Consider the following 47282-nt stretch of genomic DNA (forward strand, 5'->3'; position numbering starts at 1 on the left):
GACATGGCTTTTTTTCTCCCCTCGCTCTACGGCACTCACTGCTTTCTGTCTTAAATCATCACTATAGGGTGCTGCCATGAAAGCTTCTCCTCATTTCTTTTTCTCTATTATGTCCTAACTATCCCGCTCTTTGCTATATTTAACAATTCTTTGGCTGCTCGGGATGATTATCGGAATTGGTGGCGACGTATTTTTCGATGGTTATTTTTAATTCTCGTCGCTAACGTTCCGGGAGTTATGGCCGAACCTTTAGATAAATATTGCCTCTCACCGGTAGAGCGAAAACCAGAGACGAGATTAATATTATCGCCGGATAAACCGGCACGAGTAACAATCCCAACGCGGGGCCAATCGCTGGAGGTAGTCGTCTCCGGTGTCGATACCCTGCTACTGAAGCGGAGTGGCGCGACCACACCTCTTGTATCGGTGAGGGCCCCGCAATACGATTACGGCCAGATTGAGGCTCTGGTTTCGACACAAGATGGTTGGCTCTGGATCGATGGAGGACAAATCGATTATATAGCCCGGCTCGATCTGAAAGCCAATCCCCCCACCCTTGGCACACCGAAGGCACTTCCCGAACTCTACGAGCGACCCTGCTCGTTTTGGCATCGTTTCTGGGGTAACTGTATCCTCGCTCAGGGAGTTTACAGCCGTGCGTTGGAGCGCGTATTTATCACTGGTCATCGCGCTACATTTTGGGGACGATCATCCCTTACCACCTTCGAGATCATTGCTGGAGAAGCGAAAGAGATAGTCGCGATCGCACGGGGTACTCGTCTCGTTCACCCCGTTTACGATGTCCCGCAATTACGAGGTATTTTGCTCAGAGGCATAAAAGATGAGTTGTTCTTTTACGATGGGATTACTGTCACTACCATACTTTTAGGAGAAAGTACGCGGAGTCGGAACGGTATCACTGAATGGTACATCCACAGCACTGATTCTGGTAGAACTTTCGTGACTAACGCTGGTGGTTTCCGCGATCCTTTTCTTAAAGAAATAAAACCAGGGCCACTGGTGATAGGTATCTCTGTTCCCAACACACTCGCCGGAAGTTGGTTGAGTTTGTTTCAAAAAGTTGATAAAGAGCCGTTGTGGGGAATTACCCGTCAGGTTCTTTTTGTGGAAATACAAGGCGCTTTCAAACCGGTCGCTACCGTTCCAGAGGGGACTTTTCTAGAGGGACCGGCCGGTATCGAACAGTCGTCAGATGGCTCGATCACTTTCACCGTTAAGGATAAAACCACGGACCGCTCTACCGATTACCGGCTCGCACGCTCCTGGAGCGACAGTCCGTGCGGGATTCGTTTAAATACCCGAAGACCGATATCGCTCACCCCGTAGTTTTTCCCAAGATGGACATTGCCCACCACCGTTAAATGAGAGTGTGAACTACTCTGAGTTTTTGACATCTCCCTGCGTCAAAACGACAGGGATTCTTTGTGGTGAATAGAAGCGGGTTGAAACCGCGCTTCTATTCGATTACGATATATTTTAGAAAGCCTATCTAACTTATATCGTTGTGGCACTGTCAAAGATGCCCTACCCACCTTATCGAAAATTTGGGTTAAAACCCCGTCCTTTTAGGACGGCTTTAAGCAACAATGGAAAAAGCGATAACCAAGCTAAAAACTGAACCTTGACAACAGATAAGTAGGGAGGCACAATTATTTGTAGGATGGGTTAGCGCACTTCGTAACCCATACGGGCGTTGGGTTTCATGCTTCAAACCAACCTACGTTCATCTTATATTTAATTCCACCCACCTACTTAGGAGAAAATAGGAATTGTTTGACCCCTTTCACGGCTGGCGTTGTTGTTCCATGAATCAATCAACAGAAATTCAAGGGAAAAATCTAGACCATCTGGGATTAGTAGCCGGAATTATAGATGAAATAGGAATCATTGAAATTATTAACGAACAAGTCTCAATGAGTTCCAGGAGAAATTTTCACAGCTGGGCAAGTCGTGAAAGCAATTATCCTGAACGGATTGGGATTTGTCTCCCGATCCTTGTATTTATTTCCTCAATTTTTTGAAGATAAAGCAACCGAACATCTGCTGGGAGATGGCATCGAACCCAAACACTTGAATGATGATAAAATTAGTCGAGTAATCGACAAACTTGGCTCCTCTTGACTTTAGCGGACAAGACAGCTTTTTCGTCAAGCACAAAGACACAAAGTTATACCACAGCGTTTCTCTCACCATTAAGATAACTGCTATAATGTATTCGCTAACTCTAAGTGGTCGAACAAAATTAAAGTTAACCGTGAGGCAAGGGAATAGCCCAGAGGCAATAGTCAAGGCTCTCAGCTTTATTAATGTTTCTTAATACAAACGTATTTGTTGAGAGGGGTTCTGATAAAATATGAAGTGTAACCGGATTAGGCATCGTCCCTGATTCCCGATGCTGACTGGGGATAACTGCCATGAGTTCTACTACTTAGAAAAAAATTATCAAGTTTGTATTAATCGCTCAAGGAGAAATTTTTATGGAAATATCTCGTCCTAATCAAGTAGAATTAACCGCAGAAGAACAACAGGAACTAGAAAAGTTGCGGGCTATTATAGAACAGGCTAGTGTTGATGGCGTGATCACTCAAGGGGAAAGGGAAAGAATCGCCCTAGCTATGAGGTCTGATGGTAAAGTGACCCTAGAAGAATTAGAGTTAGTCAGAACTTTAATTACCGAAAAAGTCACCAAAGGGGAATTAGTTCTCGATTATCTTTAAGTAGTCCCACCAAATTAAATCCACACTCTGAAAAATCAGATAAAAAAAAAGACGGGGTTTTCACCCCGTCCTATTTGTTAAGAATTATGACAAATCCTTGACTTGTGATACTAATTGTGCTACCACATCTTGAGCGCTACCAAAGAGCATAAAGGTTTTGGGATTGTAGAATAATTCGTTTTCCACCCCAGCAAAACCCGATCGCATACTGCGCTTAATCACGATCGTGTGCTGTGCCTTATCCACGTCGAGAATCGGCATTCCATAAATCGGACTAGCCTTATCGTGACGGGCAGCGGGATTAACCACATCATTCGCCCCAATAATTAACGCCACATCGACGCGCTCGAACTCAGGATTAATATCATCCATATCGTAGAGTTGCGGATAGGGAACATTAGCTTCAGCCAATAATACATTCATGTGACCGGGCATTCTTCCCGCCACGGGGTGAATAGCATATTTAACCTCAACGCCATTTTTTTCCAACTGTTCAGCCAATTCTCGCACCGCGTGTTGTGCTTGGGCCACTGCCATGCCGTAACCGGGTACAATCACCACAGAACGCGCATAACCGAGCATCATCGCCCCTTCTTCTGAATCAATAGCATGAACCGATTTATCAAGGCTAGAAGTGGCGCTCGCTTCGCCCCCGGCACTAGCACCTGTACCAAATGCCCCAAATAGTACACTAGCCAGCGATCGATTCATGGCTTTACACATGATCTGAGTCAGGATAATCCCCGACGCACCCACCAAAGCACCGGCGATGATCAGCATACTATTCATCAGGATAAAACCGACTACACTAGCGGCAATCCCGGAAAAAGAGTTTAAGAGCGAGATAACCACGGGCATATCGCCGCCACCGATGGGAAGCACGAATAAAGCCCCGAAAATTAGGGAAAGTACCACCAAGGTCAGGAAAACATCGATCGAGGTGGGATCGAAAAAGAGATAGACACTACCCCCTAAAAAGGTGAGTAGCAAGAGAATGTTAAAGGGTTGTTGGAAAGGAAAAGTTACGGGTGCGCCACTGATTAATTCCTGTAATTTGGCAAAAGCGAGGACACTACCGGTAAAAGTGACACCACCGATTAACACACCCAAAATAGCGATCAGTATCGAGTCAAAGGGAATATTTTCCCCACTTTGCAGTAAACGCCAGTATTCGCCAATGGCAATTAAAGCGCTGGCAGCGCCGCCTAAACCGTTAAAAATCCCCACCATTTGGGGCATAGCTGTCATCGGGACTTTTTGCGCCGAAACTAAGCCGATAATCGAGCCAATCACCAGCGCCACGGCGATTAAACCATAGCTGAGGATTTCTTGATTGATTAAGGTGGCAATAATGGCGATTAGCATCCCGATGGCGGCCAAAAAATTGCCTTGACGGGCGGTGGCGGGGGAAGATAATTGTTTAAGACCGATGATAAATAAAATGGCGGCGAGTAGATAGGATAACTCGATCCCTGTGGTAAGGGCATTATTCATGATTTAGCCTCTTTTTTCTTGAACATTTGCAGCATTCGATCGGTAACGACAAAACCACCGACCACGTTAACCATCGCCAAAATAACGGCAATTAACCCTAAAATTACGGTTAATTCGTGCCAATCTGTGCCTCCGGCGATGAGGAGCGCACCGACAACGGCGATACCTGAAATTGCATTGGCTCCCGACATCAGGGGTGTATGGAGAGTGGGAGGAACTTTATTGATCACCTCGAAACCGACAAAGGAAGCGAGGACAAATACCACTAAAGCGGTTAAAAGTTGGGCAGTCATTGGTTAAAGAAATAGGGGATAGGGTTTGGGGATAGGGAAGTAGGGTATTGGGGAAGTGGGGGATTGGGGAAGTGGGAATTATGAATTATGAATTATGAATTATGAAGTGGGAAGTGGGGAGAACAAAGCTGCCTTCTGACTCCTGACTCCTAACTCCTAACTCCTAACTCCTGACTCCTGACTCCTGCCTCCTGCCTCCTGATAGCTAAAAAGCGGATAACTGTTCACTGAGGGCGGATTTAATGCGTTGGTTGCGGATTTCGCCGGCGTGGGTGACACAGGCACTATCAATGATGTCATCGGCAAAATCGAGGTTTAAACTGCCCTCTTTGCTGACTAAAAGCTGTAGCAGCATTTGCAGGTTTTTGGCGTACATCTGGCTGGCATTGGTGGCCACTGTGGCAGGAAGATTAACGGCTCCGACGATTTTTACCCCATTTTCGATGATTTCTCGTCCCGGTTGGGTGTAGGCGCAATTTCCGCCCTGTTCCGCCGCTAAATCAACGATTACCGCCCCCGCTTTCATGGTGGCGATCATTTCTTTGGTGACTAGCAGCGGAGCCTGTTTCCCCGGTACTTGGGCGGTGGTGATCACCACATCAGCCCGCTTAATTGGTTCGGCCAAGGCTTGACAAATGCGCTCCTGTGTGCTAAGAGAAACCTCTTTGGCGTAACCGTTATCGGCGACGGTATCTTCTTCTAGGGGCATTTCAATAAATTTCGCCCCGACACTCTGTACTTCTTCTTTGACTTGGGGACGAATATCAAAAGCCTCCACCACTGCCCCCAAACGGCGGGCGGTAGCGCAAGCTTGCAATCCGGCAACTCCCGCCCCCAATACCAGCACTTTGGCGGGGGCGATCGTACCGGCGGCGGTAGTCATCATCGGGAACATTTTCGGCAGCTGCACGGCGGCGAGGAGTACCGCTTTGTAACCGGCGAGGTTAGCCTGAGAGGAGAGGGCATCCATGCTCTGGGCGCGACTACTGCGGGGAATTAATTCCATGCTCAAAGCGGTGATCCCGCGCTCGGCTAATTTGGCAATGCGCCGGGGTTGCCGCAGGGGATCGAGAAAGCCGATGAGGATACCACCATTTTTCAGGCGATCGATCTCGCTATCGCTAGGAGGGACGACTTTGAGAATAATATCGGCAGTTTCATAGATATATTCGCTGTTTTCGCTCAGGGCGGCTCCCACGGCACTATAGGCACTATCGGCAAAGTTAGCGCTAATTCCCGCCCCATTTTGGACAATTACCTCAAATCCCGCCTTGACTAAACGGGCGACGGTATCCGGCACTAGCGCCACCCGCGCCTCGCCTTGGTCACTTTCTTTGATTACGCCGATTTTCATGGCTGGGTTTCTCCTTAATAAGTCCTTCTCTTGTCTTATGCTGTTGGGGTAAGGGTTTCGTTAAATGCGATCGATCCCTTGGGATAATTTCGAGTCAAAATTGCTTTTCACTTCCATCCTAGCTATCCTCACCTTTCTGGCTCTTTTTCGGGCTGAATCTTAGGATTATCTTCAGAATTAAAGGGTTTTGAGCGGCATTGTTTGGGATTTTTTTCTAATGATGAGGTACAAAGTTTTCGTTCTGGGAAACGCCAAAACGGTTAACATTAGTCGCTCTTCGGTCTTAGATACCAGATTAGGCTATACTTCATATTGATGAGAAGGGCTGCAATACCTCTCGACAATCTCAAAGTTTTACAGTTCTTTTAACTTCGATCGCAATTCCTCTATTTCTGCATCTACTGCTGAATCCTTGAGGGTGGGTGGATGGGCAGTTTTACCCAGTAACATTCGTGCTTTTAGCAGTACCAACGCAGCCAACCACTCTTTCAGAGCGGAATTAGCCGGAGCAATGGCTTTACCGACTCCAGAACACCAGAATATTTGCAAAATTTAGCAATTTTGCAAATATTAGCCTCGCAGAATTAACCGCCCAATTAAGAAGATGTAGAATCAGTTTTAGAATTAGAGAAGGCAAAAGCAGCGGGTTTATTTTGATCGCCGCTCGATTGCCCGATCCAGAGAAGATCGCCTTGATAAAATACTCAGTAAATACATTGGAGTATGCCTGATATGAACGACAACGAAAAACAGAAGCTTGACAGCATTATCGTGCGAATTTTGCTGATTTTCGGACTTGGATTTTTAGCTGTGGAAGCTTGGAAGAATGTTTTTGGCATTGCTCGGAACAATAGCTTTCCAGAACTGGAACGAGGAGTAAGAGAAGCGGAAAGAAGAGCAGACGAACTAGATAAAGCCATTGAAGAAGCTAACCGAGACCGACCTTCTGATCCAAATCAATCAAACCCTTAAGCGAGTGAAAATTCAAGTTAGGGGCGATCAACGACGGTTGATCGCCCCTTTACCCCCAAAAGATGGGGAATGTTTTTTCTTTATATTAGCTTCTTGTGCCAGAGACTCATCACCTTTATCTAGAGCGAGTTTAACTCTTTTTTCCCATTTTAAAAGCTCAGCTTGTGCTTGGTTGTACTGTTGTTCGGCTCTTTTTTGTAAGGCAATTACTTCGATAATTGAGGAACGTCAATTAGATAAATCATCCCGCATAATAGTGATGGTTAATTATGACTAGCAATTAATATTCCCTATCTGAACAACAAACTCAATAAATAGAGACGTACCGTAGATAGTACGTCTCGACGCTCTCAAAGTTTTACATTTCTTTTAACTTCGATCGCAATTCCTCTAATTCTGCATCCACTGCCGAATCCCTGACGGTGGTTGCTTGGGGTAAAGTGGGTTGACTAGAAGCTGTACCGGGTAATGCTACCCCAGACATTTGTGCTTTCAGCAGTGCTAATTCATCCTCCACATCGCTACCTGATTCTAGTCTAGCGAATTCCTGTTCGATGCCGACACCACCGATTTCACCGATCGCTTGACCACGGGCTTCCGACTCGATAACTTTTGCTTCCATGCGCTCAAAAGCGGACATGGAACTACTGGTATCGATACTGCCGAGGGTTTTTTGAAGTTGTTCGTTAGCTTTTGCGGCTCTGGAGCGAGCTACTAACATATTTTTCTTGGTTTTTGCCTCAGAAATCTTACTTTCGAGCGCGATCAAGTTTTTTCTCAGACTATCTACCTGTACCGTTTGCTGATCCAGTTGATTTTTGAGAATGGCGGCGGTTTCCGTGAAATCTTTCTTGCGTTTAAGAGCTTCCCGAGCGAGAGTTTCATCCCCTTTAGAAAGGGCTAATTTGGCTCTTTGTTCCCATTTATTGGCTTCTGACTGGTCTTTGCTGTATTTTTGTTCCGTTTGTCGTTGTTCTGCGATCGCTCTAGCAACCGCTTGACGTACCTGTACTAGATCCTCTTGCATATCACTGACAGCTTGCTCCAGCATTTTTTCTGGATCTTCAGCCTTGCTCACCATATCATTGAGGTTAGCTCGGACAACTCGGCTAAGGCGATCGAATAAACCCATGACGCTCTTGTTCCTCTCGGTGTGTACTAAATCAGTTAACTGTTCTTAAAATTTCCCATCTTGCCTAACGGCTTATTCTTTAATATAAACCACGAGAGCTAGGATAGGGGATAGGAGTTAGGAGTCAACAGTCAGGAGTCAGGAGACAGCTTTTTTCTCCCCACACCCTACACCCTACTTCATAATTCATAATTCATAATTTATAATTCCCTATCACCCATCCAAGTTTTCTTGTTTTAACTTGAGTAATTCCGCTTCAATTTGTTTTTGTCCCTCCAAATCTTGGAATTGTCGCTCTAAGGGGTCTTTATACCCGATTAAATCGGCTTGGGATTCGGCTTCTAGGACTTTTGCTTCTAATTTCTCGAAAATAGTACCCATCTGACTGCTGTTCAAACTGCCCATAATTTCTTGGGCTTTTTGACTGGCACTCGCTGATCGCAATCTGGCCAGATAAAGGCTTTTCTGTGCTTTCATCTCAGCATATTTGCGTTCAATTGTCAAGAGTTCTTTCTTTAACTTTTGTATAATAGCCGTCTGTTGTTGCAGGGAGATTTGTAGGGGGGCGATCTGACTTTGATAGGTTTGCCATTGGCTGAGAGCTTGGCGGGCGAGTTCCTCGTTACCGTGATGTAGGGCTAATTGGGCGCGTTCGTGCCAAGTTTGGGCTGCTTTTTCCTGTTGTTGTCGTTGGCGATCGGTGCGTTTCTGGGTAGCGACGGCTGCCGCCAAGGCTTGTCGCATTTGGATCAATTCCCCTTCCATCTCCAAGATCGCCTTTTCCAGCAGTTTTTCGGGATCTTGATTTTCCTGAATCAGACTATTGACTTGGGCGCGAATTGCTTGGCCCATGCGATCTAACAAACCCATTGCCGTCCTCCCGATACCAACCCTAATAGTTTACCGAAGTGCCGCTCCTATCAATAATGATAGAACTAGGGACGGGGGACTGGGGGGGATCGGCTGTTTCTGAAGGTGGCGGACTACTGGGAGAAGGGGGTACTTGTAATTCTGGCGGTAACTGTTTCATTAACTCCGCCGCATCCTGTGGGTTTTGATTGGCCAAGCGACGGGCTTTTTCCCGTTGAAAAAAGGGTAAATTAGCGGGTGATTCTTCTCTTTGACGCAATTCCTCTAACATTCGTTCGTTAATGATCGCGGTCGAGGGTTCAGGGGTGACTTGGGGCGGTGGTGGCGGTGGTGCGGAAACTAGGGAAGATACGGGCGGGGTACTGGGGTCCGGGGGGGAGACGGGTAAAGATTGCTCGATCTTACTGACGGGTAATTGATGGGCCGGCATCAGGGACGGTGGCGGATTCGGGGGTAAGAGGGCATTAGTCGGATTGATAGCGGTGGGGGGACTCTGAACCACTGGTGGGGCGGTAATATTAGTTATCGGGCTAGTTTTAACTGGAGGAGCGGGAATATTAACGCTCAGACTGGTTTGAGGAGTTTTCTGTACTGGACGAGCGATCGCTATCAATCGATCGAGGTGGCGGGAGTTATTTTGGTGCTGCTCGCGGGGGGAATTCTCAGCTTTCCTCGGGGTGGGGGTAGTATTGGTTAACCATTGATTGAGACCGAGGAGACTATTAGCAATTAAAAAGATCACCATTGCCCGGATACCCCAAGGGGTAAAAAAGGCATCTTTAGCTGGGGGATAGACGTTAATGACAGCAGCTTCCAGATATTCTGGTTTCTGAGCGGGATCGATGGCTGAACTGGGTTGATGGACGATCGAGAGAGGCAAATCTTGGGAGGATGGGGATCGATCGGATTTCATGGCAGATATCCAGGGCGGGGGTATTAAAGGTTATGCTGAAAGGTTAGCGGGTTTTTTCGTCCTAGTCTAACGTGGTATTCCCCAGATTTTCCCTATGTCTTTAGATTCTCTTGACAAAATTTTGGCGGCTATTACTCAACAGGCGGGTTGGGAAGAATATCGCCACTACGATCAAGTGCTGCAATTGTGGCCAAAAATTATTAATCCCCGTCTGCTGGAGCAAACCCGGCCTTTTTCCCTCAATCGCGGGGTTTTATCGGTGGCCACCAGTAGCGCCGCTTTAGCACAGGAATTGTCTTTACAACGCTATAGCTTATTAAAACGGCTTAATAGTCAGTTAGAGACTCCCCTGAGCGATATCCGCTTTTCTGCCGCCCGTTGGCAGCAAGATAGTCAGTTAATTCCTCTAGAAGCGATCGCGCCTAATTCCCTCAGAGATCATCCTAGCTATGTCACCCCGGAAAAACCGCCAGAAAATCCCCAGCAACTGGACGGTTTAGAGAGTTGGAGCCAGAAAATACTTCAGAGAAATCGAGCCTGGCCGATTTGTCCTCGTTGTCAGTCTCCCAGTCCCTCCGGAGAGCTTGAGCGTTGGCAATGTTGTGCTTTTTGTTTTGCCCAGTCGGGCGGAGTAAAAGATGCAATTTTTTAATAGTATTGTGGAAAGAGCGCTTTTGAGTCGGGAATCAATAGGCCGATCTTTTCTGTCTTAATTGAACCTGTATTCATCAATTCTATCGAGCTAAGGCTTGATCCCCGTTCTGTTATTGCTGATACTAGACCCAATAACCTCGGCCACAACTGAGTTTAACTCTTCAGTTTTGAGACAGTGCTGCTTTTTGCAAAGTAACTATTAAAAGATTCTAAAAATAAAATTTTTTTTGGGGATCACTAGAAACTATATGGCATATCAGTTCTAGCTATGCTAGTCAGGAAAATACCCTTGGCGCAGGGTAGGACAATATTACACAGAGCGAAAAGAGAGTCATCCTTTGAGTTCCTTATAATCATCTTCCTTTTAAAGCCAACCCATGCAAGCCGCAAACTTTCTTACTTCTTCCTGTCGATACTGCCGATACTATCAAACCCAAGGTCGGCGCGGTGGCACTTGTCAACAACTAGATGTTCCCGTCGAAGCTCATTGGAAAGCCTGCGCTCTAGCGATGCCTCCTTTTAGCACTGAATGGCAACAACTCAATCGGGTGGTTAGTTTAGAACAGTCTCTAGAATTAACCTGTACGGTGTCGCCAACTCCGGTGGTGGTTTCCCCTAGTCGTCATGCTCCCCGACAACCGATGGCGGTTTAGAAGCTCTGGGGCCGAAACAGGAGCAAAAAATTGGCGTTGCCCATTAAAAATATGAATTCACCCTCCCACATCTTTTAGAGTGCTATTTTTGAGATAATAGATGAGTTGATTGCCAAGATAAAGCTAGGAAAGGCGATAGGTAGTCGGCAGGAGTCAGGAGTTAGGAGTTAGGAGTCAGAAGGCAGCTTTGTTCTCCCCACTTCATAATTCATAATTCATAATTCATAATTCCCGCTTCCCCACTTCCCCAATCCCCCACACCCCACTTCCCGATAATTAATGTCGCCAGAATGCCCCTGATGACTTCTCATCGTCCCTTAAAAATTGGTATAGTTGGCACAGGGTTCGCCGCTCAACGTCGTGCTGAAAGCTTGCAAGCGGATGATCGCGCCCAGCTTTTGTATGTTAGCGGTAATAGTCCCGAATCGATCACTAATTTCTCGCAAAAATACCAAATTTCTGCCCTAGATTCGGCAATAAGCCTAGCCAGTCATCCTGATCTCGATCTGATTGTCATTGCCAACGTTAATCAAGCCCATGCCTCGATCGCCCGTACTGCCTTAAAATCTGGTAAGCACGTTATCGTCGAGTATCCCCTAGCTTTTCACCCGGCAGCGGCAGCAGAATTAATCACCCTAGCCGAAACCGAGAACAAATTACTGCACGTCGAACATATTGAACTTTTGGGGGGACTGCATCAAACCCAACAGCAGTATTTAGCCAGCCTCGGCAATATCCACCTAGCCCGTTATACCACGATCGTCCCCGGCAGACCGGCACCCCGGCGCTGGACATTTCATCGGGATTTATTCGGTTTTCCTTTGATTGCGGCCCTTTCTCGTATCCATCGCTTTACTAATTTATTTGGGGAAGTGGAGTCCGTGTCCTGTCATTGTCGTTATTGGAATGCCCCGGAATCCGATTATTTTCTGGCTTGTTTGTGTGAGGCGCAGTTATTATTTAAAAATGGCCTAATTGCCGAAGTTACCTACGGCAAAGGCGAAGTTTTTTGGCAAAATGAGCGAACTTTCACTATTCATGGCGAGGCAGGCAGCTTAATTTTTGAAGGGGAAACAGGGCAGTTAATTAATAGTGAAGGTAGCCAAGCTTTAGAAGCGGAAACCCGTCGCGGTCTTTTTGCCAAAGATACCGCCATGGTACTAGATTATCTGTTCGATCGGGTTCCTCTCTATGTTACTCCCCAAGCCAGTCTTTATGCCCTAGAAGTGGCCTATGCTGCCTATCAATCTTCTTTGTCGGGAAAAACAGTTTTTCTCTCGGCCAATTAAACCGACTTAGACTTTTTGAATTAACTTTCTGCCTAGTAAACCCTGGGGACGAACTAACAACATAATAAAGAGAATAGCAAAAGCGATCGCCTCTCGATAACCGGAATATTCTGCGGGAACAAAGGCTTCGGCAATACCCAATAATAAACCACCGATTACCGCTCCGGGGATACTTCCCAATCCCCCTAAAACAATCACTCCTAAACCTTTTAATCCGAAAGCAATACCGAAATAGGGGCCAGCGATACTAACACTAGAACCGACTAAAGTTCCTGCTAAACCTGCCAAGGCACCACTAATAAAAAAGGTAATCACGATAAATTTTTCGGGATTGATCCCCAACAAACTGGCCGTGGTGACATCTTCAGCTACCGCTTGTAAAGCTTTGCCCATTTTGGTAAAATTAACCCAATAAGTTAGTAAAGCTACCATCACTGCTGAAACCAGAAAAATAATAATCTGAATTGTGCGAATTGCCACGGGGCGCTCGGCCGTACCGAAATTAATTGCGGGGGGAAGATTGCCATAAATCCCATCGGGAAAAGTATAAATTTCTGCCCCGAATAAGTATTGAATAACATTGACAATCACCACGGCTGCCCCTAGGCTAGAAACCAAAGTTAAGAGAGAATCAGAACCCCGTACCCGGAGAGGTTTAAAGGCCAATCTTTCCAGAAGAACCGAGGTGAAACCTGAAAGGATACAGCCTAACAAAAGTGCTAAAAAAAAGGGTAAGGAAAAGGGTAATTTGGCATTAGCTAATAAACCATTAAAACCGAAAACTCCCCCCGCTAGAGCGTAGGTAAAATAGGCTCCGAGGGTAAAAATTGCGCCATGGGCAAAATTGATAATACCTAAAATGGAAAAAATCAAAGTGTAACCGAGGGCAAAAATAGCATAGACACTACCGATCGATAAACCGTTTAAAACCTGTTGAAAAATTGTTACTAGATCCATTGTCAGGGTTAGCTAGGGTAACTTTTGATTATAACCGACGGTTGCCACCACATCTGGTAAAGGACGCTGGAGTTTATATAACCAGAATAAACCGAAAAGACCGACAGCGATCGCTCCTAAACTAATTATTTGCGCCATTTTCAGCGGCCCAAACATTAAACTATCGGTGCGTAGTCCCTCGATCCAGAATCTACCTAGACTGTAGGCGATAAAATAGACTAGGGTAAGGGTGCCAATTTTTAATTTACTGGGGTGTTTTAAACCCCAGAAAAACAGATAGATGAGTAGGGCAAAAACTGCCAGATTCCAGAGAGATTCGTAGAGAAAGGTGGGGTGAAAATAATCGACGGCGATATATTCTAAAGGACGACTAGCCGGAGGAATAAACAACCGCCAGGGTAAATTAGTCGGACTGCCAAAAGCTTCCGAATTAAAAAAGTTACCCCAACGTCCGATCGCTTGACCGAGAATAACTGAAGGGGCTACCAGATCGAGTAATTGCCAAAGAGAAACCCGATTAATGCGGGCAAAGATTAGGGCCGCCAGCAAACCCCCGATAATTGCCCCGTGAATAGCGATACCTCCCTTCCAAATGGCGATAATATCAGCAGGATTTGGCGCGTATTCTTGCCACTGAAAGAGAACATAGTACAGACGGGCTGCAGGTATAGCCCCCACTACTAACCAAATGGCCAAATCAGCGATTAAATCCGGATCGATCGCTCTTTTTTGGGCGAGGTACTGGGAGAGAGTGACACCCAATAATACCGCCATAGCGATGAGAAATCCATACCAGCGCACCGAAATCGGTCCGATCTCCCAGAGGACGGGGCCAGGAGACTGAAAGACAAAACCTAAGAGCATAAAATTATTAAGAATAAAAAATTTTATCTTTCCTATAGTATCTTATGCTATGATGGAATAAGCTGACATATTTGCGGATGTGGCGGAATTGGTAGACGCGCTAGATTTAGGTTCTAGTGTCTTTGATGTGTGGGTTCGAGTCCCTCCATCCGCATTAACCCTGGGGTCGATGAAGTGTAACCTAATTTGGTGTTGACGACCGACGACCCAAGAGGGAAAACTTGTTGATTTCCATTGTTGAGACTCCGATTCGGGAGATTGGTATGAGATTTAACGTCGAAAAATCTTCCTTTTATTTTTTCAGCTGACTTCTTACCCAATTCCGAAACGCTTTTACTAACTCTAGGTAATCCAATGTTTCAGCTTGTTGTAAAAATATATAGCAGTTTTCATCAGAATGAGGTATGGGCAAGGGGCTTAAACCCCTTGTTGGCAAAACTTGTCGATACCTCAGTAACGTGAAAAGCGCTATAGATGGCTTTCGTAGGGAGAAACTTGAAGCAACAAAGGTAAAACATCGTCAGAAAAAGCTGGACTGGAAAGCACTGTCAAAAGATGTCTAAGAAAATCCCGAGGCAAGATTAAGAGACAGAGCCGAGAAGTTTGGAGTGAGACCAAGTGCCATTTGCTATGCCTTAAAAAAAATGAAAGTTACCAGAAAAAAGAAGGAACTTCGTTATAGAGAAAGAAACCGAGAAGAAAGAATAAAATACTACAGAGTGCTGAGAGAATTGATTAAAATATATTGATAATAATCATACTTCAGTGGGGGCGATTCAAGGCTTTAACTGGCAAGATAGACCAGATTTGGCTAACGCGCCTTTGACCGTTTCTCATTTTCCTAATGTGGTGAACGGAGCAGCCGATAGTCAAACTACTGGGAACAATTCCTGGAGAATAGTTACTTCCCGGTTTGTTTCTGGGGGGAATGACTTTCTCAGTGTCAATGGGCTTCTAGAAATAACAGGGGTAAATGGGGGACTTTTAATATTCGCCCAGAATTTCGTATTGGTGGAGCAATTCAATGGGTCCGCTGGTTTAACAGAGAATAGCCAAGCTAGTAATCACCACGGAAAATAAAGCTACCGAATTGGCAGGATATTTAGCTTGGAAGTTTGGATTACAGGCTAATTTACCCTCGAATCATCCTTTTAAAAACCAAGCACCTTAAAGTTAATCGCGATAGTTAAACAAAAATTTATGGTTTTTCTTTTAGTGTGTTTTATTCTCCCTTTAATTTTGTCCGAATGGCTAGTAAAAACCAAACTGCAATGATTTTTATTGCATCAGGGCTAATCAGTTCAATTGCCTTGTCGTTAATTCTCCCAGAAGAAAAGTTAGCGATGGCGTTGCCCGCTCCGGCTGCTTTGATTGGCGCCAGGTTAACTCAATGGTCAGCTACTAAGGAGGATAAGGGGTGAAGTGGAATTATTAAGGGGTATCTATGTTGACATCCTCACCGCCGGGGCCGGACGGTGATGACCGGCAGATCGAACAAACTTAATTAAACGACCGACCGCTGGGTTGACGCTTCACGGGATGCCGCTACCTTAGCGGTAGTCTTACGCTTTCCGACCCGTCCGTTTTCAGTGTCCGAATGCCGGACGGCCACTTTGAACAAGTGGAAAAAATCTCATGTTCAACCTTATTTCCTAGAAAGTTTTACTCGTTTAAGGCCGAATTTGAATTCTTTTCTGAACGAAACCCCCTACTATCTGTGGTCAAGGTTTAGTTTTTAGCTTGGTTATCGCCTTTTCCGTTGTAGCTTAAAGCCGTCCTCAAAGGACGGGGTTTTCAACCCAAATTTTCGATAAGAAATTATTCAATCAATCGATCGGGTGACATTCTAGGCTATGATTTCCCTGACTATAGTTATTTCTCTACATTAAGGAAAATCGACAATGACAGCCTTTCCCATCGATTTGACTGCCTATAAACCCATCAGTCTCGACCCCAGTAACCCCACCCTCACCGACGAGCAAAGAAGCGCCCTAAAAGCCAATATCCAACTCTGTCGCGATGCTATCATCTTTTTTACTGCCACGGGTGCGGCCCGGGGTGTGGGTGGTCACACCGGCGGCCCCTACGATACCGTCCCGGAAGTGGTGATTCTCGATGCTCTTTTCCGCAGTCAACCTAGTCAATTTGTACCAATTTTCTTCGATGAAGCGGGACACCGCGTCGGTACTCAATATCTCATGTCTGCGTTAGAAGGTTCTTTACCCCCAGAACAATTAATGCACTACCGCGAGGCTAATTCTAAACTCCCTGGACACCCGGAATTAGGATTAACTCCCGGCGTAAAATTTAGTTCTGGCCGTTTAGGACATATGTGGCCCTACGTTAACGGTGTCGCTTTGGCTAACCCCGGAAAAACCGTTTTTTGCTTAGGTTCCGATGGTTCTCAACAGGAAGGCAATGATGCAGAAGCTGCCCGTTTAGCCGTAGCTCAACACATCAATGTTAAGCTAATTATTGATGATAATGATGTGACGATTGCTGGTAATCCTTCCAAATATTTACCCGGTTATGATGTGGCTAAAACTCTCGCCGGTCATGGACTAAAAGTGTTAGTGGGAGATGGGGAAGATATCGATAGTTTGTATCGCAATATCTGTGAAGCAATTAATACTCCCGGCCCGATTGCGATTATTAATAAACGTCCCATGTGTCCCGGTATTGAAGGGTTAGAAGGTTCTAACCACGGTCATGATGTGATTTCTGTACCCTTGGCTTTGAAATATTTAGAGGCAAAAGGACACAGTGCCGCCGTGGAATATCTCAACAGTATTAAGAAGCCTTCTAATGACTATAAATTCCTCGGTTCTGGGGATAAATGGGGTTCTAACCGCAACGTTTTCGGCGAAGCAGTAGTCAGTCTTTTAGGCAAAATGAGCGAGGAAGAACGCAAGGCTAAGGTATTAGTAGTAGATAGCGATTTAGAGGGTTCCTGCGGTCTGAAAATTATCCACGATAAACATCCCGAAGTGTTTATTCCTTCCGGTATTATGGAACGGGGCAATCTTTCGGCGGCTGCTGGTTTTGGTATGGAAAAAGGTAAACAGGGAATTTTCGCCACCTTTGCCGCTTTTCTAGAAATGTGTATTTCTGAAATCACCATGGCGCGTTTGAATTATTCTAATCTTTTATGTCATTTTTCCCATTCTGGTATCGATGACATGGCGGATAATACCTGTCACTTTGGTTTGAATAATTTCTTTGCCGATAATGGACTGGATGACGGTTACGAAACCCGTCTTTATTTCCCAGCCGATGCGGCACAAATGACCGCTTGTGTCGAGGCAACTTTCCATCAACCCGGTTTACGTTTTATCTTCTCGACTCGTTCTAAAACTCCCAATATTCTTGATACTAAAGGTAATAATTTCTTTGGCGATGGTTATACCTTTGTCCCCGGAAAAGATGAAGTAATTCGGGAAGGCACTGCCGGTTATATCATCAGCTTTGGCGATGGTTTATACCGAGCTTTGGATGCAGTGGAACGTCTAAAACAAGAAGGTGTTGACGTGGGTTTAATTAATAAACCGACTCTCAATGTGGTGGATGAAGAAATTATCGCTAAAGTTGGTAGTTCTCCCTTTGTTTTAGTGGTAGAAGCATTTAACCGTCGTACGGGTTTAGGTAGCCGTTATGGTTCTTGGTTACTCGAACGCGGTTTAACTCCTAAATACGCCTATATCGGTACTCACCATGAAGGTTGTGGCGGTTTATGGGAACAATTCCCCCACCAAGGTATTGACCCAGTTGGTATTATTAGTAAAGTTAAATCTTTAATCGCTTAGATAGTATTTTAGGGTGGGCTTTAATCAGTTATCAGTTATCAGTTATCAGTTATCAGTTATCAGTTATCAGTTATCAGTTATCAGTTATCAGTTATCAGTTATCAGTCAACAGTGAACATCTTTAATAATTAAGTAGGTAGGCGTTAAAAATTATCAGACACCCCCCTTATCAAGGGGGGCAGGGGGGATCGAACCTAAAATTCATTTTTAATTTAATTATAACCAGCTACTTAAGATTTTAGCTTGGTTGAGAGCTTGAACATTTGTACTAAAATTTCCCAGACGCAGTTTAAATCCCTGACAGCTTATAAACTTTAGCCGCTTAAATCGCACCATTGAGGGGAAATCCCCCTGAACTAGGTACGGTAAGCCCCTAGGAGCCGACAAACCGGTCAATCTAGAATAATCTCTAGGGTATAAAAGTAATCTCTTATAGAAAATGCAGCCAACCAATCCACAACAATTTACGGAAAAAGCTTGGGAGGCAATCGTCAAAACGCCGGACATTGCCAAACAGAACAGCCAGCAACAAATCGAAAGCGAACATCTAATGAAAGCCCTACTGGAACAGGAGGGATTAGCGGGCAGTGTCTTTAGTAAAGCTAATATTAGTCTAGCCCGTTTGCGGGATCGAACCGATGACTTTATCCGTCGTCAACCGAAAATCTCTAACCCCGGCGACTCGATTTATTTAGGTCGTAGTTTAGATAGTTTACTCGATCGAGCAGAAAATTATCGCCGAGAATTTGGAGATGACTTTATCTCGATCGAGCATTTGATTTTAGGTTACGCTAAAGATGATCGCTTCGGTAAAAATATTTTTCAAGAATTCGGACTTACCGAAAACAAACTCAAGGAAATTATTCAACAAGTCAGAGGTAGTCAAAAAGTGACCGATCAGAATCCAGAAGGCAAATATGAGGCCCTAGAAAAATACGGACGGGATCTCACCCAATTGGCACGGGAAGGTAAATTAGACCCCGTAATTGGACGGGATGACGAAATCCGTCGCACCATTCAGATTCTCTCGCGTCGGACTAAAAATAACCCGGTTTTAATCGGGGAACCGGGAGTAGGAAAAACTGCCATTGTCGAAGGATTAGCCCAGCGGATTATTAACCGTGATGTGCCAGAATCTCTGTTAGATCGGACTCTCATTTCTCTCGATTTGGGTGGCTTAATTGCGGGAGCAAAATATCGCGGGGAATTTGAGGAAAGATTAAAAGCTGTCCTCAAGGAAGTCACCGATTCTCAAGGCAATATCATCATGTTTATTGATGAAATTCATACCGTTGTCGGTGCGGGAGCCACTCAAGGGGCAATGGATGCGGGCAATTTATTAAAACCAATGTTAGCCCGGGGTGAATTACGTTGTATTGGGGCCACTACCCTCGATGAATACCGCAAATATATCGAAAAAGATGCGGCGCTAGAAAGACGTTTTCAAGAGGTTTTAGTGGATGAACCAAATGTGGTCGATACTATTTCGATTCTTCGCGGTCTCAAAGAACGTTATGAGGTGCATCATGGGGTGAAAATTGCCGATAATGCTTTAGTGGCGGCGGCACTGCTTTCTAATCGTTATATTAGTGATCGCTTTTTGCCCGATAAGGCCATTGATTTAGTTGATGAAGCGGCGGCTAAATTGAAGATGGAAATCACCTCTAAACCAGAAGAACTCGATGAAATTGATCGCAAAATTCTCCAGTTAGAAATGGAAAAACTTTCCCTACAACGGGAATACGATCCAGCTTCGCGAGAACGGTTAGAAAAGTTAGAAAAAGAACTGGCTAACCTCAAGGAAGAACAATCGGGATTAAATGCCCAATGGCAAGGGGAAAAAGAGATTATCGATAAAGTTCGTGGGGTTAAAGAAGCGATCGAACAAGTTAATCTGGAAATTCAACAGGCCGAACGCGATTATGATTATAATCGGGCTGCGGAATTAAAGTTCGGAAAATTAACCGATCTGCAGCGGCAAATGTCCGCCCTAGAAACTCAATTGGCCGACAAACAAACCACCGGCAAAAGTTTATTAAGGGAAGAAGTTCTCGAATCGGATATCGCCGAAATTATCTCGAAATGGACGGGAATTCCTCTCAATAAATTAATCGAATCGGAAAAAGAAAAACTCCTCAATCTGGAAGAGGAATTACACGAAAGTGTCATCGGTCAAGAGGAAGCGGTGACAGCCGTGGCCGAAGCGATTCAACGTTCCCGCGCCGGTTTATCGGATCCCAACCGTCCCACGGCCAGCTTTATTTTCCTCGGTCCGACGGGTGTTGGTAAGACAGAATTGGCGAAAGCTTTAGCTCGCAATCTCTTTGACACGGAAGAGTCCCTAGTTCGCATCGATATGTCGGAATACATGGAAAAACACAGCGTTTCCCGTCTTATGGGTGCGCCTCCGGGATACGTCGGCTACGATGAAGGGGGACAATTAACCGAGGCAATCCGGCGTCGTCCCTACTCTGTCATCCTCTTTGATGAGATTGAAAAAGCCCATCCCGACGTTTTTAACGTTATGTTACAAATCCTTGACGATGGGCGCTTAACCGACTCTCAAGGTCATCTGGTTGATTTCAAAAATACAATCATTATTATGACCAGTAATATCGGTTCTCAATACATTTTAGACGTGGCCGGTGATGAGTCTCGTTATGAAGAAATGCAGGCCCGGGTGATGGAAGCAATGCGGAATAGTTTCCGTCCCGAATTCCTCAATCGTATCGATGAAACGATCATTTTCCATAGTTTACAAAAAGCACAACTGCGCTCAATTGTCAAACTACAGACAGCCAATCTCAGCGATCGCTTGATGGAACAAAAATTAGCCCTGAAACTTGCCGATATTGCCCTCGATTATCTAGCAGAAATTGGTTACGATCCAGTGTACGGTGCGCGACCCTTAAAACGGGCAGTACAAAGATATGTGGAAACTCCGATCGCTAAGGCAATTCTGCGCGGCGAATTCAAAGGGGGAGACACGATTTTTGTCGATGTGGCCGATGAAAGATTGACCTTTAAACGGTTAGCTTCCCAGGTAGTAACTGCTTAATTAGCAAGGGTGGGCAATGCTCACCCTTTGATTATTATGGAAGCATGGGATTTTTGCTTGAATCTATGACTGTAACACTGCTCGCACCACCGGCTGAAATAATTCACCTGTCCGGGATTAGCTGGAAAACCTACGAAACGCTGCTCGCCGAAATGAGCGATCGCCATCTCTAGCTGACCTACAATCGTGGCAATTTAGAAATCATGGCCCCTTCGACCGGACATGAAAGATTCAAGAAAGTGGCGGGGCGATTTGTTGAGACAATGGCTGAAGAATCAGCAGTCTCGATTTATCCCCTCGGTTCTACCACCTTTAAACGCCCTCAATTAAGCGGTGCAGAACCGGATGAATGTTTTTACATTGATAATATTGCGGCGGTTCGGGGGAAAAAGCGACGGGACTTAAATGAAGACCCAGCACCGGATTTAGTCATAGAAATTGATGTCACCAGCAGTTCTCAAAATCGGGCTTTGTCAGATGAAGAGATGAGAAGGCAAAATAGATAGAAACTCAATGAAGGAAAAAAAACGATAAAATGTCCAGAATGTAAAAGTGACCACATCAATAAAAATGGTCATCGTGGTCAAAAACAAAACTATATATGTGTAAACTGTGGTCGTCAGTTCATCCACAGCTAGGAAATCAAGGGCTATAGCGATGATGTTAAGCGTAGCTGTCTGAAAATGTAGGTAAATGGCATGGGATTTCGAGGCATTGAGAGAGTGACAACAGTCTCACGAACAACCATTATGGATTGGGTCAAACAAGTGGGAAAACTGCTGCCTGATTCCTATAATTCAGAAACGATTCCAGAAGTGGGAGAACTAGATGAATTAGAGACCTTTGTTGGTAAAAAAAAGAACAAAATCTCGATATGGAAGGCTGTTGACCACTTTCGAGATGGAATTCTTGGATGGGTAATTGGTGATCATCGCCACATTATGAAACGAAACACTACCACTATCGGTTTGCCGTTGACCCATATTATCCCAATCGGCGTGCAGTTCTACTCCCTCACGCTGGGTGGGAACCACAAGAACCGATATTTTCCCCGTCTCCTGATCGATCGCCGTAACGGGTAAAATGTCAGAATCCCAAGAACCGGAACAGACGCTTTTCTTGCCTTCTAGTCGGAAAATATCGCCCTCGGAAGCGATCGCTGTCCGACGATCCAAGGGATTTAACGCATTCGCCCAAAACCAATTCTGTCGGATGGTTTCCTTGTAGTAGTATTCCTTCTGTTCGATCGTCCCGAAAAGATGGGGAACGATCACCCCAAGATGATGGTAGGAAAAAATATGAGCGATCGAGCTATCGACTTGGGCGAACTCTCGAACGATGCGAAATAAGGTAATCCAACTCTCGCCAGAACCACCGTATTCTCGGGGAATAATTAGGGCTTGCTGAATAAAGGTGAAATGTAGGCAAGGTAAGGGTTTTGTGGCTTTTCTCGCGAAACAGGTGCAAGATTTTGAGAGAATCGTGCTTCAAAACCTTGCGTCTTCATCGGCCCGCGTCCTGTAGGGGCGAAGCATTCGGATAAAAAATCTACGGTTTCACCGATAGGTTATTGCCCGAATGCTTCGCCCGTACTTTTTCAGCAAACCCTAATTAAGGTCAAAAGACCACTTTGGCGGAGGCGATCGCGCGCCAGTTTCGGGGTTCCACCCTGATGGTCTCGCTCGACTGCATCGATGGCGAATTCCGATGCCAGAGAAACCGCGAGAGATAGATAATAATCGGCTACTTTTGCGCGTAGGTACTCTCATCGAATTTTATTTTAAGTTAATTATTTGCATAATAATTCCCGAAGAGCCTTAAAAGTTGTCAAACATTAATCTATAAGGAGAATTTATTCTCAATTTTTATAATTGAGATAGTTTGTGCCGCTTAAATAAAGAGGTTTTGATAACCAAATTAAAGCAGCTCTAAAGAGTTTTGAGTTAAAAGTAAAACTTCATACCAATTTTCATAGTCGTGACTAACATCTGAAAGTGCAATTCCTTTCTCCGAGAGGGATTGCGCTTTGAAATGATCAACTAAGTCTGTCATTACTTTTGAAAAATGATATCAGGTTTTTATTCATAACAAATCTACTAATTAACTAATTTTTTTGGGAAAATTAGTTAACCTATCATTATAACATATAATTAATTTGCAAGAGTTCTAGTCACTGATAATTGCTGATTGTCGGTATTTCTGCAAATGTGAGATGCAGCCTGGGGAAATCTTTACCTAATCAGATTTTCACCCATCGGGATATACTTGATTGCTATAAAAGATGATAAAGTCCTAAAAAGTAGTAACTTTTTCTGGCAATTTGCCCTGTAGTTAAAACGAACAAAAGAGAGAAGTAAATTCTCTCTTCTGCTCATGAAAATTATGCCAATTTTTAGATAACCGAGGGGAAGTTATTCTATTTGTAATTGGCTCTCGTGTCTTTAACCGCAGCCCAAAAAAATAGGGCTGTTAATGGTACACTTGCCGCTAGAATTAAGCTAGTGGTGGTATTGCCTAAATCTGGTTCTCCCGAACTAATTTCAAAGACACAACCCACACCAGCGATCGCTGCAATACAGGATAATAACAATAAAACGCCGCTTTTCGGGGTCATCTTCACTCCTCACCTAAATTAACTAATGCCTTTATTTTGTCACTTTCTCGACCGGTTTCACCGCTTGCACGGAAAAACCGTGTTTTTTTAATTCTTCATTGAGTGCCAAATCGTTATCTACTCTGTCCACGAACATGACACCATTAAGATGGTCTATTTCGTGTTGAATTACCCGCGCTAGTAAACCGTTAGCTTGCAGTTTTCGCGGTTTCCCCTGTTCATCTTTATAACTCACTTCGATCGCTTGGGGACGGATGACATCTAAAAAGACATCGGGAATACTCAAACAACCCTCTTCCGCTTTGCACAATTCCCGACCATAACCGATAATTTGGGGATTAATCAGAATTAGGGGCGGATTTTCTGGTTTATCGGGTTCACAATCGATGACAATCAATTGTTTATTGACTGCCACTTGCGGAGCCGCTAAACCGATACCATTGGCACTATACATAGTTTGCAGCATTTCTTTGGCTAATTGGCGAATGCTGTCATCGACTTTAGCAATCCGCTTGGCCGGTTGACGCAGGACTCGATCGCCGAGATAATGCAGTTCTAAAGGGGGTTTTTCTAATTTGCGTTTTTCTACGGTAATAGTGGCGCTCATAAACTTAATTATCGATGGGATGCACAATTTTGATCTTAGTCACTGGCTCTGGGGCATTTCTCAGGAAAAGGGAGAAAAAAGCCGAGACTCTTCATAAAATTTTACACCGGTCACAGACAGTTCGTCTATATCAGGGGGTGGGAATTATGAATTATGAATTATGAATTAGGAAATGGGGGAGTGCGGAAGTGGGGGAGTGGGGAGATTTTTCAGTTATCAGTAAGCAGTAATCAGTAAGCAGTGGGGGAGTGGGGAGAGGGGAGAAAAAAGCTGATTGTAACTGGCTACTTATTAGTAATTGGTATTCCTAACCATTGGCTTAATTCCGCTGCTAACCATTCAATTTCGGGTTGACTCAGATATTCTTTTGTCTTACTGCTAATAGTATATTCTTTAGTCCCCGCCCAAATAGTTAAAGCCATCGGCACATAAACTCGATCGCCATCGCCATCTTTGCTATGATAACTATCAGCTTTGACCAGTTTATTAATATGTTGTCTTGCCATTTTCTTTTTGCCCGGAAGTGTCAAACCCCAAATTCGCTGAATGGTAACAATTTCTTGACTATCAATAGTGATAATTTCCTCTCCTTTGAGACAATAAATAATCTGGTAAAGCATTCCTAAACCCACAAACCAAAAAGGCAAGGAAAAGAGCAGAAAAAACCAACTTATCCACAGAGGAATAGAAACGGATCCTCCTGTCCATACTAATAAAAAAGCATTCCAAGCGATGGCAAAGGTGCCAAGATAAATTAATTTAGGGGTAAAACCTTCGGGAGGTAAAGATATTTTAATTTTCTCCGCGCTTTTTTGCAACTGTAACCGACTCCCGGCGGGTTTTTCAAGGTTTGAGGAAGTTAATTGCATTTCGTGGAGAGTATTTAAAGCTTGATTTGCTGCCTGGGCTGAAACAAACCTTTTTTCGAGACTAGGTTCGATTAACTGCCCTAACCAATGAACAAAAACAGGGCTTAAATTGGCTAAATTATTTAATTGAATTTTGCCATCTTTTTGGGGTAAATCGGCGGGATGAATGCCTGTAGCTAGATAGATTAAAGTGGCTCCTAAACTGTATAAATCAGAAGCGGCAACGGTGCGACCACCGAATTGTTCGGGTGGCATATAACCGTAGGTTCCGACAATAGTTAAAGTGGCCTGTTCCTGTTGAGCAACAGTCTGGACAGAACCAAAATCAATTAAATAAACATTGCCGATACTATGACCAGTTCGATCTTTTAATAAGATATTACTAGGTTTCAAATCCCGGTGGATAATTGGCGGGTTAAGTCCATGAAGATAAATTAAAATCCCTAGGATAGATTTGGCTAATTCTTGCAGATCTGCCTCACTAAATTTGCGACCATTTTCTATCTGTTCCTTGAGAGATTTCGCCTCGATATAACTCTGAACAAGGGCAAAACCTTGATAGGTATCGGTGCGAACTTCAAAATAGTCGATATATTCGGGAATCGAGCGACAATCTAGATGTTTAAGAGTTTCGGACTCCCGTTCAAAAAGTTTTAAATCTGTCCATTCAAAATCGGGACTGAAGATTAATAATTTGACGACAACAGTAGCGCCCGTTTTTAGATCTTGGGACAGAAACGTGCGTCTTCCGGTTTGTTTACCTAACTGACTTTGAATTTGGTATCGATCGCCTAAAACTTGCCCTGGCAGCATACAATATATTCCTAGGATAATCCTAATTCTAGGCTAATCGAGAAATTTCTCAACCGCAAGCTAAGAAAACGGAAGTTTGACCGAATCATCAAAACTTCAGCATCTCCCAGGATAACTGCGGTGAAATTCAATTGTATCGCCCGTTTTTCGCTAATCTCCGGACTGGGCTGAGGGATGTATTTTTTCAGGTTAAAAGAGAAAATAGGCATCAGAAAAGAAAATTGGCCCATCTCCGTCTGGGAAATTTTAGTACAAATGCTCAGACTGTCAACTCCGGTGCTGCCATGCAGTCTGAAGGAGTAATTTAGATAGTCAACAGATTAGGGGACAAGGGAGCAGTCAGTTTAATTCTGATCGAGGTGGAGTTTCCTGATATAGTTTTAAAAGCAGTCGGTTCAAGACAAAAAGACATGGTTACTAGGGGCGAACGAGGAGTAGAAGTGAGGAAAAACGAGAACTTTTCTCTGGCTTCCTATCTGGAGGAAAAGCGGTTGATTGTCGAGTCAGCTTTGGATAGCTCTTTAGTTATCGGCAATCCTGCCAAAATCTACGAGGCGATGCGCTATTCTCTCCTCGCCGGTGGCAAACGTCTGCGGCCGATTTTATGTCTGGCTACCTGTGAATTGATGGGGGGTTCCCTAGAGATGGCTTTACCCACCGCTTGCGCCCTAGAAATGATTCACACTATGTCATTAATTCATGACGATTTACCCGCCATGGATAACGATGATTACCGGCGCGGGAAATTAACCAATCATAAGGTTTTTGGCGAAGATATCGCTATTTTAGCGGGGGATGGTCTCCTAGCCTACGCTTTCGAGTATGTGGTTACCCAGACTCGTAATGTACCTCCTGTACAGGTTTTAGATGTAATTGCCCGTTTAGGTCGCACTGTCGGGGCAGCGGGTTTGGTGGGAGGTCAGGTTTTAGACTTGGAATCCGAAGGAAAACCGGATATTTCGGCGGAAACTCTCAGTTTTATCCATACTCAGAAAACCGGCGCCTTGTTGGAGACTTCTGTGGTGTCGGGGGCAGTTTTAGCGGGGGCAAAAGGGGAAGATATAGCTAAATTAGCCCGTTATGCCCAAAACATTGGCTTGGCTTTCCAAATTATCGATGATGTTCTCGATATCACGGCGACAAAGGAGGAATTGGGCAAAACCGCCGGCAAGGATCTACAGGCACAAAAAGCCACCTATCCTAGTCTCTGGGGGATAGAAGGGTCCCGCCAGCAAGCTCAACATTTAATAGATAGTGCCATCAATGAATTGAGTAGCTACGATGAGGCTGCTGAACCTTTACGGGCCATCGCCGAGTATATTGTTAATCGTAAAAATTAAATTAAACGAATGAGATTATGCAGGACTTCCAGCAGGTGTTACACAATCAAATACTGCTAGTCTCTCTTTTAGCTTGTTTCACTGCCCAGGGACTAAAAGCGCTGATTGAGTTAATCCGCGATGGTAAGGTGAGTCTGCGCTATCTAGTCTCGTCGGGGGGAATGCCTAGCGCTCACTCGGCACTGGTGGGGGCCTTGGCTACTGGGGTAGGATTACAGATGGGTTGGTCTAGTGCCGAATTTGCCATCGCTGCGCTTTTTGCGGTTATTGTTATGTATGATGCGGCCGGAGTGCGTCAGGCAGCAGGAAAACAGGCCCGGATTCTCAATCAAATTATCGATGAAATGTTCCAGGAGGGTAAGGAATTTAACGAGGAACGTTTAAAGGAATTAATTGGTCATACTCCTTTTCAGGTGCTGGTCGGTTTAAGTTTGGGTATCGGTATCGCCATGGTGCTGCTCTGTCATTAATTGAGGTGTTTTCTGGGGTTGAGATAAACTAGATTTAATAACGGAAAATCCAGGGTAATTACTCATGTTAGAATCCCTAAAAATTGAAGGCTTTCGCGGTTTTCAAAATTTTGAGATGGCCAATCTTGGTCGAATTAATCTCTTAGTAGGTAAAAATAATAGCGGTAAAACTTCTATTTTAGAAGCGATTCAGTTTTTGTATGCTCAGAATAATATAGATATATTTCTTGAAACTATTAGCTATAGAGGTGAGTTCGCTTGGTTGGAAAATAAGTTAGCTGGTCGCACTAAAGTTTTTGAAATTTGTCATTTATTTCATGGGCATGAAATCATCCCAAGTAAAAAAATTATCATCAGTGGATATGGCAAATCCTATCTAGCAAGTGTTACCATTTCTGTCGAAAGCATTCCTATACAACTATCTTTATTTTCAGGCAAAAATGATGATCTAAATCAAAATAATGATCACAATTTCGACAATGAGGAATGGGGTAAACTTCTTTTAAGTATTGGATGGATTGGCTCACAAAAACCTATTGAAATGGAACTTCTTGCCAACGGTACTCTTGCCAGAGATTCTACAAGAAGAATGGCTAGTTTAAGCAGAATTTCCCATAAAATAGGTATTGATAATAAAATTGAATTGAAGTTCTTAACACCATTTTCTCTAACAAGTTCTGATATGGCAGCACTTTTTGACAACATTGTTCTCTCTCCTTTAGAAGATTTAATTATTGAATCTTTGAAAATTATTGAGCCAAAAATTGAAAGGATAGCCAGTGTTGGTTCTGGCAAGTATTTAACTTCAAATAACCTAGGTGTTAGAGGTGGGTTTTTAATCAAAATTAAAAATCATGATCAACCTATCCCTATTGGCAGTTTAGGAGATGGATTTTGGCGGATGTTGGGATTAATTTTAGCGATGGTTAACCTTGAAAATGGAATTTTATTAGTTGATGAAATTGATAGCGGATTGCACTTTACTGTCATGACTGATATGTGGAAAGTAGTCTGGGAAACCGCTAAAAAACTCAATATTCAGGTATTCGCCACCACTCACAGCCGGGATTGTTGGCAAAGTTTAGGCGAATTAATTACCGAAGAAAAAATTACCGATAACGAGATTACTATTCAAAGGATAGATAAGGACAAGGAAAAAGCAGTTTCCTTCAATACTAGACAAATTTACCTCGCTTCTGAAAGAGATATTGAGGTTCGCTAAAAATGCCCAAAATACATCCTAAAAAACTTTTGGTAGAGGGAAGAGAAGACATGAGAGTGATTCCCGAATTAGCAGAAGCCCATGGCATCTCTTGGGGAGAGACAAAGGACACAGCTACTATCTATATTAAACCCGCTGGTAGCATTGAGAGTTTACTCGATAGCGATAATATTTACAACGAAATCAATGATAGTGGACTAACTCATTTAGGAATTATTATGGATGCAGACCAAGAACCTAATAATCGTTGGAAAAGTTTATATAATGCCTGTTTACCAAATATACCTAACTTACCTCAAAATTTACCAGCAGAGGGATTAATTATAACTCTAGAATCGGGGATAAAATTCGGTGTGTGGATGATGCCCGATAATCAATCTAGAGGAATGTTAGAGACTTTTTTAGCCTATTTAGTTCCCGATAATAATCTTTGGCAATATACACAAAACAAGGTGATAGAGGCAAAACAACAAGGGGCAACCTATAGGGATTATCATCTAGATAAGGCTAATATTCATACCTATTTAGCTTGGCAAGATCCGCCGGGGAAACAACTTCACGATGCAGTAAAACAAAGAATACTTAATCAATCCCATCCCCAATCAGCAAATTTTTTGAGATGGTTACAGGAGTTATACGAGATTTGAGAGAACTATGGCTCCAGATGGGAATGACAGCAACTATTGTAGTCAACCCAAGCAAGAGTAACCTTTGGGGTGGTTGGGTTTCGCTTTTTCAATCGAATTGAGCCATTTTCGACCCAGTATTGTTGCGCTCAACCCAACCTACAAGGCTTCGGCATCCCTAGGCTCAACCTCCTTCAAGTAATCCTGAAAAATTTGGCGCGCGACCTTATGATCACCTTCTGGAGTCATGTCGCATAACCACCAGATGGGACTACTTTGATAACATCTCGGTTGATCTGTGGCAATTAATCGAGCAAGGTGTTCGCAATTCCAGCCAGTGAAAGTGTACTCCCAGTCGGCAAAAACATGAAGAGCGTGTTTGAGTCGCTTAACTGTTTGATCTGGCTTAAAAGCGATGTGGTCAATGCCAATGACAAGCTTTGCTTCTCTCTTTTCAAATGGACATAATCCACGACCTGTATCGAAGATGTGCAGATCTGACAAACCGATCCCATAGTGCCAAAACGGATCGAATGGATTTTGCCAGTTCAGTAATCGCCCATATCGCTCACTTGAGGGATTAGCTAGGTAATCGATTTCTTCTATTGTCTTCTCAATCTGGTTCCGAGATAACGGCATAGATAAAAGTAACCTTTGGGGTTGTTGGGTTTCGCTTAAACTATTTTCTTTCACTAAAATCGGGTTTTAACAGGTCAAAAGCCTTATTTTGAAAGGGTTTTACCATTATTTAGCAAACCCTAGGTAGGCCATACAAAACGATTGCTGTTAGTCAGGAGGGAGGTTGAAAAGTAATCGTGTATCATGGTCTGGCGCCACTTTGAATGCCAAAGCAGACACTTCAAGATTGCCAGCAGCAATATATATCTTTGAGAAGCCAGCCTTTTGCAAGGCTTTCAACAACGATTTATGTGTAAAACCGGTCTTATGAGCAAAAAAGTCTTTTTTACTGCGCTCGATTTCAACGCTATAACCGTAAAGGACATCTAGAACCATAATTGGCCCTGCCGGTGATTGATACAGGACATCATCAATATCTAAACCCCTGTCAATTGTGATCCGCATCAGTTCCTGGATGTCCGGAACCCGAATATGTGCAAAACCGCCGTCCTTAAGTACGTGTAGGAACCCAGCTAGGACTCTCTGTACATCGTGTCGGTAGTAGTGTTCAAGGTTATGTGAGCAGTAAACAGCGTCAAACTGACCACTTTCAAGGGTGGTAAGATTACGCGCATCGCACACAATATCTGGTGAACCTTTCGGGTCAATATCGAGCAGCAAGTGTTCAAATTCTGAATATTGGGGCGGAAGCGGAATCGCCTTGCTGTTGCCACCTACGTTTAGAACTTTTTTCATCTCTCGCCTTTGTTGGTAAACCTAACTGAGGATTATACGGAAAGTTTCCCTATATCACATCAAATACACATTTAAAAAAATCTTTCCGTATATTAATAGAGCGATCGCAAAAAACTTTCCCCATAACACTACAATAAGCCTTTTATGGGGAAATTCAACTAAAACCCTAAAACCCAATACCCAACCGCCAAAACCTAAAGCTCAACAGTTAAACCCTAACAGCTAACGCACCGATCGAGCGCTCAATCATTATCATAGAGACAGTAACAAATATTTATGAAACTTCATGCTTATTAATCGCCTTGGCATCGATCGCGGGAAAAAATTCCTTAAAGAGACTATCTTGTTCGGAAATGACCCTAATCCCGAATTAATTGGCATTTTAGGGGTTTATTTCGTGCAGGGCATTCTCGGACTCTCCCGATTAGCGGTTAGCTTCTTTTTAAAAGACGATTTGGCCTTGAGTCCCTCCCAGATGGGGGCATTAATCGGAGTAGCGGCGATTCCTTGGGTGATTAAACCAGCTTTTGGCTTTCTTTCGGATGGTTTGCCTATTTTCGGCTATCGTCGTCGGCCCTACCTAATTTTATCGGGAATTCTCGGGGTTTTAGCTTGGTTGGCCCTAGCCACTGTGGTGGAGAATGCTTGGCAAGCGACGGCGGCGATCCTGCTTGGTTCCCTTTCTGTCACCATTAGCGATGTCATCGTCGATTCTTTGGTGGTAGAAAGAGCGCGCAAAGAGTCCTTCACTCAATCTGGTTCTCTACAGTCCTTAACTTGGGGAATATCGGCGCTAGGCGGCTTAATTACGGCTTATCTCGGTGGTTGGTTACTGGCACACCTCGGCACTCGTCCCGTCTTCGCTCTCACGGCTATTTTTCCCCTGATTGCCTCAGCTATGGCGTTTTTAATTACAGAGGAAAAAATCAAGAATAATGATGAATCACAATCCACGCCGAAAGTCAAGGAGCAAATCGGGCAATTATGGTCAGCAATTAGACAAAAATCAATTTTATTACCCACTGCCTTTATTTTCCTCTGGCAGGCTACTCCTAGCGCCGATTCTGCCTTTTTCTACTTCACCACCAACGAGTTAGGATTTGAACCGGAATTTTTAGGACGAGTGCGCTTAGTCACCAGTTTAGCCTCGATCCTGGGTATCTGGGTATATCAACGGTTTTTAAAAGCGATTTCCTTTCGTTTAATTTTGGGTTGGAGTACGGTGATGTCTGCGGTTTTAGGGATGACTACCCTAATCCTAGTTACCCATACTAATCGAGCGCTCGGTATTGACGATCATTGGTTTAGTTTGGGGGATAGTCTCATCCTCACCGTCATGGGACAAATTGCCTTTTTACCCGTCTTAATTTTATCGGCCCGTCTTTGTCCCGTGGGCATTGAAGCATCTCTATTCGCTTTATTAATGTCCATCTGGAATATGTCAGGATTAGTTTCCCAAGAAATCGGCGCTTTATTAACCCATTGGTTGGGAGTCACCGAAACTAATTTTGATAACCTTTGGTTATTGGTAGTGATTACTAATCTCTCTACTCTCCTACCTTTAGCCGTAATTAAATGGCTACCTTCTACGGATCCCCAATCTCAGGAAGTTAAGAAAACTTTTCCCCCCGCAGAAGTCTTTGAACATCATGTTACTGGTTCTTTAGCTGAACCAGGTTTTATTCCTGAACTTGTCCCCGAATTAATCGAGACAAGAGATTGACAGTCCAGAAAACTGGTTTCTTTGAGAAACCCGTTTTCTAACGTAATTTTTCCCATTCTTCTCTACTAATATTTGCTTGTTGTAAAATTTTAGCCAGCAAGCTTTTACTGATATCTCCTTGGTGTGGATTAGGAATCCATATCTTTAATTTTCCCTGCACCATATATTGATGATTTCCTCCTACCAGAGGACCAGAAAATCCTAGCTTTCTCAACTGGCGAATTAACTCTTTCCTTTTGATGGGGGCAAAAGGTGGCATCAGGCGATTTTTTGTTGAGGGGTTAGATTGATACCGTCAACAATCGGTAACTGATGCTGTAAGCGTAGTCCTAAAATAAGCCAGCCTTCCAAAACTTCCTGTAACTGTTCCTTAGTAGCTTCGAGAGTTGTTTCATTAGCATATACTCCCTCAAATCCCGGAATTTCTCCATAAAAAGTACCGTCTTCTAGAACTTCATAAGTTGCCAGTTCCATTGCTTGTTTTAGATATTTTGTTAGCATCATTGACAGGAATAAAGCTCAGTTATTGTCTCGAAGATTGTCAATTTTCCAGAAAACGGGTTTCTTTGAGAAACCCGTTTTCTAGCTGCGCGACTAATCGCTTCTTCTAATTGTAATCCAACTAATTCCATCTCTTGACAATTGCGGTGTGCTTTTGCCAAAGTTTCTTTAAGTTGATCAGAATCCCAGGGAAGCTGAGAAATAAAATCCATAATTAACTCCATTTTCTAGGTATAATTTGTCAGAAAGGAAGATAATGAATTTGACCTTCTAATTCTCCCTCAAGACTGCACTCAAGAAGGAGCAATATATCTTTAATTACCCGTCCGATGGGCGCATTTACGCTAATTTCAATGACTCCTGGCATTGGTTTATATTCTGCTACCCGTTCATAGGCATAAAGCGTAATTGTTGCCACATCATGGGTAAGCAGTATTCGATCCTCTTGGGCTGCCCATTCCAATATAATTGGGTCAGCTTCACCAGATAAACCAACATCTTGGACACGAACAATATCAATATCTGGTTTATGGCGCAGCAAGCCTCTGACAATCGTATTATCAAAGTTTTCATCAGCCAGCAACTTCATGTCAATCGCTCTGCTTGACGAGCCATTAATTTATCTCGCAATTCCTGAGAAGCGAACCTTGCTTCATTTATTTCGCGAATCTCTTGTGCTTGTTGCTGTCGTTGCTGTAAATAGGCTTCAACTTCTTGCTGGTGATTGAGATAAAATCCAATTGTGGCATACACATCAGCTAACTTTAATGAAGGATAGCGACAGATAATTTCCTCAGCCGTCGCCCCTTGTTGGAAGACGGCAATAACAGTATCTAGGGTGACACGAGTTTTACCGACTCGGACAACACCATCAGGATGAGTTTCTAAAGGAATAGCTTCGGCAGCAACTATTAATGTCATTACAATTTGTGGGTCAATTAATTGCCTGAATCTAGCATAGCGCCAATTACCAATTCTTTAACTAAACTGCGGATAGGGGCAAGCACGGGGGCATTGCCCCTACGGAAGAGGTTTTCAGTTCAAATGGCGCTTAAGTGCTGCTCCCGCCCCCAGTAAACCTAAAGCCAGCAAACCCAGGCCAGAACTTGATTCAGGAACAGACACGGGAGCAATAGGAGTCCCCTGCAAGTTCAGCGTCCAACTGCCGAGAGCGCCAGTATTAAGCCCTGCATTATCCGAAATGGTCAGCCGCCAGTCGCCAGCGGTCTGGGATCCACCCAAGGAAGTGAGCATGGGAACGAGGGTGCTGCTACTGGCACCGGTGGGGAAGTAGTTACCAGAGGGGATGACAAAAGAAGTATTTCCTGAAGCCGCTACCGCCCAGATGTCGCCGGTAAAGGCATCGTTAAAGCTGTAGGTGCCGTTGAAGTTGCTGGAGTCGCCGAACCCTTCAGAACTAACCCGCCCGATGCGGTTGAACAGAGATACTGTTGTGTTGGTTGGGACGTAGGTGAGATTGGCGATCAGCTCACCTATCCAGGTGTGGGTTAGGTTATCGAGGGTGACGGTGATGTCGGTAATGGAGAAGCTGTCGGGGACGACAATAGTGCTGGAAGCACCTGTGGCGTTGTTATCGGGGATGTTGAAACCAGCACCAGTTCCGGTAAAGCTGACGGCGCTGGCGGGGAGGACGGTCAAACTAGCGATCGCGCTAACTGTGCCGGCGAAGACAACACCAGCCAGAGACAGAGATTTGAAGGTAGTTGTAGTATTCATCGGCAATTTTGGGAAAATTTTACCAATATTTCCCCCCCCCCCCCGATTTTGTCAAATATCGCTTTTTTATCGATTTTATAGATTTTTATCTATGTAAGTCCAGAAAACGGGTTTCTTTGAGAAACCCGTTTTCTAAGTTGATGAAATAAGCTAAAATCGAATCAACTCGTTGCCCTCGCCTTATGTTTTCTATCCAAACTACCTACACTCAAGCTCAAGAAAATTTAGCGAGCCTTCTGGATCGATTGGAAAGCGAGAATAGTATGGCGATTATTACGCGCCCTGGTCATAAAGATATGGCACTATTGAGCGCAGAGGAATTAACTGGCTTATTAGAAACCGTTTATCTTTTGCGATCGCCTGCGAATGCTCGAAAGTTATTGGCAGCACTGGAACGTTCAATGGAGAGGGACGTTCAAACAATACCGGGACAGACAGTTACAGAACTTTGTCAGGAGTTAGGAATTGAACGCCAAGAGTAGGGCAATTGTCTTTGACAGTCAATTTCGAGAAGATTTAAGATGGTGGTACAAAACAGATAAAAAAATCGCCTTTCGCCTACTCGATCTCGTAGAATCTGTCACCGCCGATCCCTTTACTGGGATAGGCAAACCAGAACCCATAAAGTATCTTGAAGCTAATACTTGGTCACGCCGAATTACCACAGAACACCGTCTAGTCTATCGAGTCAAAGATGACCGCATTGAGTTTTTAGCAGCACGATATCACTATACTTAGGGTTGGCTACAGAAAACGGTTTTCTTTGAGAAACCCGTTTTCTGTAGAGGTAATGAGGCTCCTACACCGACGTGAATTTTATCGCTACTTTCCCTAAATATTTATTGATTATTTGTGGTTTTATCCAGCTTTTTTGATTAATTATTGTGGGTCAAGAGGGAGTGAGGTGCGATCGCTGGTGGAAGATCGGGTTTGGGATATTTGTAATGTTTGATACAAATCTCTCGATCATCTGTTCTTAAGATGAAGGCTGGTGTTGCTAATTGATCGGGAAAGAGGCAGGCGCAAGCAGATAAAAACCGCAGAGAAGCTTGTGCCGTGGGATCAAAATTATTAAGCGGAGAATAGCCTCTGACCGGAATTCAACATCAAAATCAGTAGGAAACTTGTCATCGCCTAAGTAAAGTAACCCCTTATCCACGACACAACACAATAGGAAAAATACTTATGAGTTATGGAACGCGTGTTCAAGCTATCTCTCAAGTAACGGATCGTAAACCCCTACCTAGCAAAATTCCTCAGCGTTTAGAGGCCCTCTGGGCAACCGATGTCTTTACCCTGAGCAAAATGCAGGCCAGTCTCCCCAAAGATGTATTCAAATCAGTCAAAAACACGATTTTAACCGGTGGAAAATTAGACGTTTCCATCGCCAGTACAGTAGCGGCAGCGATGAAGGATTGGGCCACGTCCAAAGGCGCACTGTACTATGCCCACGTCTTCTATCCGATGACCAACGCCACCGCCGAAAAACACGATGGTTTTATCTCCGTGCAGAGCGACGGCTCGGTGATCACAGAATTTACGGGCAAAGTCTTAGTACAGGGGGAACCGGACGGATCCTCCTTTCCTAACGGCGGACTTCGCTCCACCTTTGAAGCGCGGGGTTACACCGCTTGGGATGTCACCAGTCCGGCCTACGTTATGGAGACGGATAATGGTGTAACCCTGTGTATCCCCACGGTGTTCATCTCTTGGACAGGAGAGGCCCTCGACAAAAAAACGCCGCTTTTACGCTCGATTTCATCAATGAGTAAAGCCGCCACCAGGGTGCTGAAACTCTTAGGACATACGGAAGTCGCCCCCGTTAACTCCAGCTGCGGCGCTGAACAGGAATATTTCCTCGTAGATGCTCATTTTGCCCATAGTCGCCCCGATTTACTGCTCACCGGTCGCACCCTATTCGGTAAACCCGCCGCCAAGGGTCAACAGTTCGACGATCATTATTTTGGCGCGATTCCCGAACGGGTTCAGGTGTTTATGCAGGAAGTGGAGGAAAGAATGTATCGCCTCGGCATTCCGGCCAAAACCCGCCATAACGAAGTCGCCCCCGGACAGTTCGAGATTGCCCCCTTTTTCGAGGCTGCTAACGTGGCCAGTGACCATCAGCAGTTAATTATGACTTTGCTGAAAAGTACAGCTAAAAAACACGGTTTTGTTTGCCTACTGCACGAAAAACCCTTTGCAGGGATTAATGGTTCCGGAAAACACGTTAACTGGTCCGTCGGCAACGCTACCCAGGGTAATCTGTTGGATCCGGGCGATACTCCCCACGCTAATATGCAGTTTTTGTTATTCTGTGGGGCAGTTATTCGTGGTGTTCACAAGTACGGGGCGCTTTTACGCGCAGTGGTGGCTACCGCCAGCAATGATCACCGTTTGGGGGCAAATGAAGCTCCTCCCGCCATTATTTCGGTATATTTGGGCAGCCAGTTAGAAAAGGTATTCGACCAAATTAGCCAAGGACAGATTGAGGGTTCTGATGCCCCGGGGTTGATGGATCTGGGTGTCGATACCCTGCCGGTATTCCCCAAGGATCCTGGCGATCGCAATCGTACCTCTCCCTTTGCTTTTACGGGCAATCGCTTTGAATTCCGCGCTGTGGGTTCTAATCAGTCAGTTTCCGGGCCGCTGGTGGCGATGAACACGATTCTAGCCGATTCCCTGACTTGGGTGGCGGATAACTTAGAAAGCCGGATGAAAGCCGGGGAAGACCTCAATACTGCGGCCCAGGGTGTTCTCAAGGAGATCATGGACAAACACAGAAATGTGATCTTCGGAGGTAACGGATATTCCCAAGAATGGCACAAAATGGCGGTAGAAGAGCGGGGTTTAGCCAATCTCCGCACCACTGCCGATGCTTTACCCGTGCTGAAAGCTGATTATATTGAAGAACTGTTTACCCGCATGGGTGTGTTTACCCCCGTTGAACTGGAAAGTCGTTTTGATGTCTATGCGGAACAGTATTTGCTGGCCATCGAAGTGGAGGCGGAACTGGTGGTAAGTATGGCTAAAACGATTATTTATCCCGCTGCTGTTCGCTACTTGTCGGAATTGTCTTTGGCGATCTCTAATGCGGCGGCGATCGGCATCGAGATCAATAAGGAAAACGCCCAAACCCTCTCGAATCTGATTAAGTTAATGATGGATAGCGTTGGCAAACTGAGTGAGTCCATGGCTAAAGACGATTTTGACTCGATCGAGGAACATATGCAGCATTCCGCTCAAACAATCCGTCCCTTGATGGATAAGGTGCGCGAATATGCCGACGCACTGGAAGGGGAAGTGGCCGACAATTTCTGGCCGCTGCCTACCTATCAAGAAATGTTGTTTGTTAAATAACACGACGGCAAGGAGGGGGTAAATAGGCTGAAAAAATGATTAGCCACCCCCTTCTTTTTATCTCTGGTAGTTTTAAGTTATGTTAAGAAAAGTAAATATAAACTTAAAACTACCATGGTATTAACTCCGACAATTGGCGAAAAATCCTATAATCGTCAGGATTGGCAAAAAGGCTATCAATCCCAACCTAACGAGTACGATTACGAGGTAGAAGACATCGAGGGGCAAATTCCCCCCGATTTACAGGGTACAGTCTTTAAAAACGGCCCCGGTTTACTCGATATCGCTGGCACTGCGATCGCTCATCCCTTCGATGGGGATGGTATGATCAGCGCGATTAGCTTCAATCATGGGCGCGTACATTATCGTAATCGTTTTGTTAAAACCCAGGGTTATCTCCAGGAACAAAAAGCGGGAAAACCCCTTTATCGCGGCGTTTTCGGCACGAAAAAACCGGGGGGAATTTTCGGCAATGCTTTTGATTTGCGTCTGAAAAATATTGCTAATACTAATGTTATCTACTGGGGTGATAAATTACTGGCACTTTGGGAAGCGGCCGAACCCCATCGCCTCGATGCTAAAACCCTTGATACTATTGGTTTAGACTACCTCGATGGTATCTTAGAAAAAGGCGATTCTTTTGCCGCTCATCCTCGCATCGATCCCGCTTGTATCTTCGATAATCATCAACCATGTCTGGTAAATTTTGCCATTAAAACGGGTTTGTCGAGTGCCATTACTCTCTACGAAATTAGTCCCACGGGTAAGTTATTACGTCGTCATACCCACAGTGTACCGGGCTTTTGTTTTATCCACGATTTTGTTATTACTCCCCACTACGCCATCTTTTTCCAAAACCCGGTTGGTTATAATCCTTTTCCCTTTCTTTTTGGGTTAAAAGGTGCGGGAGAATGCGTCATCAATCAACCAGACAAGTTAACTAAGATTATTATTATCCCCCGGGATCCTAACAAAGGAGAAGTGAAAGTTTTAGAAACTCCATCGGGTTTTGTGTTCCATCATAGCAATGCTTTTGAACAACTTGCCCCGAGCTACGTCGAAGGGGGGGAGAAAATTTATATTGATTCTATTTGTTATCAATCCTTACCACAACTGGATTCAAATAGCAATTTTCAATCGGTAGATTTTGATAGTTTAGCTCCAGGACATCTGTGGCGATTTACACTAAATTTATCAGAAAATACCGTTACAAGAGAATGTATTCTAGAGCATTGTTGTGAATTTCCCAGCATCAATCCAGCAAAAGTTGGTCGAGATTACCGTTATTTATACATGGCTGCCGCTCATCATGCCACTGGTAATGCTCCTTTGCAAGCAATCTTAAAACTGGACCTATTAACGGGAGAAAAACAATTACATTCTTTTGCTCCCCGGGGATTCGCGGGTGAGCCAATTTTTGTGCCTAAACCCGATGGAATTGCTGAAGATGATGGGTGGTTATTGGTAGTCACTTACGATGCGGCCAATCATCGATCGAATATGGTAATCTTAGATGCTAAAGATATCACTAATTCCCTAGGGATTATTCATCTTAAACATCATATTCCCTACGGGTTACACGGTAGTTGGACTAGACAATGTTTTTAAGTTAATTCTGTGGGGGTGGATTGAAAACCCACCTTTACTAAACTTTACTCTTGATATCCTTCTTGTAATAGCCAAAAACCAGCAAATGATTCCGATTCAGGGTTAGATTGAACTGCTAAAAAATGCAGATTATTCGCTTTTTGTTTAGCTTCTTCAAAGTTTTTGGCTTCGTTTAAAGTCTCGGCATTAGTGACATTGACGAGAATCCAACTATCACTAGCACCCGTTTCTAAACGTAGCACAGGACGAGAACCAGTTTCTAACTTTAAATAGGCCATTTCTAACCCTGACATCCAACCAGCTAGGGGTAAAGCACGGGGGGAAAAAATAACTAAACCGGGGATTTTTAGATTCTCATCTAATCCCATTCCCAGTATAGGCAAATTTTCTCCGAAGCTAATATCCCAATCTTTTAAATCATTAAAAGAAGACAATTCTAGCGTGACAAAGGCCCATTTATCTGCCTTATCTCCCCGGACAGCATCGGGAAGAGGAACAGCATTTAAAGGAGGATAATTCACGGAAGCAGTTTTAGTTAAATTTTGATCATAACCAACTTCTTGGGGGTAGAAATTAACCATTCTTTCTTCTATCCATCTAGTGAGAGCATGAGTGCGACGACTAGGGGAAGCGGGAATACCGATATCCTCGCAAGCTTTGCTAATCATGTTATTCATCTGACGACGGAAAAAGCGAATTTTTTTGGGAGTTACCCCCGCTGCTTTGATAGCTGCAGTAACTGCCTCTCCTAACCATTGGGAATTAACCATCGTATTAGGACAATAACTGGCATATTTAAATAGTGTATCGGAGGAGCGATCAATTGTTGCCGGAGTTTCACAGATTAATAATTCCCATCTTTTTTTATTATTTTCATCCAGCACCGGCCGCGAATAAAAATCAAGTTCCCAAATAGTCATATTTTTTTCAGTTATCAGTTATCAGTTATCAGTTATCAGATTTGAGTTTTAAGTGAACAATATTAAGTGGCAAGTTCCGAGATTTCTTTTCACTGATTACTGCTCACTGTTTACTGTTTACTGCTCACTGAAAAATCCCCTATTCCCGACAACAGTACGAACGCGGTAGATAGGACGTTTTTGGGATTCATGGTAAGTTCGCATCAAAATTTCTGCCAAAAGACCAAAACAGAGTAATTGTACCCCAGTTAAAAAGAATAACACGGCCAGGATTAACAAAGGTCGAGCGCCGATTGCTTGTCCGAAACCGAGTTTGAGAATAGTCAGATAAGTGCCTAAAATAATCCCCACTACCATCGATAACAGTCCGTAGAGTCCAAAAATGTGCATCGGACGGGTGAGGAACTTTTTCATAAAAAAGACAGTAAATAAGTCCATAATCACGCGAATTGTGCGACCTAAACCATATTTACTCTGTCCGAACCGTCTAGCGTGGTGATTAACGGGAATTTCGGTTATTTTTGCCCCTTCAATAAAAGCTAACGCGGGTAAAAAGCGATGTAATTCCCCATAGAGATTCATATCGGCCACTAATTCGGCTCGATAGGCTTTCAAAGAACAACCGTAGTCGTGTAATTTGACCCCTGTTACCTTGCCAATCAGCCAATTAGCTATTTTTGAGGGTAAAAGCCGTTTTACCCGGTCATCTTGGCGATTTTTGCGCCAGCCACTCACGAGGTCATAACCTTCCTCTAATTTGGCTAATAATAGGGGTATATCATTGGGATCGTTCTGTAAATCGCCGTCGAGGGTAACGATTATCTGTCCCGTGGCATAATTAAATCCGGCAGCCATGGCGGGGGTTTGTCCGTAGTTGCGTCGCAATATTACCGCCTTGAGATCATCGCGATTTTTGGCTAAATTAGTTAAAACCTCGGTGGAACCGTCCTTAGAACCGTCGTCAACACAGATAATCTCGTAGTTAATTTGATAAGAACGCAAAATCGTGGCGATACTCTCGACGAGATGGGGGATACTGTCCACTTCGTTATAAATGGGAACCACTACCGATAAAGTCTGGATAGCAGCCTGCGGGTTTGGTTCGTTGACACTGATGGACGGTGTAATCGGGTACATAGTTGACTGACGCGGGGACGTTTTGGGGCGATTGTATCACAATTCAGTTATCAGTTATCAGTTATCAGATGTGAGTTGTCAGTTCACTGATTACTGTTCACTGTTCACTGCTCCCTGTTCCCCTTTCTCTGCTCCCTTTTTCGCTAAAATTGCCTGACGAAAACCTAAGACGACGAGAATATTGGAGAGGGTGAGGAAAAATTCGGCGCTGCCGTGTAACCAATCGACGTTGGCTAATTCTTGACCATAGTGGAGCTTGGCGTAGATACCGGCAGGAATGGTGATAAAAACGAAGATTAACAGCACATAAAAGCCAATTAGGGCTAAATAGGGCATTTTTCCCGAACGAGTGACAAACCAAAGAAACCCCAGATAGGGAAACAGGGAAATGGCAAATAAACTCTCTTTATTCATTGTTAACGCTAATTTTACTGGAACGCCACAGCCACCAACCGGCAGCACAGAGGGTAAAATTTCCTAAGACAGTCATGGCTGCCTGTAGGGTGACTAACCAGGATAAGGCACTGATATTATCAAAAAAATGCCATGTACAGGCACACATGGCCCCAATTAAAGCGGGTAACATTCCCCAAGATAACATTCGCCACGATCGATCGCTACTGATGTCGCCATAGGTCCAGACTAACCAGATTGCCGCTATCCATTCTACGACACTCGATACATGAACCATCCACGTCGGTATTGATAAAGCATTCATTTTTTTTATAGGAGAGAGGAGACGGGAGAGAGGAGACAGGAGAGAGGAGACAGGAGATAGGAGATTGTTTTTATTTATTCTCCCCACTCTCCACTCCCAATTCATAATTCCCACTCCCAATTCATAATTCATAATTCATAATTCATAATTCCCATTTCCCGAAAAATTTTCTAGCCATTTAATCACCTGTTGACCTAAACTAAGATTGTTTAATCGATCGATCTCGCGAATGCCGGTGGGACTGGTGACATTAACTTCCGTGAGGTAGCCACCAATCACATCTAATCCGACAAAATATAGGCCATCTTCTCGTAATTTTGGGGCTAAAGTGGCACAGATTTCTAATTCTCGATCGGTGATTTCTGTTTTTGCCACCCGTCCACCCACCGCCATATTACCGCGAAATTCCGAACCAGTGGGAATGCGATTAACTGCCCCGATCGGTTCACCATTGAGGACAATAATGCGTTTATCTCCTTCTTTGGCAGCTGGTAAATAATCTTGAATCATTACCGGTTCTTGTCCCCATTTTGTGCTAATTTCAATCATTGAATTGAGATTGCGATCTTCGGGACTAAGAAATAAAATTCCCTCCCCTGCTTTGCCCCCCAAAGGTTTCATAACTGCCGCCCCTTTTTGGTTGACAAATTCCCTAATTGTCGCTTTATCTTGGGAAACAATTGTGGCGGGCATTACCTGAGCAAAATGAATAGTGTATAACTTTTCGTTGGCATGGCGTAAACCCCTAGTTGAGTTAATTACTTGGGTTTTTTGCGGGTTGATCAGATCTAATAAATAGGTGGCATAAAGATAGGCAATTGTCACGGGTGGATCTTTTCGCATCCAGACAAAATCGAAGTTTTCTAGGCAGGTAAAAACTGTCTCTTGTCTTTGATACCATTGAGATACAGCCACCCAATGATTATCTTTTAACTCCACGGGAACCAGTTCAATTTTAGTTAGTTTTGCCCAAGCTTTTCCCGCAATCGCACTGAGATCAGTGATGGAAGTCATCCAGATTTCATGACCTAATAATTGGGCTGCTTCCATGATAGCTACACTGGTATCATGTCCCGGCTCTAAATACTCGATCGGATCGATAATAAAGGCTAGTTTCATTAATAGTTTTTATCCTTAATTCTGCAACAGGGGATCTAAACCACCACTTCTATCTAAAGCATCGATGTCATCGCAGCCCCCGATGTGTTGATCGTTTATAAAAATTTGTGGTACACTTGTACGACCATTGGCTCGATCGGACATTTTGGCTCGCGCTCCTTCATCACCATCGATACAATATTCGGTAAACTCCACCCCTTTTTTCTTAAGTAATGCTTTAGCGCGGATACAGAAAGGACAGGAACTCCAAGTATAGATCTCAACATTAGCGGCCATAAAATTTATCTCCCTTCTTTACATATCTTAAATTTTAGCCGATAACCGAGCAGTGATCTTCCTTCAGGTCAGAAAACGCCAATTAGGGCGATTCCACTGATATATTCCTTGTATTTCCCATTCTTCACCATTTTGAAAGCGAATACGGCAACTAACAGGGTGAGAGTCATCCTCACTTTCATTTACTTCTATTACCTCACAGGGAAACCAGTCGCAACTATCGGCAGCGTCTGCGGGAATCCATTCCCTTGACATCCTCACCGCCGTAAACGGACGGCGATTCCCAAACCTCACGATTTGAGTTTCTGCTTCTGTCCCGAAGGATTTTTCGCACCTGCCTTAACAGATTTACTCTGTTCTGGTCTTATGGTCGCTCTACAGACTGACACCGCAAGCCCTGCGGCCAAAATGTTTTTACTGGCGTTAATATCTCGGTCATGGTGAATCCCACAGTCTGGACAGTCCCACTCTCGAATATTTAACGGCATTTTCTCAGCAATATACCCGCAATTACTACATCTTTTAGAGCTAGGAAACCATCTATCTATTTCGATGTAATTTCTCCCATACCAACGGCATTTGTAGGCTAATTGTCTAGTTATTTCTCCCCAACTAACGTCAGATATTGCCTGAGATAATTTCGGGTTTTTGACCATATTCTTGACGGCTAAGTTCTCAACCACAATCGTTTGGTTTTCACGGACTAATTGAGTGGTTAGCTTATGTAAATGGTCTTTTCTGTTATCAGTAATTTGGGCGTGAATCCTTGCTACTTCGATTCTTGCTTTTTCCCGATTTTTTGAGTCTTTCTGTTTTCTAGACAGATTTTTTTGCGCCTTTCGCAGTCTCCGATAATGCTTTTTAAAATGCTTAGGATTAGATACCTTGTCTCCATCGCTGGTAATTACTAGGCTACTAATTCCTAAGTCAATTCCAATGGCTTTATCTGTTACTGGTAATGGCTTAATCGTTGGGTCATCAAATCTTATTGAAATATGCCAACGTCCAGAAGGATGTAATCTGACTGTTACTGTGCTTGGTTCACAGCTTTCTGGTATTTGTCTTGACCATCGAATAGGTAAAGGTTCTGTGCATTTAGCTAAATAGATTTGTCTGTCTTTAAATTTAAAAGCAGATTTGGTAAATTCGGCACTTCCTCCCTGATGTTTTTTCTTAAAGTTAGGATACTTAGTACGACCAGCAAAGAAATTAGTAAAAGCTGTTTGTAGGTGTCTTAACCCTTGTTGTAAAGGTACACAGCTAACTTCGTTTAAAAACTCTAATTCTTCTTGCTTTTTCCAATCGGTTAGCATTGAAGAAGTTTCAGTATATCCTACTCTTTCTTGCTTTTCGTACCAAGCTTGTGTTCTGAGATGGAGAGCTTTATTGTAAACTAATCTTACACAGCCCAAAGTGCGCCGCAATAGCGACTCTTGTTCGGGTGTTGGGTAAAATCGGGAAGAATAGGCTTTTTCCATATCTCGCATTCTAGCATATATCGTGTAAATGCGCTAATATTTAACAGTAAAGCCGTCGTAGAACGACGGGGTTTCAGACCCAAATTTTCGATGACACCACGCTCGCTCACTGTTTTGCTGCTTTCTGTTCTTTTCTGGCTGTCTAGCTTGCTTATCATCCCTACTGCTCAAGCTTTGACCCCAATTCAACTATTAGATGTATCTTATAAAGACTGTCCCCCCGAATTAGCCGAGGGGAGTGTCACCAGTGGGGGAACCAGTTTTCCCGCTAATTGTTTTTTAATCACCGGCAAAGCTAAAAATAATTCCGGAAAAACCGTCTATGATGCCGATGTTTTTGGTCGGATTTACGATGCTAACGGGGAACCGGCTTTACAAAATCGTAGCCGAGTCGGGGCAATTCCAGAAGTGCCGCCGGGGATTAGTGATTTCGAGATCAGAATTTCTGTTTCTACCAATCAACCAACCCCCTTGCGACTGGAAAAATTCAAAGCTTCCGGTTTTACCAGCAGTGTGGATCCGCGGATTTAGAAACTGCTGCTGACCAGACTGCTGGCCCCTGTGGCTACGACACTCTGAACGACGTTGAGCAGCAGGAATGCGAGAATCGGGGACAAGTCCATCCCGCCTAGGGGTGGGATAATCGAGCGAAAGAGGTTTAAATAGGGATCGGTAATCGGACTGAGAAAAGACATAATCTGATAGGCCCAACCGGCATTTTGGAACCAAGTCAGTAAAACCCTAACAATTAGGATTACTGAGTAAATTTGCAGGAAATTGTTGATTATCGTCAAAATAAACCCTATATCGCTCATAAATAAATCTTTCCTCAAGGGGGCGTGATGGTTAGTTTAACTTTGATCTTACCAAAAAAATGGTCTTTAGTTACTCTCGCCCCCCTATCTTACTGGTTTTAACCGGCTATCGCCATTCATCGGGGTTGACGGACACTTGGTAAGAAAACTGAATACAGCAGTTATCTGAATGATGAGATATAGCATTTACATTTGAGATGTGGAAATCAATTTCTGAAAAAATGCTATAATCTAAGTCAATGTTTTAATAACTTTAATTATGGACAAGGCTCAGAAAATCAAAAAAGATATCGAGGAACTAGATAAATGGATTAAAACGAATCCAGATTCAAGAGAATTAAAAAGAGCTATTGCCGTTAAACTATCTTTACAAGGATGGACTTATTAAGCGATCGCCCCCATACTCAATGTCTCTCTAAGTTTTATTGGTAAATGGAAAACCCAGTTTGAAGACCGAGGTATCGCTGGATTAAAATTATCATACCAAGGAGCAAAAAGCTACTTAGATGAAGAGCAAAAACAAGAAGTTTTCAGTTGGCTGCAACAACAAGAATATTGGGATATAGCGGAGCTAGAATGCTATTTAATCGACCAATTTGATGTAGCATTTAAATCTCAAACGAGCTATTATAATTTGCGAAAAGAAGCGAAAATTAGTTGGCAAAAAGCTCAGCCTAAAAATCCTTGTCAAGACCCAGAACTGGTCAAAAAAAAAGAACCAAGAAATCCAAGATATTATAACAGGGGTATTACCAGAAATAAAAGCTGAAAAGGTTGTTATATATACGATTGACGAAGTTCACCTACTAGAAGGAGACTTGATTAGCCATCTTTGGGGGAAGACAGATAAAAGACTAAAACTTCCACTTCTCAACCCGAAAAATCGTCAAACATACTAGGGGGCATTAAACTTA

At 43.9% G+C, this 47282-nt stretch carries 54 protein-coding genes, 1 tRNA gene and 3 pseudogenes; 26 read left to right on the top strand and 32 right to left on the bottom strand.

Annotated features, from left to right (window positions below; translation table 11 throughout):
- Window positions 1-150: 150 nt before the first annotated feature.
- The 3 genes and pseudogenes from IM473_RS19905 to IM473_RS19915 all read left to right on the top strand — a co-directional run bounded on the left by IM473_RS19905 (window position 151) and on the right by IM473_RS19915 (window position 2738).
- Complete coding sequence (locus tag IM473_RS19905; protein WP_287658353.1) at window positions 151-1347, top strand: hypothetical protein; 1197 nt, start codon at window positions 151-153, stop codon at window positions 1345-1347.
- Between the two features lie 479 nt (window positions 1348-1826).
- Window positions 1827-2130 (top strand): annotated as a pseudogene (locus IM473_RS19910) (DUF4277 domain-containing protein); the annotation flags it as partial.
- A gap of 368 nt (window positions 2131-2498) precedes the next feature.
- Entirely contained in the window at window positions 2499-2738 is a 240-nt protein-coding gene (locus tag IM473_RS19915) for a hypothetical protein (protein WP_287658352.1), read from the top strand.
- An 84-nt stretch (window positions 2739-2822) separates the two neighbouring features.
- On the opposite strand, the gene IM473_RS19920 is transcribed toward IM473_RS19915, so the two are convergent.
- The 4 genes from IM473_RS19920 to IM473_RS19935 form a co-directional block, all read right to left on the bottom strand.
- Window positions 2823-4232, bottom strand: coding sequence for an NAD(P)(+) transhydrogenase (Re/Si-specific) subunit beta (locus IM473_RS19920; protein WP_287658351.1), 1410 nt, complete (start codon window positions 4230-4232; stop codon window positions 2823-2825).
- On the bottom strand, window positions 4229-4525 hold the full coding sequence (locus tag IM473_RS19925) for an NAD(P) transhydrogenase subunit alpha part 2 (RefSeq protein WP_002733247.1): 297 nt from the start codon (window positions 4523-4525) through the stop codon (window positions 4229-4231). The genes IM473_RS19920 and IM473_RS19925 overlap by 4 nt, the downstream gene beginning before the upstream one ends.
- Before the next feature lie 205 nt (window positions 4526-4730).
- Window positions 4731-5879 (bottom strand): Re/Si-specific NAD(P)(+) transhydrogenase subunit alpha, encoded by a 1149-nt coding sequence (locus IM473_RS19930; RefSeq protein WP_287658350.1) that lies wholly within the window; start codon window positions 5877-5879, stop codon window positions 4731-4733.
- A gap of 354 nt (window positions 5880-6233) precedes the next feature.
- Window positions 6234-6428, bottom strand: a complete 195-nt coding sequence (locus IM473_RS19935; protein WP_002733335.1) for a hypothetical protein — start codon at window positions 6426-6428, stop codon at window positions 6234-6236.
- Window positions 6429-6611: 183 nt separating this feature from the next.
- Here IM473_RS19935 and IM473_RS19940 point away from each other — a divergent pair, with 183 nt between their 5' ends.
- Window positions 6612-6851, top strand: a complete 240-nt coding sequence (locus IM473_RS19940) for a hypothetical protein (RefSeq protein ID WP_287658349.1) — start codon at window positions 6612-6614, stop codon at window positions 6849-6851.
- 27 nt (window positions 6852-6878) lie between these two features.
- On the opposite strand, the gene IM473_RS19945 is transcribed toward IM473_RS19940, so the two are convergent.
- The 4 genes from IM473_RS19945 to IM473_RS19960 form a co-directional block, all read right to left on the bottom strand.
- On the bottom strand, window positions 6879-7070 hold the full coding sequence (locus tag IM473_RS19945) for a PspA/IM30 family protein (protein ID WP_353845156.1): 192 nt from the start codon (window positions 7068-7070) through the stop codon (window positions 6879-6881).
- A 139-nt stretch (window positions 7071-7209) separates the two neighbouring features.
- The gene (locus tag IM473_RS19950) at window positions 7210-7983 is read right to left on the bottom strand and encodes a PspA/IM30 family protein (protein ID WP_287658348.1); all 774 of its coding nucleotides are present in this window, start codon (window positions 7981-7983) and stop codon (window positions 7210-7212) included.
- 213 nt (window positions 7984-8196) lie between these two features.
- Window positions 8197-8853 carry a PspA/IM30 family protein gene (locus tag IM473_RS19955; protein WP_287658347.1) on the bottom strand — a complete coding sequence of 219 codons (657 nt, stop codon included), beginning with the start codon at window positions 8851-8853 and terminating at the stop codon, window positions 8197-8199.
- Between the two features lie 22 nt (window positions 8854-8875).
- The gene (locus tag IM473_RS19960) at window positions 8876-9766 is read right to left on the bottom strand and encodes a hypothetical protein (RefSeq protein WP_287658346.1); all 891 of its coding nucleotides are present in this window, start codon (window positions 9764-9766) and stop codon (window positions 8876-8878) included.
- A gap of 94 nt (window positions 9767-9860) precedes the next feature.
- Between IM473_RS19960 and IM473_RS19965 the strand changes: the two genes are divergently transcribed.
- From IM473_RS19965 to IM473_RS19975, 3 genes are all read left to right on the top strand, one after another.
- Window positions 9861-10418, top strand: coding sequence for a DciA family protein (locus IM473_RS19965; protein ID WP_287658345.1), 558 nt, complete (start codon window positions 9861-9863; stop codon window positions 10416-10418).
- A gap of 379 nt (window positions 10419-10797) precedes the next feature.
- Window positions 10798-11073, top strand: coding sequence for a hypothetical protein (locus IM473_RS19970; protein ID WP_287658344.1), 276 nt, complete (start codon window positions 10798-10800; stop codon window positions 11071-11073).
- Window positions 11074-11363: 290 nt separating this feature from the next.
- Window positions 11364-12362, top strand: coding sequence for a Gfo/Idh/MocA family protein (locus IM473_RS19975; RefSeq protein WP_287658343.1), 999 nt, complete (start codon window positions 11364-11366; stop codon window positions 12360-12362).
- Between the two features lie 6 nt (window positions 12363-12368).
- On the opposite strand, the gene IM473_RS19980 is transcribed toward IM473_RS19975, so the two are convergent.
- Together IM473_RS19980 and lgt are read right to left on the bottom strand one after the other, a co-directional pair.
- A complete protein-coding gene (locus IM473_RS19980) occupies window positions 12369-13319 on the bottom strand; it encodes a branched-chain amino acid ABC transporter permease (RefSeq protein WP_287658342.1) in 951 nt (316 codons plus the stop codon).
- A 12-nt stretch (window positions 13320-13331) separates the two neighbouring features.
- On the bottom strand, window positions 13332-14183 hold the full coding sequence (gene lgt, locus IM473_RS19985) for a prolipoprotein diacylglyceryl transferase (RefSeq protein WP_287658341.1): 852 nt from the start codon (window positions 14181-14183) through the stop codon (window positions 13332-13334).
- A 73-nt stretch (window positions 14184-14256) separates the two neighbouring features.
- Here lgt and IM473_RS19990 point away from each other — a divergent pair.
- From IM473_RS19990 to IM473_RS20020, 7 genes and pseudogenes are all read left to right on the top strand, one after another.
- Window positions 14257-14337: transfer RNA gene (locus IM473_RS19990), tRNA-Leu, on the top strand.
- A gap of 315 nt (window positions 14338-14652) precedes the next feature.
- Window positions 14653-14929: pseudogene (locus IM473_RS19995) on the top strand (IS630 transposase-related protein); the annotation flags it as partial.
- A 19-nt stretch (window positions 14930-14948) separates the two neighbouring features.
- Window positions 14949-15263, top strand: a complete 315-nt coding sequence (locus IM473_RS20000; protein ID WP_287658340.1) for a hypothetical protein — start codon at window positions 14949-14951, stop codon at window positions 15261-15263.
- An 821-nt stretch (window positions 15264-16084) separates the two neighbouring features.
- Complete coding sequence (locus tag IM473_RS20005; RefSeq protein ID WP_287658337.1) at window positions 16085-17986, top strand: thiamine pyrophosphate-binding protein; 1902 nt, start codon at window positions 16085-16087, stop codon at window positions 17984-17986.
- A gap of 439 nt (window positions 17987-18425) precedes the next feature.
- The gene (clpB, locus tag IM473_RS20010; RefSeq protein WP_287658336.1) at window positions 18426-21044 is read left to right on the top strand and encodes an ATP-dependent chaperone ClpB; all 2619 of its coding nucleotides are present in this window, start codon (window positions 18426-18428) and stop codon (window positions 21042-21044) included.
- A gap of 173 nt (window positions 21045-21217) precedes the next feature.
- On the top strand, window positions 21218-21550 hold the full coding sequence (locus IM473_RS20015) for a Uma2 family endonuclease (RefSeq protein WP_287658356.1): 333 nt from the start codon (window positions 21218-21220) through the stop codon (window positions 21548-21550).
- Between the two features lie 24 nt (window positions 21551-21574).
- Window positions 21575-21976, top strand: a pseudogene (locus IM473_RS20020) (IS1 family transposase); the annotation flags it as partial.
- Here IM473_RS20020 and IM473_RS20025 read toward each other — a convergent pair.
- The 5 genes from IM473_RS20025 to IM473_RS20045 form a co-directional block, all read right to left on the bottom strand.
- Entirely contained in the window at window positions 21878-22525 is a 648-nt protein-coding gene (locus tag IM473_RS20025; protein WP_353845157.1) for an acyl-CoA dehydrogenase family protein, read from the bottom strand. The pseudogene IM473_RS20020 and the gene IM473_RS20025 sit on opposite strands and share 99 nt — an antisense overlap.
- A 935-nt stretch (window positions 22526-23460) precedes the next feature.
- The gene (locus IM473_RS20030; protein ID WP_061431284.1) at window positions 23461-23658 is read right to left on the bottom strand and encodes a hypothetical protein; all 198 of its coding nucleotides are present in this window, start codon (window positions 23656-23658) and stop codon (window positions 23461-23463) included.
- 31 nt (window positions 23659-23689) lie between these two features.
- Window positions 23690-24265 (bottom strand): peptide deformylase, encoded by a 576-nt coding sequence (gene def / locus IM473_RS20035; RefSeq protein ID WP_287658334.1) that lies wholly within the window; start codon window positions 24263-24265, stop codon window positions 23690-23692.
- Window positions 24266-24549: 284 nt separating this feature from the next.
- Window positions 24550-25947, bottom strand: coding sequence for a serine/threonine protein kinase (locus IM473_RS20040; protein ID WP_287658333.1), 1398 nt, complete (start codon window positions 25945-25947; stop codon window positions 24550-24552).
- An 11-nt stretch (window positions 25948-25958) separates the two neighbouring features.
- The gene (locus IM473_RS20045) at window positions 25959-26156 is read right to left on the bottom strand and encodes a hypothetical protein (RefSeq protein WP_287690550.1); all 198 of its coding nucleotides are present in this window, start codon (window positions 26154-26156) and stop codon (window positions 25959-25961) included.
- Between the two features lie 201 nt (window positions 26157-26357).
- On the opposite strand from IM473_RS20045, the gene crtE reads away from it, so the two are divergent.
- The 4 genes from crtE to IM473_RS20065 all read left to right on the top strand — a co-directional run bounded on the left by crtE (window position 26358) and on the right by IM473_RS20065 (window position 29626).
- Window positions 26358-27287, top strand: coding sequence for a geranylgeranyl diphosphate synthase CrtE (gene crtE / locus IM473_RS20050; RefSeq protein ID WP_287658331.1), 930 nt, complete (start codon window positions 26358-26360; stop codon window positions 27285-27287).
- A 17-nt stretch (window positions 27288-27304) separates the two neighbouring features.
- The gene (locus IM473_RS20055; protein WP_287658330.1) at window positions 27305-27757 is read left to right on the top strand and encodes a divergent PAP2 family protein; all 453 of its coding nucleotides are present in this window, start codon (window positions 27305-27307) and stop codon (window positions 27755-27757) included.
- Window positions 27758-27821: 64 nt separating this feature from the next.
- A complete protein-coding gene (locus tag IM473_RS20060) occupies window positions 27822-28979 on the top strand; it encodes an AAA family ATPase (RefSeq protein WP_287658329.1) in 1158 nt (385 codons plus the stop codon).
- A 2-nt stretch (window positions 28980-28981) separates the two neighbouring features.
- Window positions 28982-29626, top strand: a complete 645-nt coding sequence (locus IM473_RS20065) for a DUF3226 domain-containing protein (protein WP_287658328.1) — start codon at window positions 28982-28984, stop codon at window positions 29624-29626.
- A gap of 138 nt (window positions 29627-29764) precedes the next feature.
- Here IM473_RS20065 and IM473_RS20070 read toward each other — a convergent pair whose 3' ends face one another.
- Window positions 29765-30298, bottom strand: coding sequence for a hypothetical protein (locus tag IM473_RS20070; protein ID WP_287658327.1), 534 nt, complete (start codon window positions 30296-30298; stop codon window positions 29765-29767).
- A gap of 93 nt (window positions 30299-30391) precedes the next feature.
- The gene (locus tag IM473_RS20075) at window positions 30392-30979 is read right to left on the bottom strand and encodes a class I SAM-dependent methyltransferase (protein ID WP_287658326.1); all 588 of its coding nucleotides are present in this window, start codon (window positions 30977-30979) and stop codon (window positions 30392-30394) included.
- 286 nt (window positions 30980-31265) lie between these two features.
- On the opposite strand from IM473_RS20075, the gene IM473_RS20080 reads away from it, so the two are divergent.
- Window positions 31266-32702 (top strand): folate/biopterin family MFS transporter, encoded by a 1437-nt coding sequence (locus IM473_RS20080; RefSeq protein ID WP_287658325.1) that lies wholly within the window; start codon window positions 31266-31268, stop codon window positions 32700-32702.
- A gap of 37 nt (window positions 32703-32739) precedes the next feature.
- Here IM473_RS20080 and IM473_RS20085 read toward each other — a convergent pair whose 3' ends face one another.
- From IM473_RS20085 to IM473_RS20110, 6 genes are all read right to left on the bottom strand, one after another.
- Complete coding sequence (locus tag IM473_RS20085; protein WP_002732388.1) at window positions 32740-32961, bottom strand: type II toxin-antitoxin system HicA family toxin; 222 nt, start codon at window positions 32959-32961, stop codon at window positions 32740-32742.
- Window positions 32961-33206 carry a type II toxin-antitoxin system HicB family antitoxin gene (locus IM473_RS20090; RefSeq protein ID WP_004163280.1) on the bottom strand — a complete coding sequence of 82 codons (246 nt, stop codon included), beginning with the start codon at window positions 33204-33206 and terminating at the stop codon, window positions 32961-32963. Before IM473_RS20090 ends, IM473_RS20085 begins: the two co-directional genes overlap by 1 nt.
- Entirely contained in the window at window positions 33203-33415 is a 213-nt protein-coding gene (locus IM473_RS20095) for a hypothetical protein (protein WP_287658324.1), read from the bottom strand. Before IM473_RS20095 ends, IM473_RS20090 begins: the two co-directional genes overlap by 4 nt.
- Before the next feature lie 29 nt (window positions 33416-33444).
- Window positions 33445-33792, bottom strand: coding sequence for a DUF5615 family PIN-like protein (locus tag IM473_RS20100; protein WP_287658323.1), 348 nt, complete (start codon window positions 33790-33792; stop codon window positions 33445-33447).
- Window positions 33789-34124, bottom strand: coding sequence for a DUF433 domain-containing protein (locus IM473_RS20105; RefSeq protein WP_287658322.1), 336 nt, complete (start codon window positions 34122-34124; stop codon window positions 33789-33791). The genes IM473_RS20100 and IM473_RS20105 overlap by 4 nt, the downstream gene beginning before the upstream one ends.
- 114 nt (window positions 34125-34238) lie before the next feature.
- Complete coding sequence (locus IM473_RS20110) at window positions 34239-34940, bottom strand: proprotein convertase P-domain-containing protein (RefSeq protein ID WP_287658321.1); 702 nt, start codon at window positions 34938-34940, stop codon at window positions 34239-34241.
- Window positions 34941-35122: 182 nt separating this feature from the next.
- On the opposite strand from IM473_RS20110, the gene IM473_RS20115 reads away from it, so the two are divergent.
- The 4 genes from IM473_RS20115 (at window position 35123) to IM473_RS20130 (ending at window position 39905) form a co-directional block, all read left to right on the top strand.
- Complete coding sequence (locus IM473_RS20115) at window positions 35123-35422, top strand: type II toxin-antitoxin system Phd/YefM family antitoxin (RefSeq protein WP_002763657.1); 300 nt, start codon at window positions 35123-35125, stop codon at window positions 35420-35422.
- Window positions 35406-35678 carry a Txe/YoeB family addiction module toxin gene (locus IM473_RS20120; RefSeq protein ID WP_002763656.1) on the top strand — a complete coding sequence of 91 codons (273 nt, stop codon included), beginning with the start codon at window positions 35406-35408 and terminating at the stop codon, window positions 35676-35678. The genes IM473_RS20115 and IM473_RS20120 overlap by 17 nt, the downstream gene beginning before the upstream one ends.
- Before the next feature lie 447 nt (window positions 35679-36125).
- Window positions 36126-38297 (top strand): glutamine synthetase III family protein, encoded by a 2172-nt coding sequence (locus tag IM473_RS20125; protein WP_287658320.1) that lies wholly within the window; start codon window positions 36126-36128, stop codon window positions 38295-38297.
- Window positions 38298-38411: 114 nt separating this feature from the next.
- Window positions 38412-39905, top strand: coding sequence for a carotenoid oxygenase family protein (locus IM473_RS20130; RefSeq protein WP_287658319.1), 1494 nt, complete (start codon window positions 38412-38414; stop codon window positions 39903-39905).
- A gap of 44 nt (window positions 39906-39949) precedes the next feature.
- On the opposite strand, the gene IM473_RS20135 is transcribed toward IM473_RS20130, so the two are convergent.
- The 8 genes from IM473_RS20135 to IM473_RS20170 form a co-directional block, all read right to left on the bottom strand.
- Window positions 39950-40825, bottom strand: coding sequence for a Tab2/Atab2 family RNA-binding protein (locus IM473_RS20135; RefSeq protein ID WP_287658318.1), 876 nt, complete (start codon window positions 40823-40825; stop codon window positions 39950-39952).
- A 117-nt stretch (window positions 40826-40942) separates the two neighbouring features.
- The gene (locus tag IM473_RS20140) at window positions 40943-41962 is read right to left on the bottom strand and encodes a glycosyltransferase (protein WP_287658317.1); all 1020 of its coding nucleotides are present in this window, start codon (window positions 41960-41962) and stop codon (window positions 40943-40945) included.
- Between the two features lie 90 nt (window positions 41963-42052).
- On the bottom strand, window positions 42053-42376 hold the full coding sequence (locus IM473_RS20145) for a DUF3593 domain-containing protein (protein WP_287658316.1): 324 nt from the start codon (window positions 42374-42376) through the stop codon (window positions 42053-42055).
- Window positions 42369-42680: a DUF2499 domain-containing protein gene (locus IM473_RS20150; protein WP_002803528.1), complete on the bottom strand. Its 312-nt coding sequence runs from the start codon at window positions 42678-42680 to the stop codon at window positions 42369-42371. The genes IM473_RS20145 and IM473_RS20150 overlap by 8 nt, the downstream gene beginning before the upstream one ends.
- 135 nt (window positions 42681-42815) lie before the next feature.
- On the bottom strand, window positions 42816-43799 hold the full coding sequence (gene gshB, locus IM473_RS20155; RefSeq protein WP_287658315.1) for a glutathione synthase: 984 nt from the start codon (window positions 43797-43799) through the stop codon (window positions 42816-42818).
- 15 nt (window positions 43800-43814) lie between these two features.
- Window positions 43815-44075 carry a glutaredoxin 3 gene (grxC, locus tag IM473_RS20160; protein ID WP_287658314.1) on the bottom strand — a complete coding sequence of 87 codons (261 nt, stop codon included), beginning with the start codon at window positions 44073-44075 and terminating at the stop codon, window positions 43815-43817.
- Between the two features lie 63 nt (window positions 44076-44138).
- Window positions 44139-44369, bottom strand: a complete 231-nt coding sequence (locus IM473_RS20165) for a hypothetical protein (RefSeq protein ID WP_287658313.1) — start codon at window positions 44367-44369, stop codon at window positions 44139-44141.
- A complete protein-coding gene (locus IM473_RS20170; RefSeq protein ID WP_287658354.1) occupies window positions 44366-45553 on the bottom strand; it encodes an RNA-guided endonuclease InsQ/TnpB family protein in 1188 nt (395 codons plus the stop codon). Before IM473_RS20170 ends, IM473_RS20165 begins: the two co-directional genes overlap by 4 nt.
- Window positions 45554-45643: 90 nt before the next feature.
- Between IM473_RS20170 and IM473_RS20175 the strand changes: the two genes are divergently transcribed.
- Window positions 45644-46084 (top strand): hypothetical protein, encoded by a 441-nt coding sequence (locus IM473_RS20175; RefSeq protein WP_002753281.1) that lies wholly within the window; start codon window positions 45644-45646, stop codon window positions 46082-46084.
- Here IM473_RS20175 and IM473_RS20180 read toward each other — a convergent pair.
- Window positions 46081-46368, bottom strand: coding sequence for a YggT family protein (locus tag IM473_RS20180; protein WP_002763635.1), 288 nt, complete (start codon window positions 46366-46368; stop codon window positions 46081-46083). The genes IM473_RS20175 and IM473_RS20180 overlap by 4 nt on opposite strands.
- Before the next feature lie 259 nt (window positions 46369-46627).
- Here IM473_RS20180 and IM473_RS20185 point away from each other — a divergent pair, with 259 nt between their 5' ends.
- Window positions 46628-46756: a hypothetical protein gene (locus IM473_RS20185; RefSeq protein ID WP_287658312.1), complete on the top strand. Its 129-nt coding sequence runs from the start codon at window positions 46628-46630 to the stop codon at window positions 46754-46756.
- 150 nt (window positions 46757-46906) lie between these two features.
- Window positions 46907-47137 carry a helix-turn-helix domain-containing protein gene (locus tag IM473_RS22630; protein ID WP_353845158.1) on the top strand — a complete coding sequence of 77 codons (231 nt, stop codon included), beginning with the start codon at window positions 46907-46909 and terminating at the stop codon, window positions 47135-47137.
- Window positions 47138-47282: the final 145 nt, after the last annotated feature.

The sequence above is a fragment of the Microcystis sp. M015S2 genome (assembly GCF_020245945.1).
GTDB lineage: Bacteria > Cyanobacteriota > Cyanobacteriia > Cyanobacteriales > Microcystaceae > Microcystis.

Coding starts and splice junctions, on each gene's coding strand:
- IM473_RS19925 (WP_002733247.1), bottom strand. CDS start 4,525: ATGACTGCCCAACTTTTAACCGCTTTAGTGGTATTTGTCCTCGCTTCC.
- IM473_RS20115 (WP_002763657.1), top strand. CDS start 35,123: ATGTTTTCTATCCAAACTACCTACACTCAAGCTCAAGAAAATTTAGCG.
- IM473_RS20045 (WP_287690550.1), bottom strand. CDS start 26,156: ATGCCTATTTTCTCTTTTAACCTGAAAAAATACATCCCTCAGCCCAGT.
- IM473_RS20140 (WP_287658317.1), bottom strand. CDS start 41,962: ATGTACCCGATTACACCGTCCATCAGTGTCAACGAACCAAACCCGCAG.
- IM473_RS20105 (WP_287658322.1), bottom strand. CDS start 34,124: ATGACATTAATAGTTGCTGCCGAAGCTATTCCTTTAGAAACTCATCCT.
- IM473_RS19930 (WP_287658350.1), bottom strand. CDS start 5,879: ATGAAAATCGGCGTAATCAAAGAAAGTGACCAAGGCGAGGCGCGGGTG.
- IM473_RS19965 (WP_287658345.1), top strand. CDS start 9,861: ATGTCTTTAGATTCTCTTGACAAAATTTTGGCGGCTATTACTCAACAG.
- IM473_RS20060 (WP_287658329.1), top strand. CDS start 27,822: ATGTTAGAATCCCTAAAAATTGAAGGCTTTCGCGGTTTTCAAAATTTT.
- IM473_RS20135 (WP_287658318.1), bottom strand. CDS start 40,825: ATGACTATTTGGGAACTTGATTTTTATTCGCGGCCGGTGCTGGATGAA.
- def (WP_287658334.1), bottom strand. CDS start 24,265: ATGAGCGCCACTATTACCGTAGAAAAACGCAAATTAGAAAAACCCCCT.
- IM473_RS20150 (WP_002803528.1), bottom strand. CDS start 42,680: ATGAATGCTTTATCAATACCGACGTGGATGGTTCATGTATCGAGTGTC.
- IM473_RS20085 (WP_002732388.1), bottom strand. CDS start 32,961: ATGCCACCTTTTGCCCCCATCAAAAGGAAAGAGTTAATTCGCCAGTTG.
- IM473_RS19920 (WP_287658351.1), bottom strand. CDS start 4,232: ATGAATAATGCCCTTACCACAGGGATCGAGTTATCCTATCTACTCGCC.
- IM473_RS20180 (WP_002763635.1), bottom strand. CDS start 46,368: ATGAGCGATATAGGGTTTATTTTGACGATAATCAACAATTTCCTGCAA.
- IM473_RS19980 (WP_287658342.1), bottom strand. CDS start 13,319: ATGGATCTAGTAACAATTTTTCAACAGGTTTTAAACGGTTTATCGATC.
- IM473_RS19950 (WP_287658348.1), bottom strand. CDS start 7,983: ATGGGTTTATTCGATCGCCTTAGCCGAGTTGTCCGAGCTAACCTCAAT.
- IM473_RS20185 (WP_287658312.1), top strand. CDS start 46,628: ATGGACAAGGCTCAGAAAATCAAAAAAGATATCGAGGAACTAGATAAA.
- IM473_RS19955 (WP_287658347.1), bottom strand. CDS start 8,853: ATGGGTTTGTTAGATCGCATGGGCCAAGCAATTCGCGCCCAAGTCAAT.
- crtE (WP_287658331.1), top strand. CDS start 26,358: ATGGTTACTAGGGGCGAACGAGGAGTAGAAGTGAGGAAAAACGAGAAC.
- IM473_RS20030 (WP_061431284.1), bottom strand. CDS start 23,658: ATGACCCCGAAAAGCGGCGTTTTATTGTTATTATCCTGTATTGCAGCG.
- IM473_RS19915 (WP_287658352.1), top strand. CDS start 2,499: ATGGAAATATCTCGTCCTAATCAAGTAGAATTAACCGCAGAAGAACAA.
- IM473_RS20125 (WP_287658320.1), top strand. CDS start 36,126: ATGAGTTATGGAACGCGTGTTCAAGCTATCTCTCAAGTAACGGATCGT.
- IM473_RS20090 (WP_004163280.1), bottom strand. CDS start 33,206: ATGATGCTAACAAAATATCTAAAACAAGCAATGGAACTGGCAACTTAT.
- IM473_RS20040 (WP_287658333.1), bottom strand. CDS start 25,947: ATGCTGCCAGGGCAAGTTTTAGGCGATCGATACCAAATTCAAAGTCAG.
- IM473_RS19960 (WP_287658346.1), bottom strand. CDS start 9,766: ATGAAATCCGATCGATCCCCATCCTCCCAAGATTTGCCTCTCTCGATC.
- gshB (WP_287658315.1), bottom strand. CDS start 43,799: ATGAAACTAGCCTTTATTATCGATCCGATCGAGTATTTAGAGCCGGGA.
- IM473_RS20075 (WP_287658326.1), bottom strand. CDS start 30,979: ATGAAAAAAGTTCTAAACGTAGGTGGCAACAGCAAGGCGATTCCGCTT.
- IM473_RS20095 (WP_287658324.1), bottom strand. CDS start 33,415: ATGGATTTTATTTCTCAGCTTCCCTGGGATTCTGATCAACTTAAAGAA.
- IM473_RS19940 (WP_287658349.1), top strand. CDS start 6,612: ATGAACGACAACGAAAAACAGAAGCTTGACAGCATTATCGTGCGAATT.
- IM473_RS20130 (WP_287658319.1), top strand. CDS start 38,412: ATGGTATTAACTCCGACAATTGGCGAAAAATCCTATAATCGTCAGGAT.
- IM473_RS20100 (WP_287658323.1), bottom strand. CDS start 33,792: ATGAAGTTGCTGGCTGATGAAAACTTTGATAATACGATTGTCAGAGGC.
- clpB (WP_287658336.1), top strand. CDS start 18,426: ATGCAGCCAACCAATCCACAACAATTTACGGAAAAAGCTTGGGAGGCA.
- IM473_RS19970 (WP_287658344.1), top strand. CDS start 10,798: ATGCAAGCCGCAAACTTTCTTACTTCTTCCTGTCGATACTGCCGATAC.
- IM473_RS20145 (WP_287658316.1), bottom strand. CDS start 42,376: ATGAATAAAGAGAGTTTATTTGCCATTTCCCTGTTTCCCTATCTGGGG.
- lgt (WP_287658341.1), bottom strand. CDS start 14,183: ATGCTCTTAGGTTTTGTCTTTCAGTCTCCTGGCCCCGTCCTCTGGGAG.
- IM473_RS20080 (WP_287658325.1), top strand. CDS start 31,266: ATGCTTATTAATCGCCTTGGCATCGATCGCGGGAAAAAATTCCTTAAA.
- IM473_RS20110 (WP_287658321.1), bottom strand. CDS start 34,940: ATGAATACTACAACTACCTTCAAATCTCTGTCTCTGGCTGGTGTTGTC.
- IM473_RS20175 (WP_002753281.1), top strand. CDS start 45,644: ATGACACCACGCTCGCTCACTGTTTTGCTGCTTTCTGTTCTTTTCTGG.
- IM473_RS20055 (WP_287658330.1), top strand. CDS start 27,305: ATGCAGGACTTCCAGCAGGTGTTACACAATCAAATACTGCTAGTCTCT.
- IM473_RS19975 (WP_287658343.1), top strand. CDS start 11,364: ATGCCCCTGATGACTTCTCATCGTCCCTTAAAAATTGGTATAGTTGGC.
- IM473_RS20065 (WP_287658328.1), top strand. CDS start 28,982: ATGCCCAAAATACATCCTAAAAAACTTTTGGTAGAGGGAAGAGAAGAC.
- IM473_RS20170 (WP_287658354.1), bottom strand. CDS start 45,553: ATGGAAAAAGCCTATTCTTCCCGATTTTACCCAACACCCGAACAAGAG.
- IM473_RS20005 (WP_287658337.1), top strand. CDS start 16,085: ATGACAGCCTTTCCCATCGATTTGACTGCCTATAAACCCATCAGTCTC.
- grxC (WP_287658314.1), bottom strand. CDS start 44,075: ATGGCCGCTAATGTTGAGATCTATACTTGGAGTTCCTGTCCTTTCTGT.